This window comes from Lacibacter cauensis (genome assembly GCF_007830055.1).
GTDB lineage: Bacteria > Bacteroidota > Bacteroidia > Chitinophagales > Chitinophagaceae > Lacibacter > Lacibacter cauensis.
On the sequence record NZ_VLLE01000004.1, the window covers coordinates 173,014 to 230,684 of the forward strand.

Consider the following 57,671-nt stretch of genomic DNA (forward strand, 5'->3'; position numbering starts at 1 on the left):
GCCCGTTGAAATTGTTGAGTAAGTAAGTGCGGCTTGTATCAACCGAACCGGCAAAGTCTGCATCAACTCGTACCCCGGCACCGGCCGACAACAGATCGTTGAAATTATACCGCAGATGTAAGGGCACTAAACCAATGCGAGTAATGCTCGATCGCAACTGCTCCCGGTAACCACGATAATCATAATTCTTTCCATCGATCACTACCACACCTTGCGTTTGAAAAGTTTGTTGAGCCGTAGTTGTTTGATAATACTTGCCAAACAATTCAAACTGGAAATAAGGTTTGTACGGTGCAAGGCGTGCAATACCTACGCCCACATTCACGCCATCACTCAAACCATTTGTACCAAGGTTCATTTCATAACCCGCCATTACGATCGGTGATAAAGCAGGCTTAAATTTTCCTGTAGCAAAATTGGTGATTACCGGTTCGTTCTTATCAAAGTAAATCGCTGTTCTTCCTTTGAAAGGAAGATTGTCCAGTTTCCTTTTTGTTTTTACATCAAACTCCACAAACCCTTTGGTGCTGTCTTTATCATTCACTCCTTTTTGATTCGTGCCCGGTAAATAAATTCCGTTGAAGATAAATGCAGCGCTGTCTTTATTGGTCACCAACTCCCAACAACCTGTACGTGTAGCCACACTGTCGCAAGGCAAACAGTAAGGCGACATGTCTTTGATGCTGATCGTTTGCGGATCCATGGCCGACGGTAGAGTAATGGCCAGTTTTATTTTTCGTGCCGGACCTTCTCCATCATTCTGGAAACGGATTTTATAGCTGAGTGATTTACTTTTTTTGAGGGTTCGATAATTCAATCGACCCTGTTTCAGATTCATTTTGTTCGGATCATGCGAGGTAACGATGGGAATGTTCAGCTGATGCATGTATACGCCACCGGTATCGGGCACAAACAAACCGGTAATAACAATGGTTGCATTGGTATCTTTGATCATGCCCGGGGTAACATACAGATTGGTGAACATAAATTGTGCATCGGTTGTTGCCTGTTTTATATCGACCGCAAATACATTGCTGTAACTCTTCAATGTATTCATCAAAAACGTTTTGCTTTCTACACCGCTGAACTTTTTCTCCTCTTTAAAATGCGATGCAGGGCTACCGCTGCTGGTGAGTAATAGCTGATCAAATGATCGAACAGATGCAATTGCATTTTTATCGTTGATCAACATCGCATCGTTATACAAACGAAAACCGGCTGTATCAAAACTGTTTTGTCCGAATTGTTTTTCGTTGATGAAGAGATACACTTTACCATTAACTGCTACATCATTTTTCCAACCGGCCATCAATACCATCGTGTCACCGGGTTTGGCCATGCAGTTATACTTCAGTTCAAAAAAACCATTTGCTTTAAAGAAATTCTGTTCCGATGGCGATACTGCTGCGAGGTAGGTTTTATTCACCTGCTTCACTGCCACCTTTTTCGGTTTGCGGCCAGGCTTCTTGCCATCATCGTAATTATTCACCGCATATAACACCGCTTCGTAATCGCCTTCCTTTGCATACACATGTTCCGGATTTTCTTCGGTACTGAAATGACCATCACCAAAATCCCATAGATAAGTATAGAATGGCTTTGGAGCGCCGGGTATTTGTGTCAATGGCGGAAGACTTGCTTTAAAAGCGACCTTGTTTTCTTTCTGCTGCACCACAACCGACGAATCGGTTTGTGCCGATGCCTTAAAGCAAGCAAACAGGAGGACAATATGGACGATTATTTTTTTCATGATGATACAGGTGTATATCAATAAGCTGAGGCATCTGTTACCCTAAATATAAAAATCTTATTTTTAACCAACTACTAAACCATTGCCCTTGCACGCCGACCAGAAATATATAACTGCTTTGCTCCATCACGATCAGCGGCTCATTAGTGAGATTTACCAGCGATTTGCGCCTAATATGAAGGCTTACCTGCTTTCACGTGGCTGTAGTGAAGACGATGCTGGTGATGTTTTCCAGGAAGCACTCATCGATATTTACAAACTGGCAAACGACAAACAGTTTGTGCTTACCTGTCCGTTTGAAGCGTTTCTGTTATTGCTCTGCAAACGCAAATTCATCAACAAAACGAAAAAAACTTCGCTTACCGTGGTAACAAACGGCGAAGAAGATGCATATACCAATATACCGGACGATGCCAACGCTGGTGCTGCCGAACATGTGGCGCAGGTTGAAAAAGAACAATTAGTCATGCTTGTGCTGGATGAAATGGGTAATTGCAAAGAAGTGATCTTAAAAAGCCTGCTGAAAAAGCCGCAGGAAGAAATTGCAGAAGAACTGGGTATGACTTATGCGTATTACCGCAAGCGAAAAAGTAATTGCATGGGCGAACTGGCAGAACTGGTACGTAACAAACCACAATTTAAAGAACTCGTATCATGACCTACACGTACTCCGATATTGATGCCTACCTCAACGGCGAACTGACGGCTGAAGAGCAGCAACAGTTTGAACAGGAACTCCGCAGCAACCAACAACTGCAGGAACAGGTGAATACCTATCGTTTACTCAACAGTACGGTTGGCAAACATCAGCAAGCCGAACAAACATTACCACAGTTAAAACAAATACTTGATCCGCTTACGCATCAATACTTCAAAAAAGAAAAGGCGAAAGTGTTTACGATGAAGCGGACGATGTATATGCTGGCTGCAGCTGCATCAATCGTGTTGATCTTATTGGTTGCATTGCCGGGCGCATCTCCTGATGATTATTCATTTGATGCCATGCCGGGAGCTGTTGTACGTGGTGCTGAAGATGATAAAGCAAAAGCTGCGCAGCTGTTCAACAACAAACAATATGCTGAGGCTGCAAAGGCTTTTCAACAATTAAAAACAACCAGTCCTGCAGATGCCGCTTTAGATTTTTACCTCGGCATCAGTTTGCTGAAAACAGAACAATATGCTGAAGCATTGCCTTTGTTTGAAACATTGGCAAACGGCACATCGGTTTATGCTGAAGATGCCAACTTCTTTGCTGCTTTAAGTGCGTATCATTTAAAGCAAAACGAGAAAGCAAAACAATATGCAGCGAAGATGAAAGATGGAAGCAGGTATTGGAAAAATGCGAAAGCGATTATAAAGAAGCTGAAATAATAATACATCTGAAACAACTTGACGGAGTCCGTCATGCCGACGCAGGAGGCATCGCTATCATCTGAAAAGGTTAGTATTTAATGATGTTGATTGAATCAAACATCTTGATTGGGTAGAGATTTCTCCTTCGTCGAAATGACGATTCAGCGTTTACCGTTCATCTTAATCATTCACACAAAGATCAATTGCATTGTTTATGATTTTAATTGTATTTCATTTTTCAAACCTCAACAAAACGAGTAAACTCTAATTCAGACAACCTCTTTGATTTATTTTATTCATCTTTCTGCGAACCATTTTTTAGATCTACTGTTAATCTACCTCACACCCCTTTGTAACAACCTTCACCTGTATCCCGGAAAGCCAGTACTCATCATTTTTAATCAAACTAAAAACACGTATGAAAAAAAGTATTTTTTCATGGGGCATGCTTGTGGCCGTTTGCCTCTTCGTTACCACGGGATGTCAAAAACAAAACGATGCTGCAGCCGAATCAAACAATTTTGAAAAAGAATCCATTGCTGCCATCATTCAAAATCCCAACACAAGTTTTACTATTAAAAGTTCATCATCACTCATTGCAGCAAGGGGATCTGCAGGAAGACAAGTAAAGTTTACTTACCTCGCTGTTGCACTTGCACGTACCGGTTTAACAAGCACCTTATCAACACTCAATTCAAATTACACTTTGTTTGCTCCAACCGATGAAGCTTTCCAGGCGCTGGGTTTTAAAACGATCCAGGATGTTGTGAAAGCACCAAAGGAAGTATTAACGCCCATTCTTTTGTATCATGTAGTTGCGGCGAAAGTAATGGCTGCTCAGGTTCCTGCCGGTCCGAATGCAGCGGTAAAAACGGTGAACGGTGCTGATGTGTTTCTTACCTCCAACAGTAACGGTGTATTCATTAACGGATCGCCTGTAATTGTTGCCGATGTAAAAGCAGCTAATGGCGTAATACATGTAATTGACAATGTATTGTTACCACCCGCAGGTAACATTGTAGCTACTGCAATCGCAAATCCTGATTTCAGCTTTCTCGTTGCAGCTGTGTTAAGAGCAAGCCAGGGAACAACAAATGTTGCTGCACTGTTAAGTGGCGACGGTCCGCTTACTGTATTTGCTCCAACAAACGATGCGTTTAAAAAAGCAGGATTTAATACTCTTACAGACATTGGAAATGCACAACCCGATGATTTGACTCCCATCCTTGCTTATCATGTTGTACCCGGTCGTGTGTTTTCATCTGATCTCACAGATAATATGAGCGTAAACATGTTTGCAGGGGGCAGCACAACCATTACTTTAACAGGCGGGCCTAAAATTAAAGGAACTAAAAACGCAGAGGCGTTTAATATTATTAAGACAAATATTGTTACAACCAATGGCGTTATCCATGTAATTGATGGTGTATTACTACCATAATTGACCAAATAAAAAAGGCCGTTTTTTAACGGCCTTTTTTTATTGACTATCTTTTAAAAAGTAGATTATTGCATCCCTCCCAAAAACTCAAAAGCATTCATTAACGCCTGATGCAAAATGGTTGCATGATTTTTATTACCGAGGAATTCGAATTGTAATGCATTGCCTTTAATTACCGGCTTAATCAACTCATGTAAGGCTTTTGCATCTCCTTCCATTACCTCTCCTTCCTTACCTACTGCGATGTACACTGCAGTTTTATTTTTTACAGGTGCGGGCTTTACTTTTAATAAAGATTCATTATTCCACCACAAACTCGGACTAACAATTACGTATTGCGAAAACAAATCGGGCTTGGTTAATAATACTTCAGCCGCCAGTAAACCACCCAGCGATTGACCAATAAGCATATTCTTTCCGTTTGTTTTAAATGATTGATTGATATATGGCTGTAATTCTTTCTCGATAAAGCCAATAAACTTTGCTGAGCCTCCGGTAACCGGAAATTTTTGTTTATCTAATTCAGTGGTAGCCGGAAATGTAAAATCCCTTTGCCGGTCAACTTTAGCAATACCCACTACAATGGTTTGTGGCAACACATTCACCCAGGGAAAATTGCAGAACTGCACCAGACCGGCTACATGAATAAAATCTTCATCTGCCGAACCGTCGAGTAAATAGATAACCGAATAACTCGAATCTTTATGGTAGCCATCCGGCAAATAAATATTTAATGTCCGGTCTTCATTCAATACAGCTGAATGCAACTGGCGCACAATGCCCAGCGGAAAAACTTTTTCTTCTGTTTTAGTTTGAGCTGATAGGAATGTTGCAGAGAATAAAAAGAGAATAGCAAAGAGAAGACGATGAAGCATAATGCGGATTGTGAAATTGATGAATAAGAGTCTTAAAAATGTAACCGTTTGTAATTACATCGATCATTGGCAGTACAAATAACAGGCAGATCCCTCGTGCCTCGGGATGACAATTCTATTATCCCAAATACACTTCCAGTAATCCATCAGGCAGCTCTACCACTACCTGTTTCTTTTTATGATTAATGCTGCGGATGGTTTCTTCGTGCAATGGTATCAATACTTCTTTGCCTTCAATTTCAAGGCGACATAAAATCTGCAGCGGTTGTTCGATCACTTCCTGTATCACCGCCAGTTCTTTTGTTCCATCGATCATCATATAACCGATCAATGAAATGGGGGCAGCTTTACCCGCCTGTTTGTGAAAATCGGCTTCACGCAACCACACTTTTTTCGGCGATAGTTTCTTTGCCTGTTCTTTGGTAGTAATACCATCGATGGCAATGTACACTTCTTCTTCGTTCTTGATTTTGGTACCGGTAATGAAGTAAGGCAGAAATTTATCTTTCGATTCTTCAATAAACAATACTTCCAGTCCTTTCAACGATGTTTTCTTGCCAAGATTATGCTTGAGTACCACTTCGCCGTTTAATCCGAATGTGCCGAGTATTTGCCCGATGCTGAAGTATTGTTCCATGCGGCAAAGATATTGTTAAGTACGAAGTTAGAAGTACGAGGTACGAAAATCCGTCGTCTGCAGAATAGCGAACAAACCGTACAAGTTTGTCCTTCGACAAGCTCAGGATAAACTGCAACTAAAATTTCATAGTACCAGTACCGCTAAATACAAATGCATTTTCTTTCCACCTTCCCGTCTTTCCGGCAAAAAGTGCACATAAAAAAATCCCTCACAATAATGCAAGGGATTTTTATGAAGACGAATGTAAGTAATGGGATTACTCAGCTGCCGGTGCTTCACCACCTTCCTGACGCTTAGGAGCCATCGGACGGCGTTGGTAGTTACCACCACTGCGCTGTTTGAATCTTGCCTTACGGGCTTCTTCTCTTTTCTTCGCTTCTGTAGCTTCGTGCTCAGAATGCCAAGCCTGGAATTTCTCCATTGCAGCAGCCTGATCGAAAAGACCAAGACTAACACCACGTAAGAGGTGCTTCAGGTACAATACACCTTTTGTAGAAAGGATCTTGCGCACAGTATCTGTAGGCTGAGCTCCTTTGTGTAACCACTCCAGTGCTTTCTGACGATCGATCTGGATCACAGCAGGCTCTGTTACAGGGTTGTAAGTACCAATTTTCTGAATGAATTTTCCATCTCTTGGGGCTCTTGCGTCGGCCACTACGATGAAATAGAAGGGTCTTTTCTTCGACCCGTGTCTTTGCAGACGGATTTTAACTGGCATCGTAAATTAAAATTTAAATGCGTGAATAAATAAAGGTTAACTAGGATGGCAAAAATAAGCCGTGAAGCTCAAAGTTCCAACCCTTGAAAAATTAAATTTTACCGGCGGCCTAAACCGGGCATCATACGGCCCATGGGCATTTTGTTCATCATGCTCATCATTTGCTTCATCTGCTCAAACTGCTTCATAAAAGCATTTACCTCGGCAATATCTTTTCCGCTGCCTTTGGCTATACGCATACGGCGGCTTTGGCTGATGAGGTCAGGGTTTGCCCTTTCCTGGGGAGTCATGGAGTTGATGATGGCTTCCACACCTTTGAAAGCGTCGTCACTGATCTCAATATCCTTCATGGCCTTGCCCATTCCGGGAATCATACCCATCAGGTCTTTGAGGTTACCCATTTTCTTGATCTGCTCCAGCTGTTGCTTGAAATCTTCAAAATCGAACTGGTTTTTGCGGATTTTCTTCTCCAGCTTCTTGGCTTGTTCTTCATCGAACTGGGCCTGCGCCTTTTCCACGAGTGAGGTAATATCACCCATACCGAGGATACGTTGCGCCATACGGTCGGGGTAGAATACATCGAGCGTATCCATCTTTTCGCCACTGCTCACAAACTTGATGGGTTTGTTTACCGTGTATTTAATGGAAAGCGCCGCACCACCACGGGTATCACCGTCTAATTTTGTGAGTACCACACCGGTAAAGTCCAGTCGGTCGTTGAAGGCTTTGGCCGTGTTCACCGCATCCTGGCCCGTCATACTGTCCACCACAAAGAGGATCTCATTCGGGGTAACCGCATTGCGGATATTCGCTACTTCGGTCATCAACACTTCGTCGATCGCTAAACGACCGGCCGTATCGATGATCACCACATTCTTATTTTTTGCTTTTGCTTCTTTAATGGCGTTTTGTGCAATGGCAACGGCATCTTTATTCTCCCGTTCGCTGTACACATCCACACCAATCTGTCCACCAAGTACAGTCAGCTGATCAATCGCCGCCGGGCGGTAAATATCGGCCGCCGCCAACAAAGGACTTTTGCCCTTCTTGGTTTTGAGATAATTCGCCAGTTTTCCGCTGAACGTGGTTTTACCACTACCCTGCAATCCGGCAATGAGGATTACAGCAGGCGATCCTTTGATGTCCAGTTCGGCTTCGGTACCACCCATCAATTCGGCCAGTTCGTCCTGCACAATCTTCACCATTTGCTGACCGGGGTTCACCGCCAGCAACACCTTGCTGCCGATGGCTTTATCTTTTACCGTATCGGTAAACTCTTTGGCAATCTTATAGTTTACGTCGGCATCCACCAGGGCACGACGGATATCTTTTACCGTTGCGGCAATGTTGAGCTCCGTAATACGGCCTTCACCTTTTATATTCTTAAACGCACTTTCTAACCGTTCGCTTAAATTCTGAAACATAATTCGCTTAATTAAGGGCTGCAAATGTACACCCTATCGCCCAAAGGGGGAAATAGTCTGAACCATGATTTGGGGAGATTTCCATGATTCTTGACATAAGAACAAACGAGACATAGACAATCTTCCCAATCCTAAAATCTGTGAAATCATGGTTGAGACGTTATCTTTGCCGCCATGTTCAACAACAAAAAAGTCATCGTCGTACTGCCAGCTTATAATGCGGCAAAAACACTGGAGATTACCTACAACGAAATCCCGTTCGATATTGTAGACGAAGTGGTGCTGGTAGATGACGCCAGTAAAGATGAAACCGTAGCCAAGGCCAAAGAGCTGGGCATTCAACATATCATCAGCCACGAAAAGAACAAGGGTTATGGTGGCAATCAAAAGAGTTGCTACAAAAAAGCACTGGAGCTGGGCGGGGATATAGTGGTGATGCTGCACCCCGATTACCAATACACACCCATGCTGCTGCATGCCATGATCAGTATTATTGGGAACGATGTGTACCCCGTTGTATTCGGCAGCCGTATTTTGGGTAACGGTGCATTAAAGGGTGGTATGCCGATGTATAAATACATTGCCAACCGTTTTCTTACCCTCACCCAAAACATTTTACTCGGACAAAAACTGTCAGAATACCATACCGGCTATCGTGCATTCAGTAAAGAAGTATTACAGTCAGTGAAACTGGAAGCCTGCGATGATGATTTTATTTTCGATAATGAAATGGTATCGCAGATTTTTTACAAAGGCTACCAGATCGGCGAAGTAACCTGCCCTACCAAATATTTTGAAGAAGCCAGCAGCATCAACTTCCGCAGAAGTATGAAGTACGGCCTGGGTTGTTTAAAAGTGTCGCTCATTTACCGCCTTTGCAAATGGGGAATGCTGAAGAGCAAACTGTATTAACAGTTTTGCTATATTCATAGCATGAGAACACTTGTAGTCATTGCAATCCTTGTTACCTTATTCAGTTGTAACAACAAAAAATCTACAGAAAATACGCTTCGGTTAAATCCCGAAAAAGGGAAGATTTACCGGTATGCTGTTGAAGATAAATTTCAGATAATGGCAACCACGCCCGACGGCGATAAAGAAATTTATACCAAGTTGCTTTACGACTATGCAATTCACTACGATTTAAAAGACAGCGTATTGAATGGCACCTTACGTTTTGAAAACTTCAGAATTGAGTTTGAAGATGGCAATGGCATACAGGTATTTGATACCAAATTTGATTCTGCAAGCTGGAAGAACATTGATCTCTGGTTTTATTACTCATTATTAAAAAGAAACATACCGCTCCGTTTTTCGAAGGAAGGACGTGTGCAGGAAATAAAAACAGTAGAAACAATCAAGCAAAGCTTGATTACTGCTTACAGCCGTAACGGCATCAATACACCTGAACTTACTGCTGTACTAAAAAAGTTTGTTGACAATTTCGTTGTCAACAGAATGACGGTTGAGAACTATGCCTTTTATACAGGAAAGCCGCTGTTGAAAGACAGCAGTTTTACAATTGGCTTTACCGCTTTAATGCCCTTGCATCATGCTGTAACATATAAATACAACCTGCGTAACCAAACAGACACTACACTTACATTGGGAGGAAAAGGCAGTGTACAGTTGATCGATAGTTTGAAGCAGGAATTTCCTTTCAGCTATTTAAAAAATAAACAGCTGCGTACCGAAGGATTTGATGAAGTTCTTTTGCAAAAAGAAACCAATGCTGTTCAGTACCGGAAATCGTATTTTAACCTGGCAGACAGTCTTTTGCTGAACGGCAAGTATTTCCCTGCCAACATTATTGTTGAAAAAGAAACGAAATTGAAAAAGCCGGATTAATACAGTAATTTGGTTTTGCAGATGAAACCACTCCTTTCCATATTCTTTCTGTTTACATTTCTTTTGTTCCAGTACGGGAAGCTGATTGCGTATATGGAATGCCGGATTGTTGCTGCTATTCAATCCACACCCGACTGCGGATGCGAAACCAAGCTGCAGCCATCAACAAACGAAGGGCAGGCCACTACTCCCCTGCACCAGCATACTACAAAAAATTACACCGAAGAAGCCTTTGAAGAAATTTCCATCGCAATAATAAATCCCATATCAACCGCTGCGAAAACCGACAATGCAGTAACAGCTTTTCTGTTAACCGGTTTTGCCCATCAATTACTCCAGCCTCCCCGCTGCTGATTGTTTTCCCAGATAATTATTTATTTCTCTGCACAGCAATTGCATGGCTGCATAGCAGCATGTATTGCTGTACTTCCTTCATTCAAAAAACAATCAGTTATGAAACAACTTTTCATGAGCGTATGCTTGTGTATACTTATCACATTCGTCAACAGTCAGCCAATTAATCAACGCAGTAAAGACCGCAACGGCAATGTCATGCTTGAGGGCTGCTGCACACGTGAAGCATTATTGCAAGAACCTTTTGCTTCGTGGTTTATACCCAACTATAACAACTATGTGGTTGACAGCAGCACCGCAGCTCAACTGCAACAATACATCAGTACCAAAACGTTTGTATTGTTTTTAGGCACATGGTGTGGAGACAGTAAACGGGAAGTACCCCGACTCTATAAAATTTTTGATTATTGCGGTGTAAAACCCGAACAGATAAAAATGGTGATGGTAAGCAATCACGACTCTGTTTACAAGCAAAGCCCTACCCACGAAGAAAAAGGATTGAACATTCTACGGGTACCCACATTGGTGGTATTTGAAAAAGACATCGAGATCAATCGACTTGTTGAATACCCGGTTGAAAGCCTGGAAAAAGATCTGTTGAAAATTTTAAGCAGGAGTACTTATAAGGATGCTTACAATAAAACAAGATAAAAGGTAAGGTTAAAACGATCACGTAGAGATCAGGAGACCATAGAGAACATACACTCTGCCAACTGATATTCTCTGCGTGATTCTTTTTATTCTTCTTTCATATTTATAATCTTATCTACCACATATTTCGAATGACCACGCCATGGAATAGTGCCAAGGTATTCTTTGTAATGCAGCTCAAACACTTTACCGCTGTTGAGCATAAGTATATTAGCTATACTATCGTTCTCTACACTGAATTCAAATTCGTAACTCGCAACGGAACCGGGTGTTCGTGAACGCAGACCGGATTGAATGAGTTTACCCTCATATGTTTTAAAGATGTATCCCTTCTTAACCATGTAATTGAGTTCGCCGGCTTTTACACCTTCGCCAAAAACATAGTAGTAACGCCAGAAAATAACTACCGCCAGTACAACAATAACAATGGTGCTGAAAATACCGATGAACTTTCGCATAAAAACTGTTTCGGCTAAAATAACTGTTATTACTGATTATTTTAAACTGTACCGGAAAAGAGCGCTTTAATAAAGCAGCAGTTCTTCCAGTTCGGCGTGTGAGTTGTCCTCATCTTCCTGCTGGTTCAACAGGTGGGCAGCAGAATAAGAAAATGTTTGTTGCAGAACAACAGGGTCAATATCGAAATGCCTGTCTGTAAAACGTTTAAACGCTTCGATCAGCTCTTTTGTTTCGGAGGTGGAGAGATCAACCACCTGTTCAATGTCACGGAGTAATTGTTGCATATGGTTTTCTTTAATGGATAAAGGGTACTACAATATGAACAAACTATTCCGTTATTTTGTTGCTTTCGGCGGCAAAAAATACAGAATTGAAGACAAGTATCGGTTTACGCTAAGTAATTACCTTAAACCAACCTAAAGCTGTCGCCATCGAACAGGCCCATATCGCTGAGTTTAAGATGTGGTATTACCAACAAGCCCATAAACGAAAGAGTCATAAATGGTGCGGCCAATGTTGAGCCAAGTCGTTTGGCTGCGGCATCAATACTGCTGTAAGCTGCTGCTACTTTGTAACCATCATCGGCACTCATTAAGCCGGCAACCGGTAAAGGCAAAACCTGTTCTGTTTGTTGACCAACTACACTTACACCGCCTTTTGCTTCAATAACCAGGTTTACAGCACGACTTAAACTTTCGGCATCAACTCCCACAGCAATGATGTTATGACTGTCGTGTGCAACGGAAGAGGCAATGGCACCCTGCTTCAAACCAAAATTCTTTACAAACGATTTGGCAACCGGCGCATTGTTGTAACGGTTTACCACAATCATGTACAGCAAATCTTTTTCTGTATTGGCATTGATGATATCGTTTGCAACAGTAAACGAACTGATGGGTTCAATTAATTTATTGGTGATGAGCTGGCCGTCCATTGCTTCAACAACATACACCTGCTCTATGTTTTCTTCATCGGCTTTGCCAAAACGGTTCAGGTGAAATTCAAATTCTGTTACCGGCTTTACATCGCAATTGAAATTATTGATGATACCTGCCTCTGTACTTTCTATCAGCGATTTGCCATTTTCGGCTACCAGTTTTCCGTTGATGTAGGTTTGCTGTACATGAAACTGTTGCAGATCATCTACCACAATAAAATCGGCAGCATCACCTGCACGCAACAAACCCACATCGAGCTTATAATGCAAGACCGGATTAACACAAGCCGTTTTTAATACATTAAACACATCCAACCCTTTTGCCACAGCTCTTGCACAAAGCTGATTGATGTGTCCTTCCACCAAACTATCTGGGTGTTTATCATCGCTGCAGAGCAACAGCATATCCGGATACTCATCAATCAAGCTATACAATGCTTCAAAATTTTTGGCTGCACTTCCTTCCCGGACAATGATCTTCATCCCATACTTCAACTTATCCAGTGCTTCTTCTTTGGTAAAACATTCGTGGTCGGTACTAATGCCTGCCCCGATGTACTTCTTCGCATCCTCGCCACGCAAGCCCGGAGCATGCCCATCAACAGGTTTGCCTAATTCTGATGCCGCTTTTATTTTCTCCATCACTTCCGCATCGGCATGTAACACACCTGGAAAGTTCATCATCTCGCTTAAATATTTGATTTCTTCTTTTTGCAGCAATGCTTTTACATCGGCTGCATGGAGCACGGCACCTGCTGTTTCGAATGTGGTGGCAGGTACACAGCTGGGCGCTCCAAAGTTGAACTTGAAGGGAACGGTCTTTCCGTTTTCGATCATAAACTCCACGCCGGCCATACCGCATACATTGGCAATTTCGTGCGGGTCGCTTACCGTTGCCACGGTACCATGTACCACCGCTAATCTTGCAAACTCCGAAGGCACCAGCATGGAACTTTCGATGTGTACATGACTGTCGATAAAGCCGGGCAGGATATAAGGCTCTCCTTGTTGGGCTCCATCCGACAATTGCTGAATGCTTTTTATACGGCCATGTTCAACATGTACCTCACCATAAAAAACGGAGCTGTTGAAGATATTTACAATATTTCCTTTGTGTAAGTAAACACTCATACGTGAAGCTGTTTAAAATCGGGGCCAAGTTACTGGATGCGGGGCATAAAGCCGCAAGAACCGTTAAACAAAGAAAAAATCAGCGACTGAACTGTAACAATTTCTGTTACTTTAGCACCTATTATAAAAATCAAACAAATGAAAATCGTGAAAATCTTCAGCCTCTTTGTGGCTGCTGTATTCGGAAGCATTTCTCTCCAGGCACAAACTGCCGATGAAATCGTTAACAAACATGTTGAAGCGATTGGCGGTGCCGAGAACTGGAAAAAAGTAACCAGTATTATCCGCACCGGTTCCATGAGCCTGCAGGGTATTACCATTGATGTAACCCAAACAACACTTCACCTGAAGGGATCAAGACAGGATCTGTCGGTAATGGGAATGAACAACTATGTGGTTGTAACACCGGGCGAAGGCTGGATGTTTATGCCGGTACAGCAACAGACCGAAGCACAGAAAATGCCTGATGAGCAGTTAAAAGAAGCACAGGAACAACTGGATGCACAAGGCGCTTTTGTTGATTACAAAAGCAAGGGCCATAGTTTTGAACTGGCAGGCTCTGAAACCGTTGAAGGCAACGACTGCTTTAAGTTAAAAATGACCAGCAAAAGCGGTGTGGTGGTGATGCACTTCATTGATAAGAAAACCTACAACCTGGTTCAGTCTGTTCGTTCAGCTGAAGGAAACGAACTTGTAACCACTTTCAGCGATTTTAAAAAATTACCAGAAGGTATTGTTGTGCCCATGAGCTCTGTAGTGCCGCTTGGTAATGGCATGACTGCAGAGTATACTGTTTCGAAAATCGAAATCAATAAACCGGTTGACGAGTCGTTGTTCAAACCTTCAAAATAAACAACAACTTTCCTGTATAAAAAAAAGAACGGCGCCTTTGGCGCCGTTTTTTTTTTATTTCTTCTTACCCCATTTTTTCATATCAAGATAATCGAGGAAGTAAATCACTTTCAGTGAAAGGTTATTGTTCTGATCAGCGTCCAACGTATTACCGAAGTTTTTAAAGTAGTCCCTTTCAATAACACGGTTAAACGTGTAAATAGAATTCTTCCAAACCACATTCAGGAAACTGCCCGGCGCAAACTGCCAGGTATACACCATATCAATGTTAAAGAAATTGGCATTCTGGTTTACATTACCTGCAAATGTTGCGTTGGGTAACAGCTTGCCGTTTTGCTGCAGGGTAAAATACTCCCTGTTATCTACTGTACTTACATAGTGACGCATACGATATGTAATCCACATCATATTGGTAAAACTGTATTTCACATTTAATACGTTTTCAACGGTGTTTACTTTTCGCTTGGCAAAAATTACATCATCTCCTGCAATGGTTGTAAACCCGATATTGTTAAACCTGGGGAAGTACGCCAGCCTGTGCGATACAGAAAATTTGCTGTTGAAACGGAAGGTTTGTCCAACAGTGGCATCTACACCAAACTGGTTATAAAAATTTACATGACGACGTGCAAATATTTCTGAGAAGAACGAATATTTCTTTGCTTCGTTACTGTTAACCCAGCCCCCCATGGCAAAGCTCTGGTTACGTGTAAAGAATAAACCTGCTTTGCGTGGTTCGTAAAAATCGTTCTGCTTTGTTGTGTAACCAAGAAAGGTTCCTACCCACCATAACTTTTTTGTTTGCACTTCAAGGTTGTAGTTAATATTCCCTGTTTGATAGGTTTCTTTAATACCGGCAAACGGCGTGTACAGTTTACTCACTCTTCCGTTCAGGTTCATAAAAATGCGGTTATACCAGCTCTTCGGCTCAATCCATTTGTAACCGATCCATGTACCATGATCAAGAAAGTTATTATTGGTGAAATAACCCATATCACGATGAGTGTATTTGGTATCGGTTAACTCCTGCCACACATTAAAGTTGAAACGGCCACTGGTTTTACCAAAGTAAACCTGGTGACTATACCCTGTTTGATTTTTTCCATCGGGTAAATAACCAAACAGCTGACTTACGGCTACTTTACCACCAAGATTCCAGGTGTTCTTTTTATCATTCAAGTCGAACAAACCTGCCGTAACATTGGCATCGTAATCGGCGCCACTGCGGGTTACGTTCGTATTGATCAACGAAACACTGCTGTTGTTTTTCATTGACTGATTAAGTACGATAATATTGTAGTTGGTAAGCGGATCGGTTACAAACTTGCGCTGATCTTTTGTATTCACATCTTCAATAGTGGCATATTGTGTTTTGGTAATGGCATTTAAAATACCAATACCTAAACCACTTTGTGTACGTCCGGATATTTTTGATGCATTGATGAGTTTTGATTCTGCAGGATTCTTCAGCAGCTTTTCGTTGGCAGTAAGCTGGTTGCCTGCTTTTCCGTAATGAATAGGTGTACCACCAATACGACGTGAATAAAACAAGCCGCCTTTGCTGAACAACTCTGTGCCTTCTGTAAAAAAATTACGGTACTCGTTAAACTGTACTTCAAACGGTGAAAGGTTCAACACCTGGTTATCACTCTGCACCTGTCCAAAATCAGGAATCAAAGTAGCATCTAATGTAAACGCCTGGTTCAAGCCATACTTCACATCTAAACCTCCATTCACCTGCCCGGTTAAATTTTTTGTTCCGGATTGATTGACAGGAAAATGATTACCATACACCGAAAAATAGGGCGAGAATTGTAAGCGTACCGGTGGTTTTATATTGGTGATCCCTGTCCAGTAGCCTTCCTGTGTTAAAAAACCATTTACGTTCGGATCGATGGGGTTCCAGGTAAACTGCTGACCTGTTTTTTGCCTGCGACGGGTAATGTTCACACCCCACTCCTGCACTTCTTTTTTTCCAAAGCGGATTGCACCGTACGGAATAAAGATTTCAAAACTCCAGCCATTATCGTGCATGACCACGGCACTTTTCCAAACTGCATTCCAGCTGAAATCCTCGCTGTTGCCATCGTTATTGGGCGCCATCTTTGCATCCCATTGTTCGTTGAGCGGTGTAACAAAATATTCAAAGCCGTTGAGGTTATCCTTATAGGTATCGAAGATGATGCCGATGTAATCATTCATACCAAATCCATCACGGCCTTTCAGTTCTCTTGCAATACTGTCTCGTGTGCGCTCGTAACAAAAACCGCCGAAATAAATACCCTCATCGGTGTACATCAAGTAACTCACTGTTTTCGATTCTTCCGCTTCCTTTGCTCCAACAACCGGACGAAACTCAATAAAATCTGTTGCCAGCGATGCATCTTTCCATGCATCTTCATCAATGATCCCATCAATCTTAACCGGTTTGGTTGCACGTTTCGCCTGCAAGATGCGGGGCGCTGCTTTTTCAGTAATTTTTGGAGGAGTTGCTTTTGAAGTTTGTGCACTGACGGATATGCACACGAACAGGCACAACGATGATATGGTTAGTTTCAGCATGATGATGAGGTTTATACTTTAACGAATACGAAAGTAGATTAGTTACATTCAGCAGATAAAAAATTTAGACGAACGGTAGATTTCTGACAACGATATTTTCGCCTGTATTTGTACACAACCTTTCCTACGGATAAGCGGAAAAAATCAAGGATAGCTGATGTAAAAACAAGAACACCGCCTTTAACAAGAAATATGCCGTGTAACAGAAGTGCCGGATAATTCTTTTACAAAATAGATGAATGGCCGTTTATCAATATCTGTCTGCAGATACCGGCTTTGCATCTGAATCCTTTGTAATTTCCCATCCAACTAATTGTATTGAACATGAGAAAATCAATCTTGCTTGCAGGTACGCTGCTCAGCGTACTGTTTTCATTTGCGCAAAAAAAGCAACCGATAATTGCAGCCTCATCAAACGAAGAGTCTGTTTATGGTGCGTTGAAGTACCGCTCCATTGGGCCGTATCGTGGCGGGCGAAGTGCTGCTGTTGCAGGAAGTTATTCCAACAAAACAACATTTTACATGGGTGCCACCGGTGGTGGTGTTTGGAAAACAACCGATGGTGGCAACAACTGGAAAAACATCAGCGATAAATATTTTGGTTCGTCCATTGGTGCAGTTGCTGTTGCACCCAGTGATGAAAGTATTGTGTATGTGGGCGAAGGCGAGAATACCATGCGTGGGAATGTAAGCGAAGGCTTAGGTGGTATGTGGCGCAGCGATGATGGTGGACGCAGCTGGAAAAATATTGGTTTGAAAGATGGACGTCACATCATCCGCATTCTCATTCATCCCAAAAACCCAGATGTAGTATGGGTAGCAGTGATGGGCCATTTATTTGGACCGAACGAAGAGCGTGGTGTATATAAAACAACCGATGGCGGTAAAACATGGAAACGCACATTGTTTGTGAACAATCAAACAGGTGCCAGCGATTTAGTAATGGAACCTGATAATCCATTGGAGATGTATGCGGGTATGTGGCGTGTGATCCGTACGCCGTACAGTTTGGAAAGTGGTGGCGAAGGTAGTGGTTTGTACAAATCAACCGATGGTGGTGAGACGTGGACGAATGTTTCAGCAAAAAAAGGTTTACCAAAAGGCACCTGGGGCATTGTAGGTGTTGCATTTGCACCATCAAATCCTGAACGTATTTACAGCATTATTGAAAATGCAAATGGTGGATTGTTCCGTAGTGATGATGCTGGTGAAACATGGCAGCAAATGAGCAGCGATAACAATATCCGCCAGCGTGCATGGTATTACAGCAAAGTATTTGTTGATCCGAAAAATCCGGATTTAGTTTATTGCCCGAATGTAAACTTCATGTACAGTCGTGATGGTGGAAGAACCTTTCAATCGCTCCGCACACCACATGGTGATCATCATGATCTGTGGATTGACCCCAACGATGGCAAGCGCATGATTGTTGCTGATGATGGTGGTGCACAGGTAAGTTATGATGGTGGTAACAACTGGAGTACGTATATGAATCAACCAACGGGACAATTCTATCGTGTATCAACCGATAACAGTTTCCCGTATCGCATTCTTGGAGCGCAACAGGATAACTCAACTGTTCGTATTAAAAGCAGAACAAGTGGCGCCGGTATAACCGAACAGGATTGGCAGGAAACAGCCGGCAGTGAAAGTGGTTATGTTGTTGCTGATCCAAACAATCCGGATGTAGTTTATGGTGGCAACTATGGTGGTTATCTTTCACGCCTTGACCATAAGACAGGTGAGAACAGAGCGATCAGCGTGTGGCCCGATAACCCGATGGGTGCAGGTGCCGATGTGTTGAAATATCGTTTTCAATGGAACTTCCCCATCTTCTTTTCACCACACAACCCCAAGAAATTATATACTGCAGGCAATGTGTTGTTTACAACAGAAAACGAAGGTCAAAGCTGGACCGCTTTATCGCCAGACTTAACAACCAATGATAAAAGCAAACAAAAATCTAGTGGCGGCCCGATTACGCAAGACAATACCAGTGTTGAATATTACTGCACCATCTTTACTGCAACAGAAAGTTTTGTAGAAAAAGATTTGTTGTGGACCGGCAGTGACGATGGCTTGATCAACGTAAGTAAAGATGGTGGCAAAACATGGGAGAATGTTACACCGAAAGATGCGCCGAAGTTTATGATGTGGAATTGTGTGGATGTTGATCCGTTTAAAAAAGGTGCTGCTTATTTTGTGGGCACACGTTACAAGCTGGATGATTACACACCCTACATCTACAAAACAGAAGACTATGGCAAAACATGGAAGCTCATCACCAACGGCATCAATAAAATGCATTTCACCAGGGCAATGCGTGCCGATCAGAAACGTGCAGGCTTATTATATGCCGGTACCGAGTTTGGCATGTACATTTCGTTTGATGATGGTGCCAACTGGAAACCGTTTCAACTGAACATGCCTGTTGTACCAATCACCGATATGACCATCAAGGAAAATGACTTGATTGTTGCAACACAAGGCAGAGGCTTTTATGTATTGGATGATCTTACTGTTTTACAACAGGTGAAAGCAGATGTTGCAAACAAAAATCTGCATGTGTTTGATGTAAACCCCGGCTGGCGTATGCCGATGAGCCGTTTCAGTCGCCGCTTTGGTACGGCACAAAACATTGGCGAAAATCCTGCGGGACCATTAGTGATTACGTATTATGCAAAAGATGTAACGGATTCTACCAAAGCATCCATTACCATCATGGATAAAAACAAAAAGCCCATCAAAACATTCAGTACCGATGGTAAAGACAAACTCGATATTAAAAAAGGATTGAACAAGTTTGCATGGGATCTGCAATATCCACCTGCTGAACCAAGCGAAGGCATGATCCTCTGGAACGGTGCACCGGGTACTATTACCGCAGCACCGGGTACTTATTTCGCTAAAGTGAAAGTTGGCAGCGATTCAAGTGAAGTGCCGTTTACGATTAAAGCCGATCCGAATTACCGTATGACGCAGGAAGCTTACGAAGAACAATTCAACTTCCTCTTAAGTGTGCAGCAAAAGTTCAACGATGTGCAGAAAGGCATTAAAGACATTCGTGCATTGCGTACACAGATCAATGAGTTTGTTGGCAGGCAAGGAAAAGATTGTCCGAAAGAAATTAAAGATATGGCAACTGCTATCACCAAAGAGTTGACTACAATTGAAGAGACCTTGTATCAAACAAAATCAAAAAGCGGACAGGATCCATTAAACTATCCCATCCGCATCAACGATAAACTGAGCGGTGTATTTGATGTAGCCAACAGCGGTGTAAATGCACCCAGCAAGCAATCGAAAGAAGTATTTGCTGAGTTAAGCCAACAGGCCGATGAACAATTGAATAAGCTGAAGAAAATTGTGAGTGAAGATGTGCCGAAGTTTAACCAGTTGATCAGGGAAAAGAATTTACCGGTGATTGGTATAAAGTAAACGACCTCATCGCATTCCTTTTTTGTTGCGGCGGCCTTTGGCCGCCGCTTTTCATTTGCAGAACTAACTGCTTCTGATTATTTTCGGGTATGCTCAACTTGCTGCGTTCACTTACTGAAGAAAAAGCTGTAAAATTATTATCATTAGCATTTTTTATCATCCTGCTTGTGCTCTTATTTGCTTCTTCTACAACTACAGATGAAGGTGATAGCCTGATGCATTTCCTATATGCGAAATATGCCTTTCGTTATCCTGCTCATTTTTTCAATCAATGGGCAAAGCCGGTTTATGTAATGGTGATGGCTCCATTTGCTCAGTTTGGATTTGCTGCTGTTCAACTGGTAAACATATTTTTTACAACAGCCAATTTCTATGTTGTATATCGTGTGGCAAAACAGGCCGGCATTCCCAATGCATGGATGGCTTCATTGATCTATGCAGCCACACCCCTGAGTGTACTTGTTTCATTTTCCGGTTTAACTGAACCGATGTTTGCCTTTGCAACACTTCTGTCAATTCTTCTGTTGCAACAAAAGAAATTCTATTTTTCGCTTCTGCTTTTTTCATTTCTTCCATTTATCAGATCAGAAGGGTTGCTGGTATGCGGTGTAATTTTTATCTACTTACTGGTTATTGAAAAATATGACCTGATTCCTCTGCTGTTATTCGGACATATTTTTTACAGTCTTACAGGATATTTTGTACATCATGATCTCATGTGGGTGTTTAATAAATTATCCTATGCAACTTTAAGCAGTGCTTATGGTAGTGGAAGATGGTTTCACTTTTTTAATGTAATGTCCGAAATAACAGGCGTGGTGGTGAAGTATCTTTTATGGGCAGGCGTTTTTTATGGATTCATTCTTCTCATACGTGCCTTGCGAAAAAAAATCAATGAAACAGAACAGCAGGAGTTATGGTTATTGTATGGAATATTTCTTGCGGTATTTGCAGGCCATATTGTTTTTTGGGCATTAGGAATTTTTAATTCAATGGGGTTGGTAAGACCTATTGCAGGTATCACTCCGTTGATAGCCATTATCGCTTTACGGGGTATTCAATATGTTACTGCTTCTATTCAGCAATGGAAAGCCGGATTATACGTCCAATACCTGTTGCTTGCTGCAGTACTTGTCTTTCCTTTTACTTCAAATGTATATGCGTATAAATGGAACCGTGATTTTGAATTGAAAGCCGATCAGCAGGCGCAATTGCAACTGGTGAAATATATCAAACAACATTACCCGAATTACAACCAGCAAATAATGTATCATGTGTTACCCTGGATAAGTATTCAATTAAAACAAGATTGGTTTAATCCGAATCAACATATACATATCAATGATGCTTTTACCAGAAACCAATTTAAAAAGGGCGAATTATTTATTTGGGATGATTGGTTTGCTGTAGTAGAAGGACATGCACCACTGGAAGCTGTACGAAAGGATGGGCGTTTTAAAGAAGTGATTACATTCGAAGCGAAAGATTATTGGGGTAATGTGAGAAAAACGGTACTCTTTGAATATGTTGGAAAAGATGAATAATTATTCATCCAGCAAATCAGGTCTTCTTTCTTTTGTACGTTGCAAAGCCTGTTCGTGCCGCCACTCTTCAATTTTTTTCAGATCACCACTTAACAGGATGTCCGGAATTTTCCAGCCATTGTAATCGGCCGGGCGTGTGTACACCGGTGGGGCCAGTAACTGATCCTGGAACGAATCGGTAAGTGCAGATGTTTCATCGTTCAACACACCGGGAATGATACGGCCGATTGCATCCACCAAAACAGCCGCTGCCAATTCGCCACCGCTCAACACATAATCGCCAATGGAAATTTCCATGGTTACATAATGCTGGCGAATGCGTTCATCTATGCCTTTGTAATGACCGCAGATGAGTAACAAATTTTCTTTGAGCGAAAGTCGATTAGCTGTTTGTTGTTTTAACGTAACACCATCGGGTGTGAGGTAAATAATTTCATCAAACTTCCTTTCCTGCTGCAATTCATTGATGGCTTTTTCCAAAGGTTCGCACATCATCACCATACCTGCACCACCGCCATATTGGTAATCATCCACCTGTCCGTATTCATTCACCGCCCACTTGCGCAGGTGATGAACGGTAACAGTGAGCAGCCCTTTGTCCTTAGCCCGTTTCATAATGGAATGGTTCAACGGGCTATCGAGCAATTCTGGAACAATGGAAAGAATGTGAATATGCATGAAGCAAAGATAAGTACGAGGTACGAAGTAAGATGTACGAAAACTGACTCACAGCAGTGCTTCGACAATTAACAATTCGTTTTTGCGACCCGCAATTATTTTTAAACAAACTTTTTTTATGCGACGACTTTTACCTTTCATCGCTCTTGCATTCTTCACTTCCTGCTCGGTTTATACACCCGGCCAATACCTTAACCCGCCTGTAAACTCCCTTTCCAATATTCCGTTACGTGCGCATACCAATGAAGTAGATGTTTTCTTCAACAATGAAAAACCGGGCAAGCCGTACTACCGTGTTAAAATGGTAGAAGTGCAGGGCGATCCTTTGCTCAGCTCCGATCAAATGCTGAAACGGTTGCAGGAACAGGCTAAAAAAGAAGGCATTGATGCCTTACTGATTACCGACATTGGTAAACAAAGTAACACCACCACCACACTGCCCGCCGGCGATGGGGTGATTGCTTACCAAAAGCTGGTGGCGCTTGGCTTAAAGTATAAAGACCGCATCACCTATATGAACCAGATTTTAAAAGAACAAATGGTAAACCTATGGCCCGACGATAACCCGGAACCCAAACAATTCAGCATCCATTTTAATTTAAACGGACAGCTGTTGCCTTTTAAAGACGAGTTCACCAAAAAATTTTTCAATAACGAACTGTATTGTTTCGAAGATGAAAACACGGTGTACGCTCCGCTTACAAACTGGGCCTATCACCTCGATACATTGAATCATTTCTTTGCCAAGAAGATGATTGAAAACAATGTAACGCTTATTCAGTCGAGGTTTCAGTTAGTTGGTGGCGATAACCTTGGAGCTACAATTAAAATAAAAAAGCCCGGAACTGAGATGTTTGATCAATTTGAACTCGAACGTTACTACAGCAGTAGCAGTGCTCTTCCTTACGAACGAAAATTACGCAAACGAAAAGCAAAGACGTATGAGTGGGAAGAAGAAATTACGTACCGAACAGATGGGTTACCCGATACAATCAAACGTTACCGCATCAGTAACGGACGCAGGTTGCTTTATTTTGAAATTGAAAATATTTATCACACAACAAATGATTTACCCGAAGCCGAATTTTAATCTTCCATAAAATCATCTAGGTCTCTGCGTTCTTTCTTGGTGGGTCGTCCAACCTTGCTCAAACGTTTACCGGTATGGAAAGAGGAAGCTAAATACTGGATGCGTTCCAGTTCTTCGGCAGGCGTAATATCAATGTAGTATTTGATCGCCTCGCTGTACTGTACTCGGTTGTGCAATAGTCCGGTTACTTTTATTCGCCAACGTTTCGCTTCTGTTTTTACTTCGTATTCATCACCCACACTCACCAGCTTCGATGCTTTGCAGGCATCGCCATTGTACTTTACTTTACCACTGTCGCAGGCAGCTGCTGCCTGGCTGCGTGTTTTAAACAGCCGGATACTCCAGAGATACTTATCAATACGCAGTTTTTCTTTCGCTTCCATAACTGCTGCAATTTACAATTTGTGTTTTGATTATATTCGAACACTCAACTCAACATTATGAAGAAGTTTTTTCTTGGATTTTGTTTTTTAGTTTTTGGCTTTTTATCGTTTGCCCAATTTAAAGCCGATAAAATTAAATGGACGGCCGATGGCTCTTCCATGTACGAAAAGGAAAAGAACAGCATCACCAAAATGAATTTGAAGACAGGTCAGCAAACGGTGCTCGTTCCTGCAGATGTATTAAAAGCAAATGGTAAAACAATCAACGTCGCTGATTTTGAAGTAAGCAATAACGATCAGCTGGTGCTCATCTTTACCAACACAGCCCGTGTATGGCGTTACAATACCAGAGGCGATTATTGGTACTACCACATCCCCACCAAACGTTTACAGCAGATCGGGAAAGATCGTCCTGCACAAAGTTTGCTCTACGCCAAAATTTCGCCCGATGGTGAACTGGCAGCTTATGTTTCGGAAAACAATCTCTATGTAGAAGAGCTTGCTTCCGGCAAATCGAAAGCACTTACATCAACCAACAATACCAAAAAACTCATCAACGGTACATTCGATTGGGTGTACGAAGAAGAGTTTGGTTGCCGTGATGGTTTCCGCTGGAGTGCCGATGGTAAAAGCATTGCCTACTGGCAGGTAGATGCGAACCAGATCAAAGATTATTACATGCTCAACACAACCGATGGTAATTATTCGAAAGTAATTCCGGTAGAATACCCGAAAGTAGGTGAACAACCATCGCCGGTAAAAATTGGCGTGGTTACCATTAAAACAGGTGAAACAAAATGGATGAACATTCCCGGTGATGCGGCTAATAATTACTTGCCACGTATGGAATGGAGCGGAGCAAATGAATTGATTGTGCAGCAACTCAACCGTAAGCAAAACGAAAGCAAACTCTATTTCTGCAATACAACTACCGGCGAAGCAAAACAGTTTTATGCAGAAACGGATAAAGCATGGATCGATATTAAAAGCCGCTGGAACGATGATGATCCACGTGGTTGGGAGTTTATCGAAAAAGGAAAATCGTTTTTATGGGTGAGTGAAAAAGATGGCTGGCGACATATTTACAAAGTAACACGTGAGGGAAAAGAAACATTACTCACCATTGGCAATTATGATATTGCAGCCATCAGTGCAGTAGATGAAGCAAAGAATGAATTGTATTTTATTGCATCGCCCGACAATGCGATACAACGTTATTTGTACAAAGTTAAAATGGATGGCAAGAGCAAAGCAGTGCGTGTAACACCTGCAGGTTACGAAGGCACCAACAGTTACGAGTGCTCCCCTACCGGACGTTATGCGGTGCATAGTTTTACCAGTCGCTCGGTTGCACCTGCCACACAGTTTTTAAATCTTGCTACTCACAAACCTGTTGCAGGCGATGAATTATTGAAAACAATCAAACCGGTTAATAAAGACAATCTGGAATTCTTTACCATTACCACCGAAGATGGTGTTACAATGGATGGCTGGATCAGTAAGCCGAAGAATTATGATCCAACCAAAAAATATCCTGTGCTGCTGTATGTGTACAGCGAGCCCGCTGCAACAACAGTGGAAGATGATTTTTATGCCGGCAATAACTTTTTGTTTGGTGGCGATATGAATGCACAAGGTTATTTCTATGTATCCTTCAACAGCAGAGGTACACCAACGTTGAAAGGTGCAGAATGGCGCAAGAGTATTTACAAACAAATCGGCCGCATCAATATTCGTGACCAGGCAATGGGTATGAAAAAGTTATTGGCAGATCGTTCTTATCTCGATGCAAGCCGTGTTGCTGTGTGGGGCTGGAGCGGCGGCGGTTCATCTACCCTGCATTTATTGTTTCAATATCCCGATCTGTTCCAGACAGGTATTTCCATTGCAGCAGTAGGTAATCAATTGTTTTACGATAATATTTACCAGGAACGCTACATGGGTTTGCCACAGGAAAACAAAGATGATTTCATCAAAGGTTCTCCTATTACCTATGCAAAAAACCTGAAAGGAAATTTATTGTACATCCATGGCACCGGTGATGACAATGTGCATTATAGTAATGCCGAAGTATTGGTGAATGAATTGATCAAGCAGGGTAAGCTGTTCCAGTTTATGCCTTACCCTAACCGCACACACAGCATCAGCGAAGGGGCTGGTACGTTTCAACATTTATCGAAACTGTACACTGCGTATTTAAAAGAGAAATGTCCTCCGGGAGCGAGATAAAAATTCTGATAAAAACGGGATGCTTCGCATCCCGTTTTTATTTTGAGAACTTCAACCTGACAGGTTTATTTCCTATTTGCCAACAACCTTCAGTTTTGCTGATTTCTCTAAACGCATTAACCTGTCAGGTTACATAAGTAACTTAATCAACCAAATAATCTTAACTTAACGTAACAACCAAATTTGCATGAGACAATTTCTTTTTTTCTTCCTCCTGCTTACAGCAGTGCAGGTAACAGCACAACGTACATTGATTCATTGCGGCAAACTCATCGATACAAAAGATGGGAAAGTCATTAACAATGTAACCATTATTGTACAAGGCAATGCTATTGTGGATGTGGTGAATGGTTTTACAACTGCTGCAGCCAACGATAAAGTGATCGACTTAAAAAACAAAACGGTGATGCCCGGCTTAATGGATATGCATGTGCATTTAGAACAGGAAACCAAACGGGGAGCTGTAGCCGATAAGTTTATTCAGAATCCATCCGATGTGGCGTTTCAAAGTACGGTGTATGCACGTGTAACTTTAATGGCAGGTTTTACAATGGTGAGAGATTTAGGCGGCAGCGGCGTAAATCTTTCGTTGCGTAATTCAATTAATAAAGGCATTGTTGTTGGGCCTCGTATTTTTTCTGCAGGCAAATCCATTGCTACAACAGGCGGCCATGCAGATCCTACCAATGGTTACAGGAAAGATCTGATGGGCGATCCCGGTCCGGCAGAAGGTGTTATTAACGGACCGGAAGATGCGTACCATGCCGTTCGTCAGCGTTATAAAGATGGAAGTGATTGCATTAAGATCACGGCGACAGGTGGTGTGTTGAGCCAGGCAAAAGATGGCTCCAGTCCACAGTTTACCATTGAAGAAGTAAAAGCTATTGTAACTGCTGCCAAAGATTATGGTTTTATTGTGGCTGCACATGCACATGGTGCAGAAGGAATCAAGCGTGCTATTAAAGGTGGTGTTACCAGCATTGAACACGGAACGTATTTAGATAACGAAGGCATTGCACTCGCCAAAGAATACGGCACCTGGTTAGTGCCAACCATTACTGCAGGTAAATCAACAGCAGATAGTGCAAAGATTCCCGGCTACTATACAGACATTGTTACACCAAAAGCCTTGGCGGTTGGTCCGCATATCCAAAACACCTTTGCAAAAGCGTACAAGGCAGGTGTAAAGATTGCCTTTGGTACCGATGCAGGTGTGTTTGCACATGGTAAAAACTGGATGGAGTTTGTATACATGACCGAAGCCGGCATGCCGGCCATGGAAGCCATTCAATCTGCCACTAAAAATGCAGCAACCATGTTGAACATGTGGGATAAGCTGGGCAGTATTGAAAAAGGAAAGATCGCCGATATTATTGCTGTTGATGGCGATCCGTTAACCGATATTCAGGTGATGGGTAAAGTGGTTTTTGTGATGAAGGATGGTAAAGTGTATAAGAAAGATGGGGTGCAGGTATTGTAAGATGTTTGATTCAAGATGTAGAAAATATTTATGAAGTTCATTGCTGCTGCCATCCTGACGAAGGAAGGATCTGTTGCTTTTTGCACCGCAGTTGAACAGATCCCTCGTTCCTCGGGATGACAGTTCTTTTCGTCACTAGTTCTTTCTTCATCAAGCCTAGATTGTATAAATAAAAAAGGCGCAGAAAAATCTGCGCCTTCTGTGTTATCTGTGAGCAAAACAATTACGCTTCCGCAAAGTGCTTATGGAAATACGGGATCGTTTCAATGCCTTTATAGAAATTAAAAATATCGTACTTCTCATTCGGGCTGTGCAGGTTGTCGCTGTCTAAACCAAAACCCATGAACACGATCTTAATACCGAGTTCTTTTTCAAACAACGCACAAATAGGAATACTGCCACCGCCACGCACAGGAATAGCCTCTTTGCCAAATGTATCTTTAATAGCAGCAGCTGCAGCTTTGTAAGCCTTGCTGTCAACAGGCGTCATGTACGGTTCGCCACCATGATGCTCATGTGCATTTACCGTTACACCTGCTGGTGCTATGCTCTTAAAGTAATTCAATAATTTCTCCGTGATCTTTTCGCTTGATTGGTTGGGTACCAACCGTGCAGAAATTTTTGCAAATGCTTTCGAAGGCAAAACAGTTTTTGCACCTTCACCGGTATAACCACCCCAAATACCGTTCAACTCTAATGTTGGACGGATACCGGTACGTTCATTGGTCGTAAATCCATTTTCGCCCCAGAGTTTATCTACTCCCAAATCGGCAGCGTATTCGTTTTCATCGTAAGGAGCAGCAGCCATCATCTTGCGTTCTTCGGCAGTTGCTTCCACTACATCATCATAAAAACCGGGAATGGTGATGTGGTTGTTTTCATCATGACAGCTGGCAATCATCTTCGCCAACATGGTAATTGGATTGGCAACAGCACCGCCGTACACGCCACTGTGCAAGTCACGGTTCGGGCCGGTTACTTCCACTTCAATATAACTTAAGCCACGCACACCAATATCAATGCTGGGGTTCTCCATGCTGATCATGGCTGTATCGCTGATGAGCACTACATCTGCCTTCAGTAATTCTTTATTGGCTTTTACAAACGTTGCAAGGTTGGGACTGCCCACTTCTTCTTCACCTTCAATGCAAAATTTAATATTGGTAGTAAGCGAATTTGTTTTCACCATTGTTTCCAATGCTTTCACGTGCATATAAAACTGCCCTTTATCATCGCAGGCACCACGTGCATATATTTTTCCGTCTTTAATTGTCGGATCAAACGGATCGCTGTGCCAGAGGTTTAACGGATCAACCGGCTGTACATCGTAATGGCCATAAACCAACACTGTTGGCTTCGACGGATCAATGATTTTTTCGCCATACACAATCGGGTGACCGGGTGTTTCATAAATGGTCACCGTATCGGCACCGGCTTCGAGCAAACGTTGTTTCACCGCTTCTGCACACGCCACCATATCGGTTTTATTTTCACTTTTCGCACTGATTGAAGGAATACGTAAGAGATCGAGCAACTCATTTAAAAAACGTTCCTTGTTTTGTTCCTGGTAATCTTTCCATGCCTGCATAATACAATAGTTTAATGCTTTTGAATAAGGAGTACGAATGTAGGAGTTCGGCCCAAGGTTGCCAAGTTTTTACCAAGTGCGTTGAGGCAGATGCCGGCAAAACTTGACCCACTTTTACGTAAGGGTTAAAGAAATGTGAAGAAGAAAAATATGTGTGGAAGTTCTGCAACATTGTATCTTTTCCATCGTTAATATTGCATCCATAACGGCCTCTGCAGATGCTACTTCCCGCTTGCTATTGTGAAGATGTTTTCTGCAGGGGCCGTGACTATTTCGGGCCTATTCTTTTTTATAATTTAATGGTTACAGCAACAGGACAATGATCGGACGCTCCCTGTTTATCGGTAACTCCCTCGAATCTTGCTCCGCTATATTTGGTTGCTTTTGTAACAATGCCTTTCCGAACAATTACAGGTATTGCATCTGGATTTGTTGTGGCCAGTTGTTTCGACAGAAAAATATAATCGATTTGTTTGTAGCGTTCATCTATAGGCACAGTCGTTTTATCCCAGTAATGCGTCCATTGTTCAGCAACATCAGTAATGCGTGTCTGCACAATATTTTCCATCCAGTTACTTCCTACTAATTTTTTCAAGCTTGTTTTATCGTCGGGGTAATCGTTTAAATCGCCCAACACAATCCAGTTGCTTTTCTCCGGTTTGTTTTTGTATTTCTGTTTAATGATGTCTAACACAGCCTGCGCCTGCAGTTCTCTTCTTGCTGCCGTCTTGGCCCTTTTTTGTGCAGGTGTAAGATTGCCTTTGTCGAACATCGATTTAAAATGATTGACAAATAAAGTAAGCGGTTTATCGCCAATGAGAAAATCAGCTTCCAAGCAATCTCTCGAAAACACAGTTGTTAATCCGCTTTTGAGATACTGGTGCGTTTTTACATAGCTGATAGGAATTTTGCTGATGATGGCCACGTCAATCAATCTCGGATCATTTGCATCAATCAACATCCTGTATTTATAACCGGAAGAAGAAAGATATTGCGATACAAAGTTTTTCAGCGTATCCATATTCTCCACTTCCTGCAAACAAACAATATCTGCCTTGGTAGCTTTAATGGCATCGGCAGTAAGTTGTCGTTCAGTTTCGTTTACAGTTGACAGCACCGACTTATCAATAACAAACCCATCGGTAATTTTTTTCTCTACCTGTTCTTTGGTAAGATTTTTATTGAAGCGGTAACGACGAAACAGGTTTTCGCAATTGAAGGTTGCAACAGTAACAGTAGGCATATAAATAGTTTTGTTAGAAAGATACTGTTTAACCGGTGCTGCTGCAATACTGCAAAACGTGCAGGCCATACAATAAAAAAGCCCTGCAATGCTGCAGGGCTTCGTTATCGCTTTGTATGATTTTTATAATGCGGAATAACGTTGCTGCACAAATTCCCAGTTCACAACTTTCCACCAGGCTGCAATGTAATCGGGACGTTTATTCTGGTACTTAAGATAGTAAGCATGCTCCCACACATCTAACCCCAGCAGTGGTGTTCCTTTAATATCGCTCACATTCATCAATGGATTATCCTGGTTAGGCGTTGAACCGATTTTCAATTGTTTGTTCCCATCCACATACAACCAGGCCCAGCCACTACCGAAACGGTTTTTACCGGCATCGGTAAACTGTGTTTGAAATGCTTCGAAACTGCCGAACGATTGCTGAATAGATGAAAGTAATGCACCAGTTGGCTGTCCGCCACCATTGGGCTTCATACAACGCCAGAACAATTCGTGATTGTAATGACCACCTCCATTGTTGCGAACCTTGGCTGAGTAGGCAGAGATATTGCTGAAAATATTCTCCACCGGTTTACTCTGATCGATATTCTCAGCTTTTGCTGCATCACGCAAATTGGTTGCATACGCAGCAGCATGTTTGCTGTAATGAATTTCCATGGTCATGGCATCAATGATCGGCTCAAGGTCTTTATAGCCATAAGGCAAAGGCGTTTGCTCAAAGCCAACCAATGCAGCTCCACCACTAATAACTTTTGCAGAAGTACAACCTGCCAACAGATCAACACCCGCTACACTTGCGGCGGCTACAGCAACCGTTGTTTTTGCAGTCTGGTTAATAAAACCACGACGTGAAATATGATTTGCCATAATACTGAGTTTTTGTGGATGTAAGTTACAACCAAATGCTTTGCAGCTGTTATTGTTTTTCTTTTAACCAACGGCTCATGCCAATGCGCCGCATGGTGCGGTAATAGAACTCCGCATTAAAGAGGTTGGAATCTTTCATGGCCTTCCACGTTAAGAATATTCCGATTGGAATTAATATAGCGGTAGACATCCACATACCGGTGAGCGGTTGCATGGCATCTTCTTTTACTAACTTCTCCCCTGTTGTATTCATGATGTGAAATACAATAAAGAAGAACACAGAAATTACCAATGGCAATCCAAGCCCGCCTTTACGGATGATAGAACCTAGTGGAGCGCCTATCAGGAACAACACCACGCAGGCGAATGAAAGTGTGAATTTGCGATGCCGCTCGAGCTTGTGCAAACGTAATTGTTTTTGCTGCTCCTGGTAATCGTACGATAAAAATTCTGCCACACTTTTTACGCCTGATATTTTTGTTACAGCATTTGAATACACATTCCGCTTCAAAGAATCTGGAATTAGCTGATCGATATTTTTCGCCTTTGATGCAAAAGGTTTATGTTTTTTCCAAAGGCTGTCGGGTACCGATTGCATGGGCAACGATGGCCTTAGTTCATTTTTTGATTTTGTACGAAGCTTCAGCACTACTTTGTCCAGCGAATCTACAACCGTGTTTAGTTGTTGCAGGCTCAACATTTTGTAATACGTTTTAAACGTTGAGTCGGCTGTTTTATTCAGTTTAAACGAACTGAGGTCGAATACTTTCTTATACTCTTTAAAGCCTAAGCGGTAATACTCGGTTTCAATGGTTCCGGGGTTTCCTTTTTCCTGGTAGCGCCAGCCATTTTGCAAGTTGAAGGAGAGAAAGCGCTGATCGGGAGAGATCGTCATTGTACCTTTTTCTGCAAGAATGATATTATCCTGCAGCGTATAGTTGTGCTCGTATATGACAACGTTATAAATGATGGAGTCGTTTTCTTTCCGGCCGATCTTAATAGTATATCCATCAAGTTTTTTATAAAACACACCTTCTTTGATATCAAATGCCGGTTTCGCAACACGTATATCGTACAACAGCGTACGCATTTTTAATTCAGCAACAGGAATAACATAGTTGGCAAACGCAAAGGCAACCAATCCTAAAATAACCGATACAACCAGCACAGGGCGCATAAAACGCACCAGGGGTATACCTGCACTTTTGATGGCAACCAGCTCAAACGATTCGCCCAGGTTGCCAAAAGTCATAATGGAAGAAAGCAAAATACCCAATGGCAATGCCAGCGGAACAAGCGTAGTACTTACATAAGCAATAAACTGGAGCAACGTAAATGTATCAATTCCCTTCCCCACAAAATCGTCGATGTATAACCAGAAGAATTGGATAACCAGGATAAAAAGCGCAATAAAGAAAGTAGCAAGAAAAGGCCCGATAAACGCTTTTATGATAAGTTTGTCTAACTTTTTTATCACTGATCTTCTTTTTTTATGCAGGAAAAAGCAAATGTAAGTCTTTCAGCTTTTGAGCGACAACTGGTAAGCGATCCTGCGTGGATTTTAACAAAGAACGGTATTATTGAAAAGGTTTATGCCTTGTTTGGCAATTTGAGTGAAACGTACAAACAAACCGGGCTTTTGCAAAAGCTTCCTGCCGAAATAACTGCTGCAGGCGCAAAAATTTCCAAAGGCGAAAACTATGAAGGATTGCCGTATGTTATGCTCGACTATCCTCGTTGCTTCAGTAAAGAAAATGTATTCGCTGTACGAACGTTTTTCTGGTGGGGACATTTCTTCAGCATTACACTGCACATGAAGGGAACTTACCTGCAGCAATACAACGCATCAATACTGGCCTATGAACCTATACTTACTGCAAATGATGTTTGGGTAAATAACAGCGATGAGGAATGGCATCACCATTTCAGGAGTAACAATATGCAGTTACTGAATGGAAATAAAACATTACTGCAAAACAGACAGATTCTGAAACTGGCTTTTGTTTGCAGTTTGGTAGATTGGGATTTTGCCGAAGAAATACTTGAACAGAAATTCCGTTTATTGCTGCAATCGGTACTGAACAGTTAGCTGCCAATACGGTGAAAGAGATCTTTCACCTGGTATTCCCACAATTGACTTTGGTCTTTGATTTCTTTCTTCTCCGCAAAATCTTTCACAATCAGTATTGTCTGATTGGAAATCTCAGTGCGTTCGATCCGGAATTCAAAATATTCATCTTTTGGAGAATGCATCCAACGATAACGTACAAACTTATCTAATTCGCTGTCCAGCATTTCTGCTTTTTCGTCAGAACCGTTCCAATTAAATGAAAAAACTCCGTCACGCTCATCCACTTTATCTGCAAACCACTCCTGTAATCCGGAAGGAGTTGATAAGAACTCGTATAAAATAGTAGGAGAACATCTTACTGGAAATTCCAGTGTATATAATACTTTCTTGCTCATTTCAGTTTCGCCAGGCGATTTGTTGCAATAATAAAAAAATAAAAGAGGAATCAAAATTTTACTTTGTCTTTTTTGTTTAACTATAAAAATTATTTATTAAACAAAACAGACTGATTTTGCTGAAATGCAAGCCCAGTAAGGGTTTTTTTTGGTGAAAATTGTAAATACAGTTAAATTAGGATGAAGTTTTAAAACCTAACACCGAGGTAACATAGATGTTTTTATTTGTGGTTCGCTATGTTTCCGGGGTTGAAGGTCCTTAGCTATGAAATAACATCAACAACCTAAAAACCAGAGCTTATGAGCATGCGCCAACTCAAAATCACAAAATCGATCACTAACCGTGAATCGCAAAGTCTTGAAAAGTATTTGCAGGAGATCGGTAAAGTAGAACTTATCAGTCCCGAAGAAGAAGTAAAACTTGCCGAACGGATTAAACAAGGTGATCAACGGGCATTGGACCGTTTAACAAAAGCCAACCTACGTTTCGTTGTATCTGTGGCAAAACAGTATCAGAACCAGGGTCTCTCACTTCCCGACCTCATCAATGAAGGTAATCTTGGCTTAATTAAAGCCGCACAACGTTTCGATGAAACACGGGGTTTCAAATTTATCTCTTACGCTGTGTGGTGGATTCGTCAAAGTATTTTACAGGCTTTAGCCGAACAATCCCGTATTGTTCGCTTACCGTTGAATAAAGTTGGATTAACCAACCGCATCAACAAAGCTTTTTCGCAGCTGGAACAGGAGTACGAACGTGAACCTTCTGCTGAAGAGCTTGCAGAAATGTTGGAAATTGAAATTGAAGAAGTTTCTTCTACACTCGGCATTTCCTCTCGCCACGTAAGTATGGATTCGCCATTGAGCGATGGAGAAGAAAATACACTGATGGATGTATTGGAAAATCCCAACGCAACTGCAACCGATGGAGAGCTTGATCATAACGAGTCGTTGAAAACAGAAATTACCCGTTCGTTAAAAACACTCACAGAACGTCAGCAGGATGTAATCAAATATTTCTTTGGTATTGGAGTCGATCATCCACTGAGTTTGGAAGATATCGGCGAACGCTTTAACCTTACAAGAGAGCGTGTTCGACAGATCAAAGACAAAGCCATCAGCAAGCTGAAAACAAACAGCCGCTGCAAACTGCTGAAAGGTTATCTCGGATAAAAATTTTACACATCAGTTATAAAAGGGAGCGTTGCTCCCTTTTTTTGTTGCCTATCTTTAAGCCCTTAATCGTTTATCTTCGTTTTATGATGAACCGGTTCGCAACTTACCTGTTGATTACTGTGCTTGCAGCATTACTTTTTTTTCACTCTCTTGGAAAAGTGGCGCTGTTCGATTGGGACGAAATCAACTTCGCTGAAAGTGCCCGTGAAATGATTGAAACGGGCAATTACATGCAGGTGCAGATCAACTACGAACCGTTTTGGGAAAAGCCACCACTGTTCTTCTGGATGCAGGTAGCATCGATGAAGCTGTTTGGTGTAAATGAATTTGCTGCAAGGCTACCCAATGCGTTGTGCGGCGTTGCAACCTTGCTCATTCTATTTGGCATTGGCCGGAGATTGCATAACGAACAGTTTGGTCTTTGGTGGGCCTTTATTTATGCAGGCACTTTTCTGCCGCATCTTTATTTCAAAAGCGGCATCATCGATCCGTGGTTTAACCTGTTTATTTTTCTTGGTATTTACTTTCTATCACGCTTTCTTGCAGCGAAAGAAGAACGCAAGCCGTTTTTACAGCACTTGCTTTTTTCCGGCTTGTTTACCGGCGTTGCCATATTAACCAAAGGACCGGTTGCATTGCTGGTCGTTCTGTTAAGCTATGGCGTTTTTATTCTTTTTAACCGTTGGAAAGGCTGGGTCAACATCAAATATTATCTCATCTGGGGATTGGTTGTACTGCTTGTTACGCTGGTCTGGTTTGGATTAGAAATTGTGGAGCATGGCTGGTGGTTTGTAAACGAATTTATTACCTACCAGATTCGTTTGTTTAAAACCAAAGATGCAGGCCACGGCGGTTTCCTGTTGTACCATTTTGTTGTGGTGCTCATTGGTTGCTTCCCCGCTTCTTTATTGATTTTCCGCTACCGTAACCAGCAACACGAAAACAAACAACAACAGATCTTCCGGATGCTGATGATCGCTTCACTGCTTGTGATTTTAGTAGTGTTTACGATTGTAAAAACAAAGATTGTTCACTATTCATCGTTTACTTATCTACCAATAGGTTACCTGGCTGCAGCAACAATCACCGGTATTATCAAGCGCACTGCAACAATAAAAGGCTGGCAAAAAATCGCCTTGCTGGTGCTGGGCATTATCTGGAGTATCCTCTTTATAGCCTTACCGTTAATCGGCAACAACATCCACTGGTTAAAACCATTACTTACCAAAGATGCGTTTGCAATGGCCAACATTGAAGCACAGGTAAGCTGGAATTATTTCTTAATGATTCCGGGTATTTTGTTCCTGGCTGCAATCATCACCAGCTTTGTATGGTTGCAGAAAAAGAAGTTTCAAAAGGCATTTGTTTTATTACTGATTACCTGCGCCGGCGCAATGCAGGTATTGCTTACTTCCTTCGCTCCACGTATTGAACAATATTCGCAGCATGCGGCGATTGAATTTTTCGAATCGCTGCAGGGAAAGGATGTGTATATTAAAACGCTCGGCTATAAAAGCTATGCACAATACTTCTACACACGCATTAAGCCGGGGCAACGCAAAGAATCGAAAGATGAAAGCTGGCTGCTGACAGGCCAAGTTGATAAACCCACTTACTTCATCAGCAAGAATACCTACGAACCAGAGGTGATGAAAAATTATGCAGACAAAGTAGAAGTGATTGGCCGTAAGAATGGATTTGTATTTTACAAGCGGAAGTAATTTCTTTCACTTTGTACTTCCAGCTTTGTACTTCGTACTTTCCCATTACCCCATCAAACAAAAGATCACCGGCTGTTTGTGCAATTCCGGTTTTTCTTTTTTCCAATCGGCCACCGTTTTTGTAACGATTGATTCATTGGCGGCAGTTAAATTTGCTGCTACGCAAATGCGTGTAGTGGGTTTACAAGTTTTGAGTATTGTTTCCAGCAATTGATTGTTACGGTATGGTGTTTCAATAAACACCTGTGTGCTTTGCTGTTTAGCCGAATATTCTTCAAGCTGTAGTAATTTCTTTTTACGCTGTTGTTCATCAATGGGCAAATAACCTACAAAGGCAAATTGCTGTCCGTTCATGCCGCTACCCATCAACGCCAATAAAATGGAACTGGGGCCTGCCAAAGGTTTAATGGTTGCTCCGTGCTGATGTGCAGCTTCGATCAACACCTGTCCCGGATCTGCAATGCCGGGGCAACCTGCCTCGCTGATGATACCGATGTTTTTACCGGCTTTGATCTGATTGATAAACGCCTGCTTTACTTCCTGCTCTGCTTTATGAATAGTGTACCATTCGTACTCGTCAATTACAATCGCTTTATCGAGCTTTTTTAAATACCGCCTTGCAGTACGTTCGTTTTCTGCAAAGAGTACTGTGCACTGTTTAATTGCATCCAACACGTAAGCAGGTATTGCCTCTAGACTTTCATCTTCTAACGGAGCAGGTATAAGAAAAACTGTTGCCAAAATGTTTGTTTGATTGCCGTAAAGATAACAGAAGCTGTTTACGGATTATCATCCTGGTGATATAAACTCAATGTTGCTGCAACAACAGCATATGCCGGTGCTAATACCCAACCTACAAACGGAATTACATGCAGCAGGAAAAAGACCATCCCATTACCAATAGCTAATCCTTTGCGGTTACTGATGAAGGCAATACTCTGCGATGGACTTAGTTTATGCCGTTCGGTGCTGTAATCGAGCATGGAAAAACCGTAGTAATAACACTCCACCAAAAAAGCAATCATCGGACTTACCCATCCTACTACAGGTATTAACGAAAAAAGCAAAATCGCAATAATATAAATGGTTTGCCATAAGGTGTTGCGTAATGCAAGACGAACTGCACGCCAGATATCTTTCAGCAGTTGTTTTAAATCGAACGGATAATCGTTTCCTTCGATAATATTTTCTGTTTTTTCGCTCAGGTAGGCAAACACCGGTGAACCCACTACCAGGAATAAAAACTTAAACAGCGAAAAATAGAAGAACAAAAGAATCAAACGGAAAATAATACTGGCTGTAATGAACAGGAAGTTGAGTAAACTGTTGTTCATTGAATCGAGCCAGCTTTTAATACCAACTGTATTAAATAGCCAGTCGAGAAAATCGCCGCTCGATGTCCAGAACAACCACATACCGCCCATAAACAACAACATGTATATGAACCCCGGAATAAGAATCCATTTCCATAACTTGTGTCGAACGATAAACTGATGCGCTCTGAAATAAGCCTGAACTGCAATAACTAATTCCTTTAACAAATGATCCGTTTTTAAGTGTGATGATAGTGGTGCTTAACAGGCGTTAGCAGCAAAATACAACAAAATGCAAAAGCTCGGCATAGATTTTTACAGAAGAGATGATGTTGCCCGTATTGCACAGGAATTACTGGGTAAATACATTGTTACAAAATTTGAACAACAATACACTGTTGGACGTATTGTTGAAACAGAAGCGTATGCCGGCATCATCGACAAAGCATCGCATGCATATAACAACAGAAGAACTGCAAGAACAGAAATCATGTTTGGCGATGCAGGACATGCTTATGTATATCTCTGTTACGGAATTCATCACTTGTTTAATGTGGTTTGTAATGTACCCGGCAAACCCGATGCTGTTTTAATACGAGGTATTGAACCGGTGGAAGGTCTCCCAATTATGCAGCAACGTTTTCATCAAAACAAATTCAACAGCAGCATAGGCCGTGGACCCGGTAATGTAAGTAAAGCATTGGGCATATCGGTTTCCCATACAGGTTTTCCTTTGCAGCAACAGCAACTTTTTCTGGCAGAAGAAAAGCAGGAGCAGTTTACAACAATGGCCTCGCCACGTATTGGTGTTGATTATGCAGCAGAACATGCAAAATGGCTCTACCGTTTTTTTATAGCAGATCATCCGCAGGTTACTAAACATGCGGTTAATAAAACTGCCGTTGCGTTACGATAAGCTTCCGGAGGCCCGCTGTTCGCCATCAACCAAACTATTTTATATTTAATGCATGAACCCAACCATTCAGTACCGGCTTTCGTTATTTGCCGGAATTGCATTATCGCTTGCCGCTTATCTCATTAACCCGTTTGGTTTAGATGCTGCTGCCAACAAAGCTGTTGCCGTTGCAGTTTTAATGATTACCTGGTGGATAGCTGAAGCATTACCCATGCCTGCTGTTGCTTTGCTGCCGCTGATTTTACTTCCGCTACTCAACATCAGCACAATGGAAGAAACCACAAAAGCCTACAGCAACCCGGTTATCTTTTTATTTATGGGTGGTTTTATGATTGGACTTGCCATTGAAAAATGGAATCTGCATAAACGCATTGCGTTAAGTATTGTAAAGCAAACAGGCACAAGCGGTAACCGTATTATACTCGGCTTTATCATTGCCACTTCTTTTTTAAGTATGTGGCTGAGTAATACCGCTACCACGATGATGATGTTTCCGATTGCATTAAGTGTAATTGCAGTGATGCGTGAGCATGAACAAACGGGTACAAGTCTTGCCAATTTTTCGATGGTGCTAATGCTGGTAATTGCCTATGCCAGTAATATCGGCGGTATGGCCACCATTATTGGTACACCGCCCAACGTCGCCTTTGTTGCATTTATTGAAAAAAAATATAACTATACCATTCAGTTTGTTGATTGGATGCTGGTGTGCACCCCAATGGTGATTCTGTTATTAGCAGCCTTATACTGGGTGCTGGCAAAATGGATGTTTCCTTCACGCATCAGCAGCAGTAAAGATGCCAACCGTTACATCACAGAAGAACTGCAGAAGCTGGGCCGTATGTCTACTGCAGAAAAAAGAGCATTATCTGTTTTTCTGCTCACAGCATTGTTATGGATCATCAAAGACCCCATCAATCAACTTGGCTTTCTTAAACTCGACGATAGTATAATCGCCATCTTTGGTGCATTGCTGCTGTTTGCAATACCAGCCGGTAAAACAGAAAATAACAAACCGGTTATGCTGCTCGATTGGAGCGATACTTCAAAAATGGCCTGGGGTATTTTATTATTGTTTGGCGGAGGTATTGCATTGGCAAATGCATTGGAGAAAGTGGGTGTAATGGCGCAAATAGGGCAATGGCTGGCTGGCTTCAGCCACATCAATGGTTTTGCATTGCTCATCATTATTGTGGTGATTTCTATTTTCCTCAGCGAAGTAATGAGTAATGTAGCACAGGTAATTGTATTTGCACCGGTGCTGGCTGCATTAGCCGATGCATTGCATCTCGATCCTTTATTGCTGGGTATACCTATGACGCTTGCTGCCAGTGCTGCTTCCATGATGCCGATGGGTACTCCGCCCAATGCCATTGTATTCAGCAGTGGTCATATAAAACTCAAGGATATGATCAAGGCGGGCTTTGTAATGAACATTGTCAGCATTATTCTCATCAGTTTATTCTGCTTGTATGTATTACCATTGGTAATGCATGTAATTGCGAAGTAAGAGCTGTTGAGAAGTGTATACAAAAAATTACCCCCGGAGTTCCGGGGGTAAAAATGACTTCAATTTTTTCTGGTCTTTTGGTCTTTACCTGTTTTACTTGGGTACAGAGAAGTCTGTTTGTTTTCATAAGGCCGTTTTTAAAAACGGGCATTGGACTTTTTTTGGTTTTCACTGCTGTTTTACCAACTTAGGATTTGGATCTTTGGTTTTTGGTTTTTTCAGGATTCGGATACTTTGGTTTTTCTTCAGGATTTCAGGATACGGTTTTTGTTTCGGATTTGGATTTGATTTTTCAGGATTTGGATACTTTGATTTTCGTCAGGATTTTTGGATTTGGTTTTTGTTTTGGATTCGGATCTTTGGTTTTTTCTGGATTCGGATTTTTGTACTCTGTTATTGTGATATAAAGCTACACCCACATTCTGCGCATACAAAACATTTTCGCATACTGTTTTCAAAAAATAGTGCCTGCATAGAGGGCAAGTAAGTGGTGTTACTTAGCAGCATCGTAAAGTTATTTTGCAACAGCAAAAGCTGCTTTAATAAGCTCTATTACAGTGTAATACAAATACTACAACCACTAAGGCTTTAACCCCTTTTCTCCGCTAAGTGTATGTTGGTTAAAAGCAATGAATAGCTCTGATATGTGCTGTTTACAGCGTTAACTGTTGTGCACGAACCGTTTTGAAAAGCATACATCTGCTTCTGTATTTTTTCCGTAGGTACTGATCTCAACTATACATCATGAAGAAGTCAAATCAGTAGTGATCTATTAATAAAGGAGAGGTATTGGTGCTATTTGTTCACTAGTAGCACGGTAGCAGCGTTTGCTATAGAATTGGTTTTTAAACGCACTGCCACTTTGCAGTTTGGCAGCCAGGCAACAGCCTGTTTTTGTTAAAAGAGAGAGGCATCGGTTTTATACCGATGCCTCTTTTATTGCGAAAGCTTTTATTTGTATAAATAATTAAAAACGGGGGCAATTCAACTTCTTCTTATTCGGATCAACATATTTCTTTGTCCAGATCAGCGAAATTTCCATACCGCCTCTGCGTTGCGATGCTGCTGCTAAACGGGAGGTATTCACATCGTACGAAAAACCGAAACGGTAGCTGCCAAATTCCAAACCTACGTAAGGAATAACCGCATCGCCATAACGTACCCATACACCAGCATATACATCTGTAGGATTCTCCGTAAAATCGCCATTCACAGTTCTGCCTATTGCCGCACCAAAAATTGCTTCGCTGGCTGCAGCCTGGCGCTGATAGTTGGCGCTAACAAATAATGTTGTCGCATCAGCAATGGGAAAATAACCACCGCCATGCACAGTGAACCTTGGGTTCATAATATACTGCGCATTTAAGAAACTTACCTTGGGGCGATTGATGTGGTACACCGATGCACCAATATAAAAGTTGTTGTAATCGTTGGTAGCACCGTTATAAATAAAGCCTGCGTTCACATCAGCATAGCTAATGTTTCTGAAACCGGTACTACCGAAAATTTCAGCTGTATTACCGGTAAAGCCAAGGCTGGTTAACTCATCCTGGAAATCGAGTTTGTTCAGATCGAGTCTGCGTTGTACATAGGTACCGCTAAAGCCAACTCCAATCTGATGATAACCGTTTTCATCAAGTCCTTTGTGATAAGCAACCGAACCCGAAATAAAACTGTTCTTCATTACACCATCACCATTAATATCGTACATGCCCATTACACCTACACCAAACTGATCAAATTCGGGAATGGTATTTCCCAAAATGCCAAAGTCGGCCGACAAGGTAGAGGTGCGAAACGCATTGTTGATGGTAGGCCATTGGTTACGATAGTTACCTGCCAGCCTTAATGTGCCATTAAATTTTCCGGTTAAGGCAGGATTAAGCGTAAGAGGTGAAGCAAAAAATTGTGAAAAATTAGGATCCTGTGCATAGGTCTGCAACACGATCAGCAAAAATGGTAAGAGTAAAAGTTTTCTCATTGAGAGCAATTAATGGTTAGACGTTTTTCAACCTTTTGATGCTGCTTTCTCCTTTTGGGTACAGCAAGTAAAACAACTAATTATTTTTAAACGTTACAAATTTCAATATCCGAATTAACATTTTCAGCAACCTTACATCTGCACTTTTGCGCCATAAGCCAAGTCGCCTGCATCGCCAAGGCCGGGTACTATATAGCCTTTGGCTGTTAACTCATCGTCAATTGCACCGCACCAGATCGTTACTTTGGGCTCGCTGCGCAGCACATACTCAATACCTACCGTGCAGGCAATGGCGCATACAATATGAATTTCTGAAGGCAAACCTTCATCCCGTAAATATTGGACGGTCTTTACCAAAGAACTTCCTGTTGCAAGCATGGGATCTGCAATAATCACCACCCTGTTTTCGAGGCTGGGACAACTTACATAGTCCAGACTTATTTCAAAGCTACCATCCCGGTGATGTTTACGGTAGGCAGAAATGAATGCATTATCGGCTCTGTCGAAATAATTGAGCAATCCCTGATGTAACGGCAAACCTGCCCTTAAAATTGTGGCAAGCACCGGTTGAGCCTTCAGCATTTTGGTGGGAGCAGTGCCTAAAGGCGTGGTAATTTCCTTTTCTTCCCACTCCAGTTGCTTGCTTATTTCATACGCCGCTATTTCACCGATACGTTCAAGATTTCTGCGAAAACGCATGCGGTCGGTCTGAATGTCGGTACTTCTTAACTCGCCGACCCAGTTTGATACGAGCGAATGTTGCTCACTTAAATTGATTACCATAGTGCTGAATATTTCAAAAAAACGACCCCGAAAACAATGCAGTTTGAAGGTATCTACTGCATCAATAGCTTTGCAGCCGTATTTTTACAAATCTAACAGATAATATTGTGAACAGGATTGACTTACAAATAATTTCTGCAATCCTAAAAACCCATCATATATGATTTACCGGGCCCTTGGTTTAGCCAGCAATGCAGCCACACAAAGTTTAGAACTTGTTTTTGCTTCGTTTGAAGTAAGCGGACAAAAATGGGCCGTAGAAATCAGGCATACCAATTCGGTAGCTTATCCTGCCGAACTGTGGAATAAACTTGCAGGTGCCGCACAACTTCCGGCAGTTGATTATTTGCAAGTGCATGTTGATTACGGGCATTGGGTGGCAGCACAGGCCAAACAGTTTATTGATGATCACCAGCTCGATTACCAGGTACAGCTCATTGGTTTGATGGGGCACACGGCCATCAACTCTCCGGCAACAAAAATGAGTCATGCGTTGGGCGATGGCGCTGCAGTAGCTGCTGTAACCGGTGTAAATGTGGTAAGCGATTTCCGCAATATTAATCTTGCACTCGAAGGTAAAGGCGAACCTGTTTTTGCGTTGGCTGAAAGCTTGCTGGCAGCTCCTGAACAAGTAAATCATGATGCATTTTACTCGGCATTCTTTGCCTTGCTCCGCTGGCGTGAAGAAAACAATCTGCATGCTGCCGATACCGGCGCACTCCGCAACAGCATTGGCGGTGCGGTTTGGGTTGGACAAGAATGGTAAGGGGAAGGACGAACTTAGAAGTACGTGGTACGAATGTGTCTACATCAAACGTCCTCGTCGGACGAGTAGTTTCTCAAACAGTTTGAGTCGATGTAAACAAAACCAAGAACCTGCAATTAACTTTTACACTTTTAATATCGCTGCTGTTGCTTTAAAACATCCAGCAGCTTCTTGCAGTTGCAGCAATTCTTTCTTCTCAATTTCTCCATTTGAAAGTTGACTAAACAACAGTTCTACTTTATGCGAACTGGCCAGTTTCGCAGCAAATGCTTTCGCTTTGTCCTCACCGGTAACAGGTTTCATTTTATCAAACAATTCCTGCGAAAAAATATCCAGCTGTACGCAGTTGCCTGATGGATAAATGTCCTGCATCAGTTTATCGTATGTATCGGTTAATACGTTGGCGATATTGATAAACAAATCGGCAAGACGGTCTTTTTGTTCCTGCTTTCCTTTTTTTAAATCACCCGACAAACCCAGCAGATCATGACCAATATCCCAGATGTCTTTCAAAAGTCCCATCGTTTTTTTTTTATTAAAATTAGAAAGGAGTTTTTCCAAAAGCAACACCTGCTGCTACAAGCCCAACATCGCCTTCAACTTTGGATAACCGCCCCTGCTAACCGGAATTTTTTCGCCGGAACGCAGCAGTGCAATATGATTTTCTTTTTCGTACGGATCGATGCGGGTAATTTCTTTTACCTGCACAATAAACGAACGGTGCGTTCGTACAAACTGTGCAGCATCCAAACTGTCTTCAAAAAAACTCATGGTTTGCTTTTTCAAAAAGCTGCCATTTGCAGTAACAATCTTTACGTAATCATCTGCCGCTTCGAGGTAATGAATATCCTGCAAAGGAATAATGGTAATCTTACTGCCTGTCTTCACCACAATACGTCCGGCCTGCAAAGGATGTTTCGCTGCATCTTTCAACAAAGGCTCATGCGAAATGGTTGCTGCCTTTTCCTGCTCCATCCATTTGCTGATGGCTTTGTCAAAACGCTGTTGCGTAAATGGTTTCAATAAATAATCCACGGCATTTTTTTCAAAAGCCTGTACCGCATACTCATCAAAAGCAGTGGTGAAAATAACAGCAGGTGGTTCTTCCAGCAGCTCCAGCATCTCGAATCCTGTTATCTTGGGCATTTGTATATCCAGAAAAATAAGATCGGGCTTGTGCTGCTGCACAGCTTTTACAGCTTCGAAGCCATTGCTGCATTCTTCTGCAATGGTGAATTGCGGATGCGTCTGCAGGTATTCTGTGACCATACTGCGGGCCAGGGGTTCGTCATCAATAATTAAAACCTTGTAGTTCATTTGCTCATATTATGTGTCAGCCGTTTTTTGAAACGTTAAACACGGTTGGTTGCGGTATAAATAATTGTGTGCTGAAGATGTTTGCGTTTGTTTCTGTTTTCAACAAATCATTTCTGCCGAACATTAAAAACAATCGCCGCTGTACAGAACGTAAGCCAAAGCCGGTTCCTTTTTGTGCAGCAGCAGTTGACACATCGTACGGATTTTCAACAGTGATCAATAACTGCCCATTCTGCGCTGCGGCTTTTAAATGAATATGCGATTCTTCTGTAGTGTCGTACAATCCAAACTTAATGGCATTCTCCACCAATGGCTGCAGCAGCAACGCAGGTAGTTGCAACTGTAATGCATCCGCATCCATTTCAAGTTGTGTATGTAACCGATGACCAAAGCGAACGTTTTCAATGGCAAGATATAACTGCAGCGATTGTATTTCATCTTCCAGCTTTACCCATTGCTGTTCTTCTTTCTTTAACGTGCTGCGCAAAAAATCGGATAACTGCTGCACCATTTGTCTTGCTTCTGCCGGTCGTGTACCAATCAATGCATTAATAGAGTTTAAAGAATTGAAGAGAAAATGCGGTTGCAACTGTTGCCGTAATTTGTACAACTCTGCTTCTTTACTTAACTGCTCTGCTTCTGTTTTTTGCTTTTCGGTTTCAGCACGTTCCTGCCAATTAAAATAGGCATAGCCAACCAGGCAGATACAGCCGTTGATTAAAAAACCGATTGCCATGCGTATGGGCCAGGTATTTTTTGTAACAGCTGCATAATGACTGCTGTCTTTATAGAAAAGCCCCATCAGGTATTGTGTTGCAAAAAACCAACCGGCAGTAAGTATGGTGATCCATATAAAAAGATTCAGCAGGCTGCCGGAACGTGGCACATAAAACCGAAGAATTGTAAAAATCAACAAAGCGATATATATGAGTAAGCCATTGCTTACAACACTATCGGTTAAAGCTTCGAACCAGGTTAATCCCATTTGATACAACGCAAGCTGCTGCATGGCGATCCATACAAACCAGCCCACACAAAACGGCACCATAAATTGCCTTGTTCGAAAAGGAGATATTGCCATTGCAGTTGTTTAAGATAAAGTGATGGATGTATAGCGTTGTACTGCATCGTCTGCACGCAACTGCATACTGTATATAAACGAAGCAGGTTGATCTTCTTCTTTGATGCAGGAAAAAATTTCGGCACCATCCATCTCTGTATGAAAGGGATAAATATCTGTTACCGCAATCAGCTTCCAGCAAACAGTTTGCTGTGTACTATTTAAAAACGATACCTGCTCTGCTTCACCAATGGTTTTTGCTTTCTGCATAGCTGCACAGGCATCGCTGGCCTGTATTAACCGCAGCTGTTCTTCAAACTGTGCGGTATGTTTTCCATTACCGCAAATAATTCGGAACACTATTTTTACAAGAAACCAGTTCATTGTTGCAGTGGTTTAATTTGATAAGGTTCAGGTTAACGGTACTGTTGCTTAGCCAAGCGATTTTATATCGATGCCGCCAAACATCACAAAGCCTTCGAGTAATACAATTTTATCGCTGCTTACACCGGCAGGGCGTGGACGTTTATCTTCCACGGCACCAAAAATGGCAACGGCTTCGCTGCGTATTTGCCAATGTGCAGGAACAAACAAGGTAGTGCCGCCAAATACATTTACCAGCTCCAGCTTTACTGTTCCGTTAAAGTCGGCATGCATCAGGTTAATTTCCGAACCTCCGAAAATAGCTACCGATTCGCCCCCTTTAAAGTTTTTGGAATAGCAGTTCTTTTTCACTGCACCAAAAACAGCTGCCACATCCAGCACATCGCCGGAACCATCTGCATCAAGAGCTGTTGAACTTGCATAATTCGTACTTGAAGAAGAGGATTCGTTGATTAATTCCGATTCGTCGTTGGAACTGCCTCGTCTGCGCAGGATAAAACTTAAGCCAATGGAAATCAAAATTGCCGGTGCAATAAAGTTGCGGAGGTTCCAGTCGGGGAATTCTTTCATCAACAGAAAAAATCCGCCCAGCCCGATCATAATTAACCAACTGCTTCCTTTAAAACTTTCTTTTAAACCGATGATCACACCAATTACAATTAAAATCATCGGCCATGAAAAAAGAATAGAAGGTACTGGCAAATCAAGATTACGCAGCAGAATAAGTACACCTACTGCCAGCACTGTCAAACCAATCCATCTTTCGCTTGAGCGTTTATTGCGTTGTCTCATTTCGTTACTGATCATTTTCAATGAATTTAGAACAAAACTATCAGTCCTTCAAGCAGTGGTCAAGCCATTCTAGAGCAGGTAACAATAAAAGTCGGTAAACGACCCGAACGAATCGGCGAATGGTAAAGGAAAATCAGCAGCAGGGGGTTACAGAAAGCTGCTTGACATCGTTGTATCCATTTTCTATATTGTGCTATGCCCAAAATTATACAGCAACATCCATCAACAGAAAGCGAACCGTTACATGCGCCTGTTCATACACTTACTGCTACCGATAAAGAACGGTACAATCAACTGCAGCAACAATTGGTTCAGCAGTTTAAAACCACCTTTCCCGATAAACTGGCACCACGAACAGTGGTAGTAATTCCAAGTCTTACACTGGACCATGCCATTCTGTCGAAAGTAAAAGGACATGTGTTTTACGAAGAACGTTTGCTCTGTTTACTGATGTTGTTGCGCATGCCCCGTACAAAAATAATTTATGTAACAAGTGTGCCCATCGATCCTGCGATAATCGATTACTATTTACACTTGCTGCCCGGCATCACCGGCTATCATGCAAGGCAGCGGCTTACCTTGCTCAGTTGTTTCGATGCATCATCGGTTCCGTTAACCGAAAAAATTCTGCAACGCCCAAGGCTTATCGAACGCATTAAACAACAGATCGATCCGCATTCACCTGCACATATTACCTGTTTTAATGTTACAGCCTACGAGCAATCGCTGGCATTGCAATTACAGATTCCGCTGTATGGATGCGATCCTGATTTAAATTACTTAGGAACAAAAAGTGCGGCCAGAAAATTGTTTAAATCGCTCAACGTTCTTACACCCGAAGGTTTTGAAGATGTAAAAAATAAAGAGCAGGTAATTGATTGTCTTACGTTGCTGAAACAACAAAATCCTTCGTTAAGAAAAGCAGTGGTGAAAATGAATGATGGTTTTTCGGGAGAAGGAAATGCTGTGTTTTCATACGAAGCTGCGCCGGCTGATGCTACACTCCGTAGCTGGATCAGTGAACACCTGGCCGGCAATTTAAAAATTGTTGCGGCCAAACTTACGGCCGATGTGTTCTTTAAAAAGTTTGAAGAAATGGAAGGTGTAGTGGAAGCATTTATTGAAGCAGACACGATTACTTCACCATCGGTGCAATGCCTTGTTGATCCGTTGGGTAAAGTATCTGTGCTTTCTACCCACGATCAGATGCTGGGCGGCGAAGACAACCAGATTTTTTTAGGTGCTACGTTTCCTGCACACAAAGACTATGCAGTTGATATTGGACGCATGGGTGCTGTTATTGCCGAAGGATTAAAAGAAAAAGGAGTGCTGGGCAGGTTTGCAGTTGATTTTATGACAGCGAAAGTGGGTAACAGTTTTAAACATTATGCGATTGAAATTAATTTACGCAAAGGCGGCACCACACACCCGTATTTAATGCTGCAGTTTTTAACCGAAGGCGATTACGATCCGGAAAAAGGCGAATACTTTATGCCCGATGGAAAGAAGCGCTATTATTTTGCAACCGATAACCTGCAACGGGATTGTTACAAAGGTCTTACCCCACACGATCTGATTGACATTGCCATGCTCAATGGTTTACATTACAGCAATGCATTGGAAGAAGGAGTTATGTTTCATTTAATCAGTGCGCTGTCGCAATTTGGCAAAACCGGTTTGGTTGCCATTGGCAGTACACCCGAACGTGCTGTGGAGTATTATAAAAAAGTAGTAGCTGTATTAAACGACGAATGTGAATGAGCACTACGTTCATTCACATTCGTCATTCAAATTCTTATTGTTGATTACAATCCGTATTGATCAACCACGTACAACAGCAACACCATGTTAATGGCACCCAGCTCCAGCTCCCGCTTGTTCACCATTTCAAAAGTATCGTTGGCTGCATGATGATGATCGAAGTAACGTTGCGAATCGGGACGCAAACCGGAGAGTGTTGTACCCAACGGACGCAACGGGCCAATATCGGCACCGCCACCACCATCAGAAAATTCATACACACCATAGGGTTTAAACAATGGCACCCAGCTACGCAGCTTTGATAACACCTGTGATTCAGCGGTAAAACCAAATGCTCTGGGGGTAAAACCACCTGCATCACTTTCTAATGCAAAAATGAATTTTTTATCTTTTTCTGTTGCGGCCACCTCAGCATACTTACGTCCGCCACGCAAACCGTTTTCTTCGTTCATAAACATCACTACACGAATGGTACGCTTGGGTTTAATGCCCAGCTTTTTGTACACACGAATAATTTCCATGCTTTGGATACAACCGGCACCATCATCGTGTGCGCCTTCTGCTAAATCCCACGAATCAAGATGACCGCCAACTGTAATGATTTCGTTGGGGAATTCTGTTCCTCTTATTTCTGCAATAACGTTGTGGCTTTTTACATCGGGCAACATTTCGCACTCGGTGCGGAAGTACAGCTGCATCGTTTTGTTTTTCTTCAACTCAGTACTTACAAATTCTGCATGGCGTGTTGAAACAGCAACAGCAGGAATTTTCGGAAACGAATCGTTATAGGTTGTTGCACCGGTATGCGGATAATCATCAATATTACTTGCCAGCGAACGAACCATTACACCTACTGCACCATACTTCGCTGCCATTGAAGGACCACGTCCACGGAACTGACCGGCTTCACCATACGAACGGAAGGTTTCAACATTGGTGGGATTCATCGGGAAATTATAAAACACAATTTTTCCTTTTACACCGGCAACGCCCAACGTCTCAAGTTCTTTAAACGAACGCACTTCAATTACCTCAGCTTTAATACCCTGTTTACCCGTTCCTACGCTATTACCCAATGCACAAATGTTTAACGAAACCGTTTTGCCTTTTGCATCAACCAGCAAGGCACTTTCTTTTGCACCACGTACCCAATGCGGTACCATACACTCCTGCAGGTATACCGTATCGGCACCCATTGCTTTCATCATCTTATAAGTCTCCTGTACAGCAGCTGCAGCTTGTGGCGATCCGCTTAACCGTGGACCAACCTTCTTACATAAAATGCGCAGGTTTTCGTAAGCTGTACTGTTGGTAAACACATCATCCGCAATACGTTTAAACATCGCCGAGTCGTTTGTTTGTGCCGTTCCTGCAGTTACTGCCAGGCAGAAGGCAAAAGCCAGTTGTAGTTTTCTCATGCTTTTGTTGTTAAAAAGGAATGCCCAAATTAACGTAACTCTTTAAGCCTGCAAAAAATTCACAGTCAGGCATATGCCCCTTTTTTACAAACGGTAGCTGTATAAACATACCAGTTAGCCGAAAATGGTAACTTCGTACGCAATCTGTCAAAATGTACAATGCCCGGGTTCTGGCATGATAAGTGACAGAAGCCATATACATTCGTGAAACCCTGCTGGGTTTACAACTAAACAAAACGAGCAATGAAAATAGGTATTGTATGTTACCCCACTTTTGGCGGTAGCGGTGTGTTAGCAACAGAATTAGGAAAGGCACTGGCTGAGAAGGGGCACATGGTTCATTTTATTACGTACCAGCAACCGGTTCGTTTGAGTGGCTTTTTCACCAACATCTTTTACCACGAAGTACATATACCGCATTATCCCTTGTTCGATTATCCTCCCTACGAAACCACATTAGCCAGCACAATGGTAGATGTGGCCTTGAATCACGACCTGGACCTGTTGCATGTACACTATGCCATTCCGCATGCATCGGCTGCCTATATGGCCAAGCAGATTTTGAAGAAAAAAGGAAAAGAAATTCCTGTTATTACAACACTTCATGGCACCGATATTACACTTGTAGGAAAAGATAAAACCTTTGAACCGGTTGTTACATTCTCCATCAACGAGAGCGATGCCATTACCGCCGTATCGAACAACCTCCGTAAAGAAACTTATCACTCTTTCCAGATAGAAAAGGAAATTGAAGTGATTTACAACTTTGTAGATGTAAAACGCTTCGATAAAAAACCACTGGACGCTTTCCGCAAAGTGCTTGCACCAAACGGTGAACGCATTATTACACATGCATCGAACTTTCGCAAGGTGAAACGTGTAAACGACATCATCCAGGTGTTTGCAAAAATCAACAAAGTTGTTCCGTCGAAATTACTGATGGTGGGCGATGGCCCTGAACGTCCCGGCACCGAAGAGTTATGCCGTGCATTAAATGTTTGTGATGATGTGCGCTTCCTTGGTAAACAGCAGGAAATGGAGGAGATTCTTGCTATTTCCGATCTGTTTATGCTTACATCGGAATATGAAAGCTTTGGTTTATCGGCACTGGAAGCAATGGCAGCGGGTGTACCCGTATTGTCGAGTAATGCAGGTGGTATTCCTGAAATCAATATCCATGGCCAAACAGGTTACATGGCCAATATTGGCGATGTAGAAGAGTTAAGCAAACTTGGTATTGATTTGTTGAAAGATGATGAGAAGCTCGATGGCTTTAAACAAAGAGCAAAGGAACAAGCAATGAAATTTGATATTCACCACATTGTTCCTTTGTATGAAGAGTTATACGAACGCTTTGTGCATGTATCAGCGACCTCTTAACCAAGGTGCCGGATTGATCATTTGATTTTCACGGGCCAATACAAAATTCAATTCACCATCACCATCGAGGTTGGTGCCAACACGGCCAATCGCCTGACCTGTTTTCACATTTTGCCCCTTACTAACATTGGCTGAAGAAAGATTACTGTAAGTGGTAAAGTATTTACCATGTTTGATAATCACAGCAGTATTACCACCAACATCAAATACACTTACCACTTCCCCATCGAAACAAGCCTTTACTGTGGTCCCTGCAGGCGATGCAATGGTTATAAAGTCCTGACTTCCCTTAATATTGGTTCCGGGAATTGTGTATGGTCCGAAATTGATTGAGATGTATCCATTATCAACAGGAAAAGGAAGACGGCCTTTACTTGTTTCAAAACTTGCACCCAATGCAATATCTTCTTTATTATACTCCAGGTAACTTTCTATTTTCTTTGGCTCCTCTTTTTTAACTACCGGCGCAGTAACTGTAGTTGTTGGATTTGTTGCCGGTGTTGTTGTTGGATTCGCTTTTGCATTTTCTTTAGCAATACGGTCTGCTGCTTCTTTATCCTTACGTTCTTTATCTGCACGTTCTTTCGCCTCTCTTCTTGCTGCTGCAATTTCACGGTTAATAGCCGCTGTTATTGCAGCCTGTAATTGTTGCGCCTGTTTCTTTTTTGCAGCCAGGCTTTTATTGATCTCGCCTTCTTTCTTTTTAATATCATTTACTACTACCGCCTGTTCCTGCTTATCTTTCTCCAGCTCCGATCTTTCCTTTGTTTCATCCTGCAATACCAAGCTTTTTTCTTTGCGATTATTGGTAAGCTCCACAATTTTATCCTTATACAACGCTTCTGTTTTATAAATCGCATCAAGCTGCTGTGCCCGGTAACTGCGGTAAGCTTTCATATACGATATACGACGGATTGCATCGTTGAATGAATTGGCAGAAAAAAGGAAGTTTAAAAAATCGTAACTGCTGCGGTTTTTGTATGCATACACTACATTGTGTGCATAGTTCATCTTCAATGTATCCAAATCTCTTTTCAACCTGCGCATTTCAACATACGATGTATTGATGTCCTTGTCGATGTTACGAACCTGCTTATTAATCGTATTAATTACCTCGTTGCGTAAACGGATCTTGTTTTGTATAAGCGCCAGCTGACCAATACTTTGCTTTTTTGATTTTCTGATTTCATTGTACTGCTTATTCAGCACTTCAATTTCCTGCAGGGTTTGCTTACGTTTCTTTTCCAGCTCAGCTTTGTCCTGTGCCGGCAGCGTAAACTGAAACAACATGCAGATTGCAATGAAAAAGAATTTCCGCATAGGTAATGGGTTTAAGTGACAAAATTAAGGCTATTGACAATAAGGGTAAACGCCCTGCTTTTTAAAAACGTATGCCGTTTCAGATTCTTTTGAATTTTTTAGGAACTGAAAACGGATACGTCAACTCTTCGTTAAACTTATAGTCTTTAAATCTCAACTGTACTTCCAGCTTGTTGCGTTGCGATATGGTAATCTGCCGCTGTGTAGAAAAAAACATGCCTGTTTTACTCTCGTAATCATTATATATTAAATCGCAGGTGCGATTTAATGTAGGATCATTATCGTCGAGTTTGCTTTTTGTAACCGAATAATCTGCAGCAATAGTCAATAAATTTTTAAACAACGTTGTATAGCTTAAGATTGAATACCCATTTGAAGAATTGCTGTACGAAGTAATGCTGTCTTTGCTGAAGAAGATAGGATTTCCCACCAAAATGTTTTGCAGATCGGAAAAAGTAAAAGGTATTTGTGCCAGCTCCTGTATGTGGCTCAATGGTCTTACCTGGTAGGTATTTGCCAGTTTATCGAGCATTTTAATGCTGTCTTTTGTTATCAGCACACGTATACCCTCGATACCGATATCATTACTGAGCGATATCCAGATAACACTGTCTTTTAGCATACGTACATTAGCAACAAAGTCGGGCTGCCTGCCTTTACTGTTGCTGTAATCCACTTTAATTTTTGCAGAAAATGTATTGAAGCTGATGTATTTCTTTTCTACGTTGGCCAAAACATCATTAGCCATGCGCACGGTATCTTCATGAGTAGGCACTTTCAGTACAGGTGTATCCACTACTGCAACGGTATCTTTCTTTACAATTACCTGTTGAATTTTTTTGGTTGCACGGCATGCACTGAAACCGAGTAACATTGCCGCTGCAATCACTAATAGTACTGCTTTCTTCATATTCATTATTGTTTTCCGGTGCTGCCAAAGCCACCTTCGTTTCTTGCTGTTTGCTCCAGTTCTGTTGCAGGCGCCCAGTTGATTTTTTCTACTTTCTGTATCACCATCTGCGCAATACGATCGCCATTGTGTACAGATTGTACTTCGTTACTCAGGTTAATTAAGATCACCTTAATTTCTCCACGGTAATCGGCATCAATAGTGCCGGGTGTATTTAAACAGGTAATACCTTGCTTAATGGCCAAACCACTGCGTGGACGAACCTGTGCTTCATATCCTTCGGGTAACTCTATAAATAAACCGGTGGGAATTAACGCACGTTCCAATGGTTGCAATGTAACGGTTTCGTTAATTGCTGCACGCAAGTCCATACCGCTGCTGCCTTCGGTTGCGTATGCCGGCAGCGGATTATTTGATTGATTGATGATTTTAACTGTCATGCTGTTTATTATTTTTCGAGCAATACGGTAGCGTGTGCTACCAAACCTTCCTCCCTTCCTACAAAACCCATTTTTTCTGTGGTGGTTGCTTTAACGGAAACCGCATCCAATTCCAATTCAAGAATTGAAGCAATGGTTTGCTGCATTTGTGCAACGTAGGGTTTAATCTTTGGAGCTTCCAAACACAAGGTGCTGTCTACATTCACCACTTTGTAACCCTTCTCTTTTATTTTATCGTAACTCTGCTGCAACAGTATTTTACTGTCGATGTCTTTAAATGCAGCAGAAGTATCGGGAAAGTGCGTGCCAATATCGCCTAATGCGAGTGCACCCAGCATGGCATCGCAAATAGCATGCAGCAACACATCGGCATCGCTGTGGCCGACTGCTCCTTTGTGGTGCGGAATTTCAACTCCGCCAATAAACAATTTTCTTCCTTCGGCTAATTGGTGATAATCAATGCCTGTTCCAATTCTGAATCCCATAATGTAAATAAAAAAGCGAAGGTAAAGTACCTCCGCTTCTGGCAAAATCTTTTATATAAGCGTACTATTCGTTTGAAGTACCGCTGCCATCATCGGCCCCTAAATCAAACACAATACTGAAACGGGCCGTATTGCTTAACGGGTTACGGTTAATTCCCTGACCTGTTGGTACCAGGTACGAGAAGTTAAACCCTAAACGGTTGTATTTAACACCGGCACCCACGCTAAAGAAGCGACGATTGCCCTTTGTTTTTGCTTCGTAGAAATAACCGGCACGTGCAAAAAACTGATCGTTGTAACCATATTCCAAACCTGTTGAAACCTGGAATTCCTTCAGTTCTTCATTAAAACCACCGGGTGCATCTCCAAAAGAAGAGAACCAGCTACCCACTACACTTTTGTTGCGGTATGCATCACGAGCTGCAGTAGAAGTGTCGGTTGGTGGTGTTGGCACCAGTAATTTATTGATATCAATACCAAAGCTGATCTTACTGGTTTCGTCAACAGCTTTTGTATATACTGCACCAATACCAAGGTTGGCTGGAATATAATCTTTACCACGGGCATCGTTGGTATAAGCGATCTTACTGCCGAGGTTACTCATAACAGCACCTGCTGTAATACCTGTTCCTTCTTCGTTAAGACCGTTGTAGAAAAACGAAATATCGCCGGCAACAGCTGTGCCGGGCTTATACGTAACACCATTGGTATTACCATTTGCAAGGTTTGAATAGATGAAGCGAAGAGCAATACCCACGCCGATCTTATCGCTGAGTTTGCGGCTGTAGCCAGCATCAAATGCAAATTCTCGTGGATTGAATTTTTGCAGATCGTTACCGGCAAAGTCGGTAAACTGGATGCTACCTAAATTAAAATAACGGAGTGAACCGGAAATCGCCTGCAGCTCATCAATTTGATGATAGCCTGCTACTGTACCAATAAATACATCGTTTAAGCCGAGATCTTTTAACCATGGCGTATACGTTAATGCAATAGCCGAACGTTGGGTTGCAAACGGAATTTTTGCCTGGTTCCAGAACGACGAATTCGCATCAGCAGAAGTAGCAATACCTAAATCGCCCATACCACCTGCCCGTGCATCGGGCGATATACGTAACATGGGTACTGCTGTTGTAACTACATTGATGGATTGTGTTTGTTGGGCTAAAGCTGGTAAAGACAAACAGGTAAACAAGCCTAGTAACAAGGCTGAGTTTTTTCTCATAAGAGTTATTATTTGAGCCATAAAAATAGAGGAAAAAATGTATTCCTTTCAGTTAACGGATTTTGGTTTAGAGCAGAACGAGCTTTTGCAAAGCAGATTGTTTTTTTCCATTTGAATCTTTTATTTCCAACTGGTAGATGTAAACACCCCGGCCGATTTTCTGGCCAAAGTCATCCTTTCCGTCCCACTCAATGTCAAAAGAACGGTTTCCTTCGTTTATTATTGTGCGGGTGATGGTTTTTACTACTTTACCACTTACAGAATAAATACGGATAAGACATTGCAACTGATCGCCGGGCCGGTTATGCTCGAACATGAAGGTAGTGCGTGTGGTAAAAGGGTTGGGATAATTGTACACCCGTTCCAGTTTCAACGCTTCATCTTTTATTACCCGAAACTCCAACCTGTATTCGCTGCTGTTGTTCTGTACATCCCAAGCTTTGATTTTTAATACATGCAGTCCTTCTGTTAATTTGGGCAATTGAAACCGTACTGTGCCCGATTGATAACTGTCGGCTGATGCTTCGTAGTAATCATTCAAAACATAATACGTACTGTTATCATCATCCAGTGTTGCAATTAAATCGTGACCGATACCGGTACCCACTGTGTTAATACCGCTTGAATCTGCAAGCTTCACCAATAACACAGGTGTTTCGTTGGTGATGCCCCCGTTTACAAATTTTTCATCGTTGAGGTAAGCTTTAATCGATGGCCCTGCATTATCCGTTACAGGATTAGCCGATGCGCCACCGATGATGATGGCCGTTTCGGCACCACTTCCATCTTTCGTTCCGTCTTCGGCATAATAACTGATTTTTCCATTGCCAAACTGGTAGTTAATGTCTTTGGGTACCACAAAGCTGTACACAAACTCTCCGTTTGTTACTTTGGCTTTTCCCCTGAAAATAATATTCGATTGCTGGTTGAATGTTGTGCTTACGCTTGTGGCATCGTTCGCAAATGTTTTTTGCTGTTGCACTTTGTCGAAAATTACCGGGTATAC

Annotated in this window: 53 protein-coding genes (2 of these 53 only partly in view); 21 read left to right on the forward strand and 32 right to left on the reverse strand. The window is 42.0% G+C overall.

The window, feature by feature from the left end; genetic code table 11:
• Positions 1-1,750: the 5' portion of a DUF7849 domain-containing protein gene (locus tag IQ13_RS10900; RefSeq protein ID WP_144886409.1), read on the reverse strand. The gene continues 185 nt to the left of window position 1, outside the view; the window shows 1,750 of its 1,935 coding nt (coding positions 1-1,750); it begins with the start codon at positions 1,748-1,750; its stop codon lies off the left edge, out of view.
• Positions 1,751-1,838: 88 nt separating this feature from the next.
• Between IQ13_RS10900 and IQ13_RS10905 the strand changes: the two genes are divergently transcribed.
• The 3 genes from IQ13_RS10905 to IQ13_RS10915 all read left to right on the forward strand — a co-directional run bounded on the left by IQ13_RS10905 (position 1,839) and on the right by IQ13_RS10915 (position 4,544).
• The gene (locus tag IQ13_RS10905) at positions 1,839-2,408 is read left to right on the forward strand and encodes an RNA polymerase sigma factor (RefSeq protein WP_144886410.1); all 570 of its coding nucleotides are present in this window, start codon (positions 1,839-1,841) and stop codon (positions 2,406-2,408) included.
• Positions 2,405-3,121: a tetratricopeptide repeat protein gene (locus IQ13_RS10910; RefSeq protein WP_144886411.1), complete on the forward strand. Its 717-nt coding sequence runs from the start codon at positions 2,405-2,407 to the stop codon at positions 3,119-3,121. The genes IQ13_RS10905 and IQ13_RS10910 overlap by 4 nt, the downstream gene beginning before the upstream one ends.
• Before the next feature lie 400 nt (positions 3,122-3,521).
• Positions 3,522-4,544, forward strand: coding sequence for a fasciclin domain-containing protein (locus tag IQ13_RS10915; RefSeq protein ID WP_144886412.1), 1,023 nt, complete (start codon positions 3,522-3,524; stop codon positions 4,542-4,544).
• Between the two features lie 65 nt (positions 4,545-4,609).
• Here the strand turns inward: IQ13_RS10915 and IQ13_RS10920 are convergent, their stop codons facing one another.
• The 4 genes from IQ13_RS10920 to ffh form a co-directional block, all read right to left on the reverse strand.
• On the reverse strand, positions 4,610-5,419 hold the full coding sequence (locus tag IQ13_RS10920) for an alpha/beta hydrolase (RefSeq protein ID WP_144886413.1): 810 nt from the start codon (positions 5,417-5,419) through the stop codon (positions 4,610-4,612).
• Positions 5,420-5,537: 118 nt separating this feature from the next.
• Positions 5,538-6,056, reverse strand: coding sequence for a ribosome maturation factor RimM (locus IQ13_RS10925; protein ID WP_144886414.1), 519 nt, complete (start codon positions 6,054-6,056; stop codon positions 5,538-5,540).
• Positions 6,057-6,315: 259 nt separating this feature from the next.
• Positions 6,316-6,777: a 30S ribosomal protein S16 gene (gene rpsP, locus IQ13_RS21675; RefSeq protein WP_144886415.1), complete on the reverse strand. Its 462-nt coding sequence runs from the start codon at positions 6,775-6,777 to the stop codon at positions 6,316-6,318.
• 98 nt (positions 6,778-6,875) lie between these two features.
• Positions 6,876-8,201 carry a signal recognition particle protein gene (ffh, locus tag IQ13_RS10935; RefSeq protein WP_144886416.1) on the reverse strand — a complete coding sequence of 442 codons (1,326 nt, stop codon included), beginning with the start codon at positions 8,199-8,201 and terminating at the stop codon, positions 6,876-6,878.
• A 174-nt stretch (positions 8,202-8,375) separates the two neighbouring features.
• Between ffh and IQ13_RS10940 the strand changes: the two genes are divergently transcribed.
• The 4 genes from IQ13_RS10940 (at position 8,376) to IQ13_RS10955 (ending at position 11,054) form a co-directional block, all read left to right on the forward strand.
• A complete protein-coding gene (locus IQ13_RS10940) occupies positions 8,376-9,113 on the forward strand; it encodes a glycosyltransferase family 2 protein (RefSeq protein WP_144886417.1) in 738 nt (245 codons plus the stop codon).
• A gap of 21 nt (positions 9,114-9,134) precedes the next feature.
• Positions 9,135-10,049 carry a DUF6263 family protein gene (locus IQ13_RS10945; RefSeq protein WP_144886418.1) on the forward strand — a complete coding sequence of 305 codons (915 nt, stop codon included), beginning with the start codon at positions 9,135-9,137 and terminating at the stop codon, positions 10,047-10,049.
• 21 nt (positions 10,050-10,070) lie between these two features.
• A complete protein-coding gene (locus IQ13_RS10950) occupies positions 10,071-10,403 on the forward strand; it encodes a hypothetical protein (RefSeq protein ID WP_144886419.1) in 333 nt (110 codons plus the stop codon).
• Between the two features lie 99 nt (positions 10,404-10,502).
• Positions 10,503-11,054 (forward strand): TlpA family protein disulfide reductase, encoded by a 552-nt coding sequence (locus IQ13_RS10955; RefSeq protein ID WP_144886420.1) that lies wholly within the window; start codon positions 10,503-10,505, stop codon positions 11,052-11,054.
• Positions 11,055-11,140: 86 nt separating this feature from the next.
• Here the strand turns inward: IQ13_RS10955 and IQ13_RS10960 are convergent, their stop codons facing one another.
• From IQ13_RS10960 to ade, 3 genes are all read right to left on the reverse strand, one after another.
• The gene (locus tag IQ13_RS10960) at positions 11,141-11,512 is read right to left on the reverse strand and encodes a hypothetical protein (RefSeq protein WP_144886421.1); all 372 of its coding nucleotides are present in this window, start codon (positions 11,510-11,512) and stop codon (positions 11,141-11,143) included.
• Positions 11,513-11,578: 66 nt separating this feature from the next.
• Positions 11,579-11,797 (reverse strand): hypothetical protein, encoded by a 219-nt coding sequence (locus tag IQ13_RS10965; RefSeq protein ID WP_144886422.1) that lies wholly within the window; start codon positions 11,795-11,797, stop codon positions 11,579-11,581.
• 122 nt (positions 11,798-11,919) lie between these two features.
• On the reverse strand, positions 11,920-13,581 hold the full coding sequence (ade, locus tag IQ13_RS10970; RefSeq protein ID WP_144886423.1) for an adenine deaminase: 1,662 nt from the start codon (positions 13,579-13,581) through the stop codon (positions 11,920-11,922).
• 138 nt (positions 13,582-13,719) lie between these two features.
• Here ade and IQ13_RS10975 point away from each other — a divergent pair, with 138 nt between their 5' ends.
• The gene (locus IQ13_RS10975; RefSeq protein WP_144886424.1) at positions 13,720-14,433 is read left to right on the forward strand and encodes an outer membrane lipoprotein-sorting protein; all 714 of its coding nucleotides are present in this window, start codon (positions 13,720-13,722) and stop codon (positions 14,431-14,433) included.
• A gap of 54 nt (positions 14,434-14,487) precedes the next feature.
• Here the strand turns inward: IQ13_RS10975 and IQ13_RS10980 are convergent, their stop codons facing one another.
• Positions 14,488-16,995 (reverse strand): DUF5916 domain-containing protein, encoded by a 2,508-nt coding sequence (locus IQ13_RS10980; protein ID WP_199758240.1) that lies wholly within the window; start codon positions 16,993-16,995, stop codon positions 14,488-14,490.
• A 324-nt stretch (positions 16,996-17,319) separates the two neighbouring features.
• Here IQ13_RS10980 and IQ13_RS10985 point away from each other — a divergent pair, with 324 nt between their 5' ends.
• Together IQ13_RS10985 and IQ13_RS10990 are read left to right on the forward strand one after the other, a co-directional pair.
• On the forward strand, positions 17,320-20,433 hold the full coding sequence (locus tag IQ13_RS10985; RefSeq protein WP_144886425.1) for a WD40/YVTN/BNR-like repeat-containing protein: 3,114 nt from the start codon (positions 17,320-17,322) through the stop codon (positions 20,431-20,433).
• Between the two features lie 89 nt (positions 20,434-20,522).
• Entirely contained in the window at positions 20,523-21,977 is a 1,455-nt protein-coding gene (locus tag IQ13_RS10990; RefSeq protein WP_144886426.1) for a hypothetical protein, read from the forward strand.
• On the opposite strand, the gene trmD is transcribed toward IQ13_RS10990, so the two are convergent.
• Entirely contained in the window at positions 21,978-22,655 is a 678-nt protein-coding gene (trmD, locus tag IQ13_RS10995; RefSeq protein ID WP_144886427.1) for a tRNA (guanosine(37)-N1)-methyltransferase TrmD, read from the reverse strand.
• A 118-nt stretch (positions 22,656-22,773) separates the two neighbouring features.
• Here trmD and IQ13_RS11000 point away from each other — a divergent pair, with 118 nt between their 5' ends.
• Complete coding sequence (locus tag IQ13_RS11000) at positions 22,774-23,745, forward strand: hypothetical protein (RefSeq protein ID WP_144886428.1); 972 nt, start codon at positions 22,774-22,776, stop codon at positions 23,743-23,745.
• Here IQ13_RS11000 and IQ13_RS11005 read toward each other — a convergent pair.
• Positions 23,742-24,128, reverse strand: a complete 387-nt coding sequence (locus IQ13_RS11005; protein WP_144886429.1) for an Hsp15 family ribosome-associated heat shock protein — start codon at positions 24,126-24,128, stop codon at positions 23,742-23,744. The two genes, IQ13_RS11000 and IQ13_RS11005, sit on opposite strands and share 4 nt — an antisense overlap.
• A 57-nt stretch (positions 24,129-24,185) precedes the next feature.
• Here IQ13_RS11005 and IQ13_RS11010 point away from each other — a divergent pair, with 57 nt between their 5' ends.
• Together IQ13_RS11010 and IQ13_RS11015 are read left to right on the forward strand one after the other, a co-directional pair.
• Positions 24,186-26,357, forward strand: a complete 2,172-nt coding sequence (locus IQ13_RS11010) for a S9 family peptidase (RefSeq protein ID WP_199758241.1) — start codon at positions 24,186-24,188, stop codon at positions 26,355-26,357.
• 187 nt (positions 26,358-26,544) lie between these two features.
• Positions 26,545-27,837, forward strand: a complete 1,293-nt coding sequence (locus tag IQ13_RS11015) for a metal-dependent hydrolase family protein (protein ID WP_144886430.1) — start codon at positions 26,545-26,547, stop codon at positions 27,835-27,837.
• A gap of 223 nt (positions 27,838-28,060) precedes the next feature.
• Here IQ13_RS11015 and IQ13_RS11020 read toward each other — a convergent pair whose 3' ends face one another.
• The 4 genes from IQ13_RS11020 to IQ13_RS11035 form a co-directional block, all read right to left on the reverse strand.
• Positions 28,061-29,425, reverse strand: coding sequence for a dipeptidase (locus tag IQ13_RS11020; protein ID WP_144886431.1), 1,365 nt, complete (start codon positions 29,423-29,425; stop codon positions 28,061-28,063).
• A gap of 289 nt (positions 29,426-29,714) precedes the next feature.
• A complete protein-coding gene (locus IQ13_RS11025) occupies positions 29,715-30,668 on the reverse strand; it encodes an endonuclease/exonuclease/phosphatase family protein (protein WP_158637373.1) in 954 nt (317 codons plus the stop codon).
• A 123-nt stretch (positions 30,669-30,791) separates the two neighbouring features.
• Entirely contained in the window at positions 30,792-31,541 is a 750-nt protein-coding gene (locus tag IQ13_RS11030; protein ID WP_144886433.1) for a superoxide dismutase, read from the reverse strand.
• Between the two features lie 49 nt (positions 31,542-31,590).
• Positions 31,591-33,018: an LptF/LptG family permease gene (locus IQ13_RS11035; protein ID WP_144886434.1), complete on the reverse strand. Its 1,428-nt coding sequence runs from the start codon at positions 33,016-33,018 to the stop codon at positions 31,591-31,593.
• Positions 33,019-33,033: 15 nt separating this feature from the next.
• Here IQ13_RS11035 and IQ13_RS11040 point away from each other — a divergent pair, with 15 nt between their 5' ends.
• Positions 33,034-33,630 (forward strand): hypothetical protein, encoded by a 597-nt coding sequence (locus IQ13_RS11040; RefSeq protein WP_144886435.1) that lies wholly within the window; start codon positions 33,034-33,036, stop codon positions 33,628-33,630.
• Here IQ13_RS11040 and IQ13_RS11045 read toward each other — a convergent pair.
• Positions 33,627-34,007, reverse strand: a complete 381-nt coding sequence (locus IQ13_RS11045) for an START-like domain-containing protein (protein WP_144886436.1) — start codon at positions 34,005-34,007, stop codon at positions 33,627-33,629. The two genes, IQ13_RS11040 and IQ13_RS11045, sit on opposite strands and share 4 nt — an antisense overlap.
• A 306-nt stretch (positions 34,008-34,313) precedes the next feature.
• Between IQ13_RS11045 and IQ13_RS11050 the strand changes: the two genes are divergently transcribed.
• Complete coding sequence (locus IQ13_RS11050) at positions 34,314-35,180, forward strand: sigma-70 family RNA polymerase sigma factor (RefSeq protein WP_144886437.1); 867 nt, start codon at positions 34,314-34,316, stop codon at positions 35,178-35,180.
• Positions 35,181-35,266: 86 nt separating this feature from the next.
• Positions 35,267-36,904, forward strand: coding sequence for an ArnT family glycosyltransferase (locus IQ13_RS11055; RefSeq protein ID WP_144886438.1), 1,638 nt, complete (start codon positions 35,267-35,269; stop codon positions 36,902-36,904).
• Between the two features lie 45 nt (positions 36,905-36,949).
• Here the strand turns inward: IQ13_RS11055 and IQ13_RS11060 are convergent, their stop codons facing one another.
• Both IQ13_RS11060 and IQ13_RS11065 read right to left on the reverse strand, forming a co-directional pair.
• A complete protein-coding gene (locus IQ13_RS11060; RefSeq protein ID WP_242009532.1) occupies positions 36,950-37,645 on the reverse strand; it encodes an SAM-dependent methyltransferase in 696 nt (231 codons plus the stop codon).
• A gap of 38 nt (positions 37,646-37,683) precedes the next feature.
• Complete coding sequence (locus IQ13_RS11065) at positions 37,684-38,445, reverse strand: EI24 domain-containing protein (protein ID WP_144886440.1); 762 nt, start codon at positions 38,443-38,445, stop codon at positions 37,684-37,686.
• Between the two features lie 64 nt (positions 38,446-38,509).
• Here IQ13_RS11065 and IQ13_RS11070 point away from each other — a divergent pair, with 64 nt between their 5' ends.
• Both IQ13_RS11070 and IQ13_RS11075 read left to right on the forward strand, forming a co-directional pair.
• On the forward strand, positions 38,510-39,133 hold the full coding sequence (locus IQ13_RS11070; protein ID WP_144886441.1) for a DNA-3-methyladenine glycosylase: 624 nt from the start codon (positions 38,510-38,512) through the stop codon (positions 39,131-39,133).
• Positions 39,134-39,185: 52 nt separating this feature from the next.
• Entirely contained in the window at positions 39,186-40,643 is a 1,458-nt protein-coding gene (locus IQ13_RS11075; protein ID WP_144886442.1) for an SLC13 family permease, read from the forward strand.
• 967 nt (positions 40,644-41,610) lie between these two features.
• Here the strand turns inward: IQ13_RS11075 and IQ13_RS11080 are convergent.
• A complete protein-coding gene (locus tag IQ13_RS11080; RefSeq protein WP_144886443.1) occupies positions 41,611-42,624 on the reverse strand; it encodes a PorP/SprF family type IX secretion system membrane protein in 1,014 nt (337 codons plus the stop codon).
• Positions 42,625-42,756: 132 nt separating this feature from the next.
• Positions 42,757-43,407 (reverse strand): uracil phosphoribosyltransferase, encoded by a 651-nt coding sequence (gene upp, locus IQ13_RS11085; RefSeq protein WP_144886444.1) that lies wholly within the window; start codon positions 43,405-43,407, stop codon positions 42,757-42,759.
• A 160-nt stretch (positions 43,408-43,567) separates the two neighbouring features.
• Here upp and IQ13_RS11090 point away from each other — a divergent pair, with 160 nt between their 5' ends.
• Entirely contained in the window at positions 43,568-44,173 is a 606-nt protein-coding gene (locus IQ13_RS11090) for an anhydro-N-acetylmuramic acid kinase (protein ID WP_144886445.1), read from the forward strand.
• Between the two features lie 123 nt (positions 44,174-44,296).
• On the opposite strand, the gene IQ13_RS11095 is transcribed toward IQ13_RS11090, so the two are convergent.
• The 5 genes from IQ13_RS11095 to IQ13_RS11115 are packed head-to-tail and all read right to left on the reverse strand — an operon-like array spanning position 44,297 to position 47,741.
• Entirely contained in the window at positions 44,297-44,695 is a 399-nt protein-coding gene (locus tag IQ13_RS11095; protein WP_144886446.1) for a hypothetical protein, read from the reverse strand.
• A 54-nt stretch (positions 44,696-44,749) separates the two neighbouring features.
• Positions 44,750-45,490 (reverse strand): LytR/AlgR family response regulator transcription factor, encoded by a 741-nt coding sequence (locus IQ13_RS11100; RefSeq protein WP_144886447.1) that lies wholly within the window; start codon positions 45,488-45,490, stop codon positions 44,750-44,752.
• Positions 45,491-45,506: 16 nt separating this feature from the next.
• The gene (locus IQ13_RS11105) at positions 45,507-46,571 is read right to left on the reverse strand and encodes a sensor histidine kinase (RefSeq protein ID WP_242009533.1); all 1,065 of its coding nucleotides are present in this window, start codon (positions 46,569-46,571) and stop codon (positions 45,507-45,509) included.
• Between the two features lie 9 nt (positions 46,572-46,580).
• A complete protein-coding gene (locus tag IQ13_RS11110) occupies positions 46,581-46,934 on the reverse strand; it encodes a DUF4288 domain-containing protein (RefSeq protein ID WP_144886448.1) in 354 nt (117 codons plus the stop codon).
• Between the two features lie 48 nt (positions 46,935-46,982).
• Complete coding sequence (locus IQ13_RS11115) at positions 46,983-47,741, reverse strand: LiaF transmembrane domain-containing protein (RefSeq protein WP_144886449.1); 759 nt, start codon at positions 47,739-47,741, stop codon at positions 46,983-46,985.
• A 180-nt stretch (positions 47,742-47,921) separates the two neighbouring features.
• Between IQ13_RS11115 and IQ13_RS11120 the strand changes: the two genes are divergently transcribed.
• Positions 47,922-49,487, forward strand: coding sequence for a peptide ligase PGM1-related protein (locus IQ13_RS11120; RefSeq protein ID WP_158637374.1), 1,566 nt, complete (start codon positions 47,922-47,924; stop codon positions 49,485-49,487).
• 44 nt (positions 49,488-49,531) lie between these two features.
• Here the strand turns inward: IQ13_RS11120 and IQ13_RS11125 are convergent, their stop codons facing one another.
• A complete protein-coding gene (locus tag IQ13_RS11125; protein WP_144886450.1) occupies positions 49,532-50,905 on the reverse strand; it encodes a M20/M25/M40 family metallo-hydrolase in 1,374 nt (457 codons plus the stop codon).
• A gap of 243 nt (positions 50,906-51,148) precedes the next feature.
• Here IQ13_RS11125 and bshA point away from each other — a divergent pair, with 243 nt between their 5' ends.
• Entirely contained in the window at positions 51,149-52,285 is a 1,137-nt protein-coding gene (gene bshA, locus IQ13_RS11130) for an N-acetyl-alpha-D-glucosaminyl L-malate synthase BshA (protein ID WP_144886451.1), read from the forward strand.
• Here the strand turns inward: bshA and IQ13_RS11135 are convergent.
• From IQ13_RS11135 to porU, 6 genes are all read right to left on the reverse strand, one after another.
• Positions 52,271-53,605: a murein hydrolase activator EnvC family protein gene (locus tag IQ13_RS11135; protein ID WP_144886452.1), complete on the reverse strand. Its 1,335-nt coding sequence runs from the start codon at positions 53,603-53,605 to the stop codon at positions 52,271-52,273. The two genes, bshA and IQ13_RS11135, sit on opposite strands and share 15 nt — an antisense overlap.
• Before the next feature lie 79 nt (positions 53,606-53,684).
• The gene (lolB1, locus tag IQ13_RS11140) at positions 53,685-54,515 is read right to left on the reverse strand and encodes a lipoprotein insertase outer membrane protein LolB1 (RefSeq protein WP_158637375.1); all 831 of its coding nucleotides are present in this window, start codon (positions 54,513-54,515) and stop codon (positions 53,685-53,687) included.
• 5 nt (positions 54,516-54,520) lie between these two features.
• A complete protein-coding gene (gene dut, locus IQ13_RS11145) occupies positions 54,521-54,955 on the reverse strand; it encodes a dUTP diphosphatase (protein ID WP_144886454.1) in 435 nt (144 codons plus the stop codon).
• Positions 54,956-54,963: 8 nt separating this feature from the next.
• Positions 54,964-55,440 (reverse strand): 2-C-methyl-D-erythritol 2,4-cyclodiphosphate synthase, encoded by a 477-nt coding sequence (ispF, locus tag IQ13_RS11150; RefSeq protein WP_144886455.1) that lies wholly within the window; start codon positions 55,438-55,440, stop codon positions 54,964-54,966.
• A 64-nt stretch (positions 55,441-55,504) separates the two neighbouring features.
• The gene (porV, locus tag IQ13_RS11155; RefSeq protein ID WP_242009534.1) at positions 55,505-56,665 is read right to left on the reverse strand and encodes a type IX secretion system outer membrane channel protein PorV; all 1,161 of its coding nucleotides are present in this window, start codon (positions 56,663-56,665) and stop codon (positions 55,505-55,507) included.
• A gap of 67 nt (positions 56,666-56,732) precedes the next feature.
• On the reverse strand, positions 56,733-57,671 hold the 3' end of the coding sequence (gene porU, locus IQ13_RS11160) for a type IX secretion system sortase PorU (protein ID WP_144886457.1). Its footprint extends 2,484 nt past the window's final position; the window shows 939 of its 3,423 coding nt (coding positions 2,485-3,423); its start codon lies off the right edge, out of view; its stop codon occupies positions 56,733-56,735.

Excerpts from the sequence above, each read along its gene's own strand:
- IQ13_RS10910 (WP_144886411.1), top strand. The coding sequence starts at position 2,405 with ATGACCTACACGTACTCCGATATTGATGCCTACCTCAACGGCGAACTG.
- IQ13_RS10915 (WP_144886412.1), top strand. The coding sequence starts at position 3,522 with ATGAAAAAAAGTATTTTTTCATGGGGCATGCTTGTGGCCGTTTGCCTC.
- IQ13_RS10920 (WP_144886413.1), bottom strand. The coding sequence starts at position 5,419 with ATGCTTCATCGTCTTCTCTTTGCTATTCTCTTTTTATTCTCTGCAACA.
- IQ13_RS10925 (WP_144886414.1), bottom strand. The coding sequence starts at position 6,056 with ATGGAACAATACTTCAGCATCGGGCAAATACTCGGCACATTCGGATTA.
- rpsP (WP_144886415.1), bottom strand. The coding sequence starts at position 6,777 with ATGCCAGTTAAAATCCGTCTGCAAAGACACGGGTCGAAGAAAAGACCC.
- ffh (WP_144886416.1), bottom strand. The coding sequence starts at position 8,201 with ATGTTTCAGAATTTAAGCGAACGGTTAGAAAGTGCGTTTAAGAATATA.
- IQ13_RS10940 (WP_144886417.1), top strand. The coding sequence starts at position 8,376 with ATGTTCAACAACAAAAAAGTCATCGTCGTACTGCCAGCTTATAATGCG.
- IQ13_RS10945 (WP_144886418.1), top strand. The coding sequence starts at position 9,135 with ATGAGAACACTTGTAGTCATTGCAATCCTTGTTACCTTATTCAGTTGT.
- IQ13_RS10950 (WP_144886419.1), top strand. The coding sequence starts at position 10,071 with ATGAAACCACTCCTTTCCATATTCTTTCTGTTTACATTTCTTTTGTTC.
- IQ13_RS10955 (WP_144886420.1), top strand. The coding sequence starts at position 10,503 with ATGAAACAACTTTTCATGAGCGTATGCTTGTGTATACTTATCACATTC.
- IQ13_RS10960 (WP_144886421.1), bottom strand. The coding sequence starts at position 11,512 with ATGCGAAAGTTCATCGGTATTTTCAGCACCATTGTTATTGTTGTACTG.
- IQ13_RS10965 (WP_144886422.1), bottom strand. The coding sequence starts at position 11,797 with ATGCAACAATTACTCCGTGACATTGAACAGGTGGTTGATCTCTCCACC.
- ade (WP_144886423.1), bottom strand. The coding sequence starts at position 13,581 with ATGAGTGTTTACTTACACAAAGGAAATATTGTAAATATCTTCAACAGC.
- IQ13_RS10975 (WP_144886424.1), top strand. The coding sequence starts at position 13,720 with ATGAAAATCGTGAAAATCTTCAGCCTCTTTGTGGCTGCTGTATTCGGA.
- IQ13_RS10980 (WP_199758240.1), bottom strand. The coding sequence starts at position 16,995 with ATGCTGAAACTAACCATATCATCGTTGTGCCTGTTCGTGTGCATATCC.
- IQ13_RS10985 (WP_144886425.1), top strand. The coding sequence starts at position 17,320 with ATGAGAAAATCAATCTTGCTTGCAGGTACGCTGCTCAGCGTACTGTTT.
- IQ13_RS10990 (WP_144886426.1), top strand. The coding sequence starts at position 20,523 with ATGCTCAACTTGCTGCGTTCACTTACTGAAGAAAAAGCTGTAAAATTA.
- trmD (WP_144886427.1), bottom strand. The coding sequence starts at position 22,655 with ATGCATATTCACATTCTTTCCATTGTTCCAGAATTGCTCGATAGCCCG.
- IQ13_RS11000 (WP_144886428.1), top strand. The coding sequence starts at position 22,774 with ATGCGACGACTTTTACCTTTCATCGCTCTTGCATTCTTCACTTCCTGC.
- IQ13_RS11005 (WP_144886429.1), bottom strand. The coding sequence starts at position 24,128 with ATGGAAGCGAAAGAAAAACTGCGTATTGATAAGTATCTCTGGAGTATC.
- IQ13_RS11010 (WP_199758241.1), top strand. The coding sequence starts at position 24,186 with ATGAAGAAGTTTTTTCTTGGATTTTGTTTTTTAGTTTTTGGCTTTTTA.
- IQ13_RS11015 (WP_144886430.1), top strand. The coding sequence starts at position 26,545 with ATGAGACAATTTCTTTTTTTCTTCCTCCTGCTTACAGCAGTGCAGGTA.
- IQ13_RS11020 (WP_144886431.1), bottom strand. The coding sequence starts at position 29,425 with ATGCAGGCATGGAAAGATTACCAGGAACAAAACAAGGAACGTTTTTTA.
- IQ13_RS11025 (WP_158637373.1), bottom strand. The coding sequence starts at position 30,668 with ATGCCTACTGTTACTGTTGCAACCTTCAATTGCGAAAACCTGTTTCGT.
- IQ13_RS11030 (WP_144886433.1), bottom strand. The coding sequence starts at position 31,541 with ATGGCAAATCATATTTCACGTCGTGGTTTTATTAACCAGACTGCAAAA.
- IQ13_RS11040 (WP_144886435.1), top strand. The coding sequence starts at position 33,034 with ATGCAGGAAAAAGCAAATGTAAGTCTTTCAGCTTTTGAGCGACAACTG.
- IQ13_RS11045 (WP_144886436.1), bottom strand. The coding sequence starts at position 34,007 with ATGAGCAAGAAAGTATTATATACACTGGAATTTCCAGTAAGATGTTCT.
- IQ13_RS11050 (WP_144886437.1), top strand. The coding sequence starts at position 34,314 with ATGCGCCAACTCAAAATCACAAAATCGATCACTAACCGTGAATCGCAA.
- IQ13_RS11055 (WP_144886438.1), top strand. The coding sequence starts at position 35,267 with ATGATGAACCGGTTCGCAACTTACCTGTTGATTACTGTGCTTGCAGCA.
- IQ13_RS11070 (WP_144886441.1), top strand. The coding sequence starts at position 38,510 with ATGCAAAAGCTCGGCATAGATTTTTACAGAAGAGATGATGTTGCCCGT.
- IQ13_RS11075 (WP_144886442.1), top strand. The coding sequence starts at position 39,186 with ATGAACCCAACCATTCAGTACCGGCTTTCGTTATTTGCCGGAATTGCA.
- IQ13_RS11080 (WP_144886443.1), bottom strand. The coding sequence starts at position 42,624 with ATGAGAAAACTTTTACTCTTACCATTTTTGCTGATCGTGTTGCAGACC.
- upp (WP_144886444.1), bottom strand. The coding sequence starts at position 43,407 with ATGGTAATCAATTTAAGTGAGCAACATTCGCTCGTATCAAACTGGGTC.
- IQ13_RS11090 (WP_144886445.1), top strand. The coding sequence starts at position 43,568 with ATGATTTACCGGGCCCTTGGTTTAGCCAGCAATGCAGCCACACAAAGT.
- IQ13_RS11095 (WP_144886446.1), bottom strand. The coding sequence starts at position 44,695 with ATGGGACTTTTGAAAGACATCTGGGATATTGGTCATGATCTGCTGGGT.
- IQ13_RS11100 (WP_144886447.1), bottom strand. The coding sequence starts at position 45,490 with ATGAACTACAAGGTTTTAATTATTGATGACGAACCCCTGGCCCGCAGT.
- IQ13_RS11105 (WP_242009533.1), bottom strand. The coding sequence starts at position 46,571 with ATGGCAATATCTCCTTTTCGAACAAGGCAATTTATGGTGCCGTTTTGT.
- IQ13_RS11110 (WP_144886448.1), bottom strand. The coding sequence starts at position 46,934 with ATGAACTGGTTTCTTGTAAAAATAGTGTTCCGAATTATTTGCGGTAAT.
- IQ13_RS11115 (WP_144886449.1), bottom strand. The coding sequence starts at position 47,741 with ATGATCAGTAACGAAATGAGACAACGCAATAAACGCTCAAGCGAAAGA.
- IQ13_RS11120 (WP_158637374.1), top strand. The coding sequence starts at position 47,922 with ATGCCCAAAATTATACAGCAACATCCATCAACAGAAAGCGAACCGTTA.
- IQ13_RS11125 (WP_144886450.1), bottom strand. The coding sequence starts at position 50,905 with ATGAGAAAACTACAACTGGCTTTTGCCTTCTGCCTGGCAGTAACTGCA.
- bshA (WP_144886451.1), top strand. The coding sequence starts at position 51,149 with ATGAAAATAGGTATTGTATGTTACCCCACTTTTGGCGGTAGCGGTGTG.
- IQ13_RS11135 (WP_144886452.1), bottom strand. The coding sequence starts at position 53,605 with ATGCGGAAATTCTTTTTCATTGCAATCTGCATGTTGTTTCAGTTTACG.
- lolB1 (WP_158637375.1), bottom strand. The coding sequence starts at position 54,515 with ATGAAGAAAGCAGTACTATTAGTGATTGCAGCGGCAATGTTACTCGGT.
- dut (WP_144886454.1), bottom strand. The coding sequence starts at position 54,955 with ATGACAGTTAAAATCATCAATCAATCAAATAATCCGCTGCCGGCATAC.
- ispF (WP_144886455.1), bottom strand. The coding sequence starts at position 55,440 with ATGGGATTCAGAATTGGAACAGGCATTGATTATCACCAATTAGCCGAA.
- porV (WP_242009534.1), bottom strand. The coding sequence starts at position 56,665 with ATGAGAAAAAACTCAGCCTTGTTACTAGGCTTGTTTACCTGTTTGTCT.